This window comes from Streptomyces zhaozhouensis (genome assembly GCF_900230195.1).
Classification (GTDB): domain Bacteria; phylum Actinomycetota; class Actinomycetes; order Streptomycetales; family Streptomycetaceae; genus Streptomyces; species Streptomyces zhaozhouensis.
Window position 1 is genome coordinate 55,329 of record NZ_OCNE01000021.1, and the last position, 54,491, is coordinate 109,819.

47 protein-coding genes, 2 tRNA genes and 2 pseudogenes (1 of these 51 only partly in view) are annotated in these 54,491 nt (G+C 73.4%); 19 read left to right on the forward strand and 32 right to left on the reverse strand.

The genetic code is table 11. The features are described 5' to 3' along the window. Positions 1-297 carry the 3' end of a zinc-binding dehydrogenase gene (locus tag CRP51_RS23825; protein WP_097233378.1) on the forward strand. It extends 645 nt beyond the left edge of the window, so the window shows 297 of its 942 coding nt (coding positions 646-942); the start codon falls outside the window, past its left edge; the stop codon is at positions 295-297. 124 nt (positions 298-421) lie between these two features. Beyond that, on the forward strand, positions 422-1,228 hold the full coding sequence (locus tag CRP51_RS23830) for an MOSC domain-containing protein (RefSeq protein ID WP_097233379.1): 807 nt from the start codon (positions 422-424) through the stop codon (positions 1,226-1,228). A gap of 94 nt (positions 1,229-1,322) precedes the next feature. On the opposite strand, the gene CRP51_RS23835 is transcribed toward CRP51_RS23830, so the two are convergent. Next, complete coding sequence (locus CRP51_RS23835) at positions 1,323-2,858, reverse strand: MFS transporter (RefSeq protein WP_170970649.1); 1,536 nt, start codon at positions 2,856-2,858, stop codon at positions 1,323-1,325. Between the two features lie 196 nt (positions 2,859-3,054). On the opposite strand from CRP51_RS23835, the gene CRP51_RS23840 reads away from it, so the two are divergent. Beyond that, positions 3,055-3,714 (forward strand): hypothetical protein, encoded by a 660-nt coding sequence (locus CRP51_RS23840; RefSeq protein WP_097233381.1) that lies wholly within the window; start codon positions 3,055-3,057, stop codon positions 3,712-3,714. Here CRP51_RS23840 and hutI read toward each other — a convergent pair. The 4 genes from hutI to hutU all read right to left on the reverse strand — a co-directional run bounded on the left by hutI (position 3,654) and on the right by hutU (position 9,306). Further along, positions 3,654-4,823, reverse strand: a complete 1,170-nt coding sequence (gene hutI, locus CRP51_RS23845; RefSeq protein ID WP_097233382.1) for an imidazolonepropionase — start codon at positions 4,821-4,823, stop codon at positions 3,654-3,656. The two genes, CRP51_RS23840 and hutI, sit on opposite strands and share 61 nt — an antisense overlap. A 78-nt stretch (positions 4,824-4,901) precedes the next feature. Further along, positions 4,902-6,254, reverse strand: coding sequence for a formimidoylglutamate deiminase (locus CRP51_RS23850; protein WP_097233383.1), 1,353 nt, complete (start codon positions 6,252-6,254; stop codon positions 4,902-4,904). Next, positions 6,245-7,432: an allantoate amidohydrolase gene (locus CRP51_RS23855; RefSeq protein WP_097233428.1), complete on the reverse strand. Its 1,188-nt coding sequence runs from the start codon at positions 7,430-7,432 to the stop codon at positions 6,245-6,247. Before CRP51_RS23855 ends, CRP51_RS23850 begins: the two co-directional genes overlap by 10 nt. A 56-nt stretch (positions 7,433-7,488) precedes the next feature. Then, entirely contained in the window at positions 7,489-9,306 is a 1,818-nt protein-coding gene (gene hutU / locus CRP51_RS23860) for a urocanate hydratase (protein WP_097233384.1), read from the reverse strand. A 173-nt stretch (positions 9,307-9,479) separates the two neighbouring features. Between hutU and CRP51_RS23865 the strand changes: the two genes are divergently transcribed. Continuing rightward, the gene (locus tag CRP51_RS23865; RefSeq protein ID WP_097233385.1) at positions 9,480-10,787 is read left to right on the forward strand and encodes a type III PLP-dependent enzyme domain-containing protein; all 1,308 of its coding nucleotides are present in this window, start codon (positions 9,480-9,482) and stop codon (positions 10,785-10,787) included. A 142-nt stretch (positions 10,788-10,929) separates the two neighbouring features. Here CRP51_RS23865 and CRP51_RS23870 read toward each other — a convergent pair whose 3' ends face one another. Next, entirely contained in the window at positions 10,930-11,772 is an 843-nt protein-coding gene (locus tag CRP51_RS23870; protein WP_097233386.1) for a MurR/RpiR family transcriptional regulator, read from the reverse strand. 107 nt (positions 11,773-11,879) lie between these two features. Between CRP51_RS23870 and CRP51_RS23875 the strand changes: the two genes are divergently transcribed. Next, positions 11,880-12,323, forward strand: a complete 444-nt coding sequence (locus CRP51_RS23875; protein ID WP_097233387.1) for a hypothetical protein — start codon at positions 11,880-11,882, stop codon at positions 12,321-12,323. Positions 12,324-12,693: 370 nt separating this feature from the next. Here the strand turns inward: CRP51_RS23875 and CRP51_RS23880 are convergent, their stop codons facing one another. Continuing rightward, on the reverse strand, positions 12,694-14,088 hold the full coding sequence (locus CRP51_RS23880) for a cystathionine beta-synthase (RefSeq protein ID WP_097233388.1): 1,395 nt from the start codon (positions 14,086-14,088) through the stop codon (positions 12,694-12,696). A 138-nt stretch (positions 14,089-14,226) separates the two neighbouring features. Between CRP51_RS23880 and CRP51_RS23885 the strand changes: the two genes are divergently transcribed. The 4 genes from CRP51_RS23885 to CRP51_RS23900 all read left to right on the forward strand — a co-directional run bounded on the left by CRP51_RS23885 (position 14,227) and on the right by CRP51_RS23900 (position 18,173). Then, positions 14,227-15,315, forward strand: coding sequence for an SGNH/GDSL hydrolase family protein (locus tag CRP51_RS23885; protein ID WP_170970650.1), 1,089 nt, complete (start codon positions 14,227-14,229; stop codon positions 15,313-15,315). Between the two features lie 68 nt (positions 15,316-15,383). Continuing rightward, complete coding sequence (locus tag CRP51_RS23890; protein ID WP_097233389.1) at positions 15,384-16,592, forward strand: acetyl-CoA C-acetyltransferase; 1,209 nt, start codon at positions 15,384-15,386, stop codon at positions 16,590-16,592. A gap of 295 nt (positions 16,593-16,887) precedes the next feature. Further along, entirely contained in the window at positions 16,888-17,778 is an 891-nt protein-coding gene (locus CRP51_RS23895) for a hypothetical protein (RefSeq protein ID WP_097233390.1), read from the forward strand. A gap of 38 nt (positions 17,779-17,816) precedes the next feature. Next, complete coding sequence (locus CRP51_RS23900; protein ID WP_141514655.1) at positions 17,817-18,173, forward strand: hypothetical protein; 357 nt, start codon at positions 17,817-17,819, stop codon at positions 18,171-18,173. A gap of 143 nt (positions 18,174-18,316) precedes the next feature. Here CRP51_RS23900 and CRP51_RS23905 read toward each other — a convergent pair whose 3' ends face one another. Both CRP51_RS23905 and CRP51_RS23910 read right to left on the reverse strand, forming a co-directional pair. Further along, the gene (locus tag CRP51_RS23905; protein ID WP_097233392.1) at positions 18,317-19,168 is read right to left on the reverse strand and encodes a Bax inhibitor-1/YccA family protein; all 852 of its coding nucleotides are present in this window, start codon (positions 19,166-19,168) and stop codon (positions 18,317-18,319) included. Between the two features lie 254 nt (positions 19,169-19,422). Continuing rightward, positions 19,423-19,504: transfer RNA gene (locus CRP51_RS23910), tRNA-Leu, on the reverse strand. Between the two features lie 375 nt (positions 19,505-19,879). Here CRP51_RS23910 and CRP51_RS23915 point away from each other — a divergent pair. Further along, positions 19,880-20,683, forward strand: a complete 804-nt coding sequence (locus CRP51_RS23915; protein WP_170970651.1) for an ABC transporter ATP-binding protein — start codon at positions 19,880-19,882, stop codon at positions 20,681-20,683. A 13-nt stretch (positions 20,684-20,696) separates the two neighbouring features. On the opposite strand, the gene CRP51_RS23920 is transcribed toward CRP51_RS23915, so the two are convergent. Together CRP51_RS23920 and CRP51_RS23925 are read right to left on the reverse strand one after the other, a co-directional pair. Next, the gene (locus CRP51_RS23920) at positions 20,697-22,016 is read right to left on the reverse strand and encodes a class I SAM-dependent methyltransferase (protein WP_097233394.1); all 1,320 of its coding nucleotides are present in this window, start codon (positions 22,014-22,016) and stop codon (positions 20,697-20,699) included. A 192-nt stretch (positions 22,017-22,208) separates the two neighbouring features. After that, a complete protein-coding gene (locus CRP51_RS23925) occupies positions 22,209-23,627 on the reverse strand; it encodes an NAD(P)/FAD-dependent oxidoreductase (RefSeq protein WP_097233395.1) in 1,419 nt (472 codons plus the stop codon). Between the two features lie 390 nt (positions 23,628-24,017). On the opposite strand from CRP51_RS23925, the pseudogene CRP51_RS29755 reads away from it, so the two are divergent. After that, positions 24,018-24,175, forward strand: a pseudogene (locus tag CRP51_RS29755) (type II toxin-antitoxin system RelE family toxin); the annotation flags it as partial. A gap of 37 nt (positions 24,176-24,212) precedes the next feature. Here the strand turns inward: CRP51_RS29755 and CRP51_RS23935 are convergent. From CRP51_RS23935 to CRP51_RS23980, 10 genes are all read right to left on the reverse strand, one after another. Continuing rightward, positions 24,213-25,175, reverse strand: coding sequence for a Ppx/GppA phosphatase family protein (locus tag CRP51_RS23935; protein WP_097233430.1), 963 nt, complete (start codon positions 25,173-25,175; stop codon positions 24,213-24,215). A gap of 2 nt (positions 25,176-25,177) precedes the next feature. After that, positions 25,178-25,717, reverse strand: coding sequence for a DUF501 domain-containing protein (locus CRP51_RS23940; RefSeq protein ID WP_245880769.1), 540 nt, complete (start codon positions 25,715-25,717; stop codon positions 25,178-25,180). Between the two features lie 92 nt (positions 25,718-25,809). After that, positions 25,810-26,325 (reverse strand): FtsB family cell division protein, encoded by a 516-nt coding sequence (locus CRP51_RS23945; RefSeq protein WP_097233396.1) that lies wholly within the window; start codon positions 26,323-26,325, stop codon positions 25,810-25,812. Positions 26,326-26,469: 144 nt separating this feature from the next. Further along, complete coding sequence (gene eno / locus CRP51_RS23950; protein WP_097233397.1) at positions 26,470-27,750, reverse strand: phosphopyruvate hydratase; 1,281 nt, start codon at positions 27,748-27,750, stop codon at positions 26,470-26,472. A 302-nt stretch (positions 27,751-28,052) separates the two neighbouring features. Continuing rightward, positions 28,053-28,712 carry a LysM peptidoglycan-binding domain-containing protein gene (locus CRP51_RS23955; RefSeq protein WP_097233398.1) on the reverse strand — a complete coding sequence of 220 codons (660 nt, stop codon included), beginning with the start codon at positions 28,710-28,712 and terminating at the stop codon, positions 28,053-28,055. A gap of 498 nt (positions 28,713-29,210) precedes the next feature. Further along, positions 29,211-30,140 carry a LysM peptidoglycan-binding domain-containing protein gene (locus CRP51_RS30040; RefSeq protein ID WP_170970653.1) on the reverse strand — a complete coding sequence of 310 codons (930 nt, stop codon included), beginning with the start codon at positions 30,138-30,140 and terminating at the stop codon, positions 29,211-29,213. A gap of 190 nt (positions 30,141-30,330) precedes the next feature. Further along, positions 30,331-31,608, reverse strand: a complete 1,278-nt coding sequence (locus CRP51_RS23965) for a cytochrome P450 family protein (protein WP_097233400.1) — start codon at positions 31,606-31,608, stop codon at positions 30,331-30,333. Beyond that, entirely contained in the window at positions 31,601-32,983 is a 1,383-nt protein-coding gene (locus CRP51_RS23970; protein ID WP_097233401.1) for a sensor histidine kinase, read from the reverse strand. Before CRP51_RS23970 ends, CRP51_RS23965 begins: the two co-directional genes overlap by 8 nt. A gap of 78 nt (positions 32,984-33,061) precedes the next feature. Continuing rightward, on the reverse strand, positions 33,062-33,439 hold the full coding sequence (crcB, locus tag CRP51_RS23975) for a fluoride efflux transporter CrcB (RefSeq protein ID WP_097233402.1): 378 nt from the start codon (positions 33,437-33,439) through the stop codon (positions 33,062-33,064). Further along, positions 33,436-33,975 carry a fluoride efflux transporter FluC gene (locus CRP51_RS23980; protein WP_097233403.1) on the reverse strand — a complete coding sequence of 180 codons (540 nt, stop codon included), beginning with the start codon at positions 33,973-33,975 and terminating at the stop codon, positions 33,436-33,438. The genes crcB and CRP51_RS23980 overlap by 4 nt, the downstream gene beginning before the upstream one ends. A gap of 225 nt (positions 33,976-34,200) precedes the next feature. On the opposite strand from CRP51_RS23980, the gene CRP51_RS23985 reads away from it, so the two are divergent. From CRP51_RS23985 to CRP51_RS23995, 3 genes and pseudogenes are all read left to right on the forward strand, one after another. Further along, the gene (locus CRP51_RS23985; protein ID WP_097233404.1) at positions 34,201-34,776 is read left to right on the forward strand and encodes an IS607 family transposase; all 576 of its coding nucleotides are present in this window, start codon (positions 34,201-34,203) and stop codon (positions 34,774-34,776) included. Then, positions 34,769-36,368: pseudogene (locus CRP51_RS23990) on the forward strand (IS200/IS605 family accessory protein TnpB-related protein). The gene CRP51_RS23985 and the pseudogene CRP51_RS23990 overlap by 8 nt, the downstream one beginning before the upstream one ends. Positions 36,369-36,488: 120 nt before the next feature. Continuing rightward, positions 36,489-36,560: transfer RNA gene (locus CRP51_RS23995), tRNA-Gln, on the forward strand. A gap of 31 nt (positions 36,561-36,591) precedes the next feature. Here CRP51_RS23995 and mfd read toward each other — a convergent pair. Together mfd and CRP51_RS24005 are read right to left on the reverse strand one after the other, a co-directional pair. Continuing rightward, positions 36,592-40,134 (reverse strand): transcription-repair coupling factor, encoded by a 3,543-nt coding sequence (gene mfd / locus CRP51_RS24000; protein WP_097233405.1) that lies wholly within the window; start codon positions 40,132-40,134, stop codon positions 36,592-36,594. A gap of 134 nt (positions 40,135-40,268) precedes the next feature. Next, positions 40,269-40,748 (reverse strand): OsmC family protein, encoded by a 480-nt coding sequence (locus CRP51_RS24005; RefSeq protein WP_097233406.1) that lies wholly within the window; start codon positions 40,746-40,748, stop codon positions 40,269-40,271. Positions 40,749-40,971: 223 nt separating this feature from the next. On the opposite strand from CRP51_RS24005, the gene CRP51_RS24010 reads away from it, so the two are divergent. Continuing rightward, complete coding sequence (locus tag CRP51_RS24010; RefSeq protein ID WP_097233407.1) at positions 40,972-41,625, forward strand: HNH endonuclease family protein; 654 nt, start codon at positions 40,972-40,974, stop codon at positions 41,623-41,625. A 201-nt stretch (positions 41,626-41,826) separates the two neighbouring features. On the opposite strand, the gene CRP51_RS24015 is transcribed toward CRP51_RS24010, so the two are convergent. Next, entirely contained in the window at positions 41,827-42,723 is an 897-nt protein-coding gene (locus CRP51_RS24015) for an NAD(P)-dependent oxidoreductase (protein ID WP_097233408.1), read from the reverse strand. Between the two features lie 148 nt (positions 42,724-42,871). Here CRP51_RS24015 and CRP51_RS24020 point away from each other — a divergent pair, with 148 nt between their 5' ends. Next, positions 42,872-43,219 carry a winged helix-turn-helix transcriptional regulator gene (locus CRP51_RS24020; protein WP_097233409.1) on the forward strand — a complete coding sequence of 116 codons (348 nt, stop codon included), beginning with the start codon at positions 42,872-42,874 and terminating at the stop codon, positions 43,217-43,219. Here CRP51_RS24020 and CRP51_RS24025 read toward each other — a convergent pair. The 4 genes from CRP51_RS24025 to CRP51_RS24040 form a co-directional block, all read right to left on the reverse strand. Beyond that, a complete protein-coding gene (locus tag CRP51_RS24025; RefSeq protein ID WP_097233410.1) occupies positions 43,174-43,380 on the reverse strand; it encodes a hypothetical protein in 207 nt (68 codons plus the stop codon). The two genes, CRP51_RS24020 and CRP51_RS24025, sit on opposite strands and share 46 nt — an antisense overlap. A gap of 180 nt (positions 43,381-43,560) precedes the next feature. Further along, a complete protein-coding gene (locus CRP51_RS24030) occupies positions 43,561-44,151 on the reverse strand; it encodes a dihydrofolate reductase family protein (protein ID WP_097233411.1) in 591 nt (196 codons plus the stop codon). Between the two features lie 188 nt (positions 44,152-44,339). Then, positions 44,340-45,590, reverse strand: a complete 1,251-nt coding sequence (manD, locus tag CRP51_RS24035) for a D-mannonate dehydratase ManD (RefSeq protein ID WP_097233412.1) — start codon at positions 45,588-45,590, stop codon at positions 44,340-44,342. An 81-nt stretch (positions 45,591-45,671) separates the two neighbouring features. Beyond that, on the reverse strand, positions 45,672-47,666 hold the full coding sequence (locus tag CRP51_RS24040; protein WP_097233413.1) for a cellulase family glycosylhydrolase: 1,995 nt from the start codon (positions 47,664-47,666) through the stop codon (positions 45,672-45,674). Positions 47,667-47,875: 209 nt separating this feature from the next. On the opposite strand from CRP51_RS24040, the gene CRP51_RS24045 reads away from it, so the two are divergent. Next, positions 47,876-48,967, forward strand: coding sequence for a LacI family DNA-binding transcriptional regulator (locus tag CRP51_RS24045; protein ID WP_245880770.1), 1,092 nt, complete (start codon positions 47,876-47,878; stop codon positions 48,965-48,967). Between the two features lie 34 nt (positions 48,968-49,001). Here CRP51_RS24045 and CRP51_RS24050 read toward each other — a convergent pair whose 3' ends face one another. Further along, positions 49,002-49,538, reverse strand: a complete 537-nt coding sequence (locus tag CRP51_RS24050) for a hypothetical protein (RefSeq protein WP_097233415.1) — start codon at positions 49,536-49,538, stop codon at positions 49,002-49,004. Positions 49,539-49,620: 82 nt separating this feature from the next. Between CRP51_RS24050 and CRP51_RS24055 the strand changes: the two genes are divergently transcribed. Beyond that, positions 49,621-49,956 carry a PadR family transcriptional regulator gene (locus tag CRP51_RS24055; RefSeq protein ID WP_097233416.1) on the forward strand — a complete coding sequence of 112 codons (336 nt, stop codon included), beginning with the start codon at positions 49,621-49,623 and terminating at the stop codon, positions 49,954-49,956. Continuing rightward, on the forward strand, positions 49,953-50,645 hold the full coding sequence (locus CRP51_RS24060; RefSeq protein WP_097233417.1) for a permease prefix domain 1-containing protein: 693 nt from the start codon (positions 49,953-49,955) through the stop codon (positions 50,643-50,645). Before CRP51_RS24055 ends, CRP51_RS24060 begins: the two co-directional genes overlap by 4 nt. A 302-nt stretch (positions 50,646-50,947) precedes the next feature. Here the strand turns inward: CRP51_RS24060 and CRP51_RS24065 are convergent, their stop codons facing one another. From CRP51_RS24065 to CRP51_RS24075, 3 genes are all read right to left on the reverse strand, one after another. Beyond that, complete coding sequence (locus tag CRP51_RS24065) at positions 50,948-51,079, reverse strand: DUF6126 family protein (protein ID WP_097233418.1); 132 nt, start codon at positions 51,077-51,079, stop codon at positions 50,948-50,950. Next, positions 51,063-51,692, reverse strand: a complete 630-nt coding sequence (locus tag CRP51_RS24070; RefSeq protein ID WP_097233419.1) for a helix-turn-helix domain-containing protein — start codon at positions 51,690-51,692, stop codon at positions 51,063-51,065. Before CRP51_RS24070 ends, CRP51_RS24065 begins: the two co-directional genes overlap by 17 nt. Before the next feature lie 152 nt (positions 51,693-51,844). After that, positions 51,845-54,430 (reverse strand): ABC transporter permease, encoded by a 2,586-nt coding sequence (locus CRP51_RS24075; protein WP_097233420.1) that lies wholly within the window; start codon positions 54,428-54,430, stop codon positions 51,845-51,847. Between the last annotated feature and the right edge of the window lie 61 nt (positions 54,431-54,491).

Here is a 54,491-nt window from a genome sequence, read left to right on the forward strand (position 1 = left end):
TTGGCGCCCGGCGGGGTGCTGGTCGCGCTCGGGCACACGGCCAGGCGCGGTGAGAGCTTCCGACCGGGGGACTTCGACGGTCCGCTGGGACACGACCGGTCGATCACCTCGTTCTACCTGCTCGACGACAGTGTCGGGCTCGGAGCCGACCTGAGCTGGATGGCACGGCTGCTCGCCGGCGGCGAGCTGGAGGCCGGCATCGGCTGGCGCGGCGACTGGTCACGGCTGCCGGAGGCGACGTCGGCGCTGGAGAAGGGCGCCGTGAACGGCAAGGCGGTGCTCGACGTGACGGGCTGAGCGACGGAACGGCGGGCGGCCGCCGGCACGGGCGCCGGCGGCCGGTGCCGGTGCCGGCGGCCGGCGCCGGCGCTCTGGTGAAACGCCGGAGCGAGCCGTGGAACGGCCCGGCTAGGGTGCCGACATGCCTCCCCACCTGCTGAGCGTCAACACCGGCCGCGCCGCCCCCGTCGCCAGGACCGACAACCCCGGCGGACTGACCGGCATCGACAAGCGACCGACCGAGGGCGGGATCGCGGTCGACGCGCCCGGCCCCAAGGGGACGGGCGGCAGCGGCCTCGCCGGCGACAGCGTCGCCGACCTCCGTCACCACGGCGGCGACGACCAGGCCGTCTACGCCTACGCCCGCGAGGACCTCGACCACTGGTCCGAGGAGCTGGGTCAGCCGCTGCACAACGGCGTCTTCGGCGAGAACCTGACCACCGAGGGCATCGACGTCAACGACGTCAAAATCGGTGAGCGGTGGCGGGTGGGCGACACACTGCTGTTGGAGGCCACCTCTCCGCGCATCCCCTGCTCGACCTTCGCCGACTGGCTCGGCCAGCGCGGCTGGGTCAGGCGCTTCGCCGGAGCCGCCCTGCCCGGGGCCTACTTCCGGGTGCTGCGGCCCGGCACGATCCGGGCGGGCGACCGGATCGAGGTCGTGCACCGGCCAGCGCACGATGTGTCCGTCGCCCTGGCCTTCCGCGCCCAGCTCGGCGAACCCGCCCTGCGCCCCCGACTGCTGGCCGCCGGCACGGCACTCCACACCGAGCTGTACCGCAAGGCCGTCGCCTGGGCGGAGCCGGCCACGGCAACGGACACGACGGACAGGACGGATCCGGCGGATCCGGCGGAGCCGGCGGAGAAGACCGAGTCGGCGGAGCCGGCGGAGAAGACCGAGCCCGCGGAGCCGGTCGCGGCGACGGGCGCGGCAAAGTCCATCGGATAGGTCGAGACGTACGGGACAGCCGAGACCGCGGACGTCTCGGACGCGGCGGACGCCACCGCCCGCTGACCCGGCGGTCGGGGAAGCGGGCCGGTGCTCAACTCCGCTCGGCGGCCCCCTCCAGCGCGGTGTCGATCACCCGCTGCGTCAGCCGGAGCCGCACGTAGACCGCCAGCGCCGCCAGCACCACCGCCGTCAGCAGCAGCGGGGCGCGCAGCGCCGCCTCACGCCCCCAGTGCGGCTCGACCACGGTGACCAGCAGCCCGCCCAACGCCGCGCCGAGCGGAATGGTGCCCCAACCGAGCAGCCGGTAGACGCTGTTCACCCGGCCCAGCAACCGGTCGGGTATGAGCGTCTGGCGGATCGTGACCGTCACCACGTTCCACAGGACGACCACGAACCCCAGCAGGCTCATCACCGCGCCGACGAGCCAGGCGTGGGAGGCGAGGCCGGTGGCGCCGAAGACGCAGGACTGGACGACCACCAGCAGCAGCAGACTCCGCGCCCGGCCGAGGGCGCGCACCACCCGGGCCGCGAGGAGCCCACCCGCGAGCGCGCCGACGCCGGTCACCGAGGAGAGCAGCGCGAAGCCCACCGGCCCGAGGCCCAACACCTCCTGGGCGAAGAGCACATAGGTCACCATCGCGCCCTGCGAGGCCATGTTGGTGAGGGCCAGGGAGAGCGCCAGCCGCCGCAGCAGCTGGTGGGACCAGAGCCAGCGCACTCCCTCCCGGGTCTCCGCCCGCATCGAGGGGCGCGGCGCGGCACGACCGGGAGCGGCACGACCGGGAGCGGCACGGTCGGGCGCGCCCTGCCCGGGTATCGGCCCGGGGGCCGTGCCGCCCGGGGGTGGGCCCGCCGGCCGGTCCGCCTCCCGCGAGGGCTCCGCCTCCGGCGAGAGCGCGGGCGCGGGCACGACGGGCGGCGCCGGCGGCCCGACAGGCGGGGCCGGCGGAACGACGGACGGGGCCGGTGGCACGGCGGGGGTCGGCGGGCCCGTCGCGGCGGCCCGGAAGGTGCCGCGCAGCGACAGCAGCAACACCCCGGCCAGCACGGCGGTCACCGCGTCGAAGGCGAAGGGGGCGGCGAGCGTCAGCGCGAGCAGCAGGCCGCCGAGCGGTCGGGCCAGAAAGTCGTCCGCGACGATCTGGGTGGCCATCAACCGCCCGTTGGCGCTGTCCAGTTGACGGCGCTCCACCAGGGAGGGGAGCAGCACCTGCGAGGTGTTGTCGAAGAGCACCTCGGAGAAGCCGAGGGCCAACGCGCAGCCGCAGAGCAGCGGCATCGTCATGGCGTCGAGCGCCACCAGCAGCGCGACGACACCGACGAGCACCGCGCGGGCACCGGTCATCCACACCATCAGCAGCCGCCGGTCCAAGCGGTCGGCCAGAGCGCCGGCCGGCAGGCTGAAGAGCAGCCAGGGCAGCCGGTTGGCCACCGCCACAAGCGCGATGAGAAAGGCCTGGTCCGTCAGGGTGCTCGCCAGCCAGGGGAAGGCGATCGCACTCGCGCCCTGCCCCAGGTTGGACACCGTGGCGGCCGACCAGAGGTGCCAGAACGGCCTTCCCAGCCCGCGTCGTTGCCCACCGCGCGCCTCGTTCGTCACCGCCCGTTCGCGGCTTCCGCTCGTCATGCCAGGCATTCTGCCCAACTTCACCGACAGTGACTATAGCTACGCTCCGTGAGTAGTCGCGCGACCCAACGCCGCGCGCCCCGTCGTGTGCGCCCGGAGCGCGACTCGCCGGTAACTTCTGTGAAGCTCGTCGGGTCGATCGGGAACGGCCGAGGACCATATGGACAACTGACACAGGATCGACAACGCTCGTACCATGGCCGTCCCCGCGTCTCCACAACCCCCACACGCCGCACATCCGACGCACGTCCCCCCGTCGAGCGCGCCGCCGGAGCCGCCGGGCCTGCTGATCGTCTTCGTCGGACTGGTCACCCTTGTCTTCGGCCTCTCCACCACCACCTGGATATCGCTCCAACTCGACGGCGGCAGCATGGAGTTGACGCTGAACGAGGTGGCGCGGCTGCTTCCCTCGGCCGAGCGCGGCACCGTGTTGGGCGGATTCGCCCACGTGTACCTCCAGTACCTCAGCTGGCCGACGGCGCTCTGCGCGGCGTTCGCCTCCGTGGCCGCCACATGGCCGCGCCCGGTGCGCACGCCCCGGCGCGCGACAGTGCGGTTCGCGACCGGTACCGCGCTGTTCGGCATCGTCGCGACCGCCGCGCTGGCGTGGTCGCTCAACGGACTGGGGGTCGGGGAGGGCTACTGGACCGACTGCCGGGTGCTCGCCGGCCCCTGGGTGACGGGGATCGGGCTGGCGCTGATGCTGCTCGGCGTGCGCCTGGGCAACCGGCGGCACCGGCCGGCGCCCGGGGCCGCGCCCCGGGGAGCGGGCCGGCTCCCGGGCCCCGCGGGGGATCAGTCGACGCGCGCGCCCTCCCGCCAGACGGCGGAGACCAGCGGCACGCCGGGGCGGTAGGCGAGATGCACCGGGTCGGGCGCGTCCAGCAGCGCCAGGTCGGCCCGGCCTCCCGGCACGATCCGGCCGACGTCGGCACGTTCCAGCGCGGCGGCGCCGCCCGCGGTCGCCGACCAGAGGGCCTCGTCGGGCGTCATCCCCATCTCCCGCACGGCGACGGCCAGGCAGAACGGCATCGAACTGGTGAAGGACGAGCCGGGGTTGCAGTCCGTGGCGAGCGCGACCACGACACCGGCGTCCAGCAGCCGGCGCGCGTCGGGGTAGGGCGAGCGGGTGGAGAACTCGCAGCCCGGCAGCAGCGTCGCGACGGTCGGGCCGTCGGCGAGCGCCGCCACGTCCGCGTCGGTCAGATGGGTGCAGTGGTCGGCTGAGGCGGCGCCCAGTTCCACGGCGAGCGCGACGCCGGGGCCGGGGCCCAGCTGGTTGGCGTGGACCCGGGGCCGCAGCCCCCTGGCACGACCGGCGAGCAGCACCGCGCGCGCCTGGTCGGCACCGAACGCGCCGCGCTCGCAGAACACGTCGACCCAACGGGCGTGCGGCGCGCAGGCGTCCAGCATCGGCCCGGTCACCAGGTCGACATAGCCGGCGGGGTCGTCGCGGTACTCGGGGGCGACGATGTGGGCGCCGAGAAAGGTGACCTCGTCGAGCTGTTCCGCGGCGATCCGCAGCGCCCTCGCCTCGTCGCGGACGGTGAGGCCGTAGCCGGACTTGGTCTCGACCGTGGTGGTGCCCTGCCGCGCCATCTCCCGGCGGAAGTGGGCGAGCCGGGCGGCCAGTTCGTCGTCGGGGGCGGCACGGGTGGCGGCCACGGTGGTGGCGATGCCGCCCGCCTCGTAGGGCTCGCCCGACATCCGGGCGTGGAACTCGGCGGTGCGGTCCCCGGCGAAGAGCAGGTGCGCGTGGGAGTCGACGAAGCCCGGGATCACGCTTCGACCGGCCGCGTCGATGTGACTGTCAGTGGCGGGTGCTCTACTGGACGCACCGATCCAGACGACGCGGTCGTCCTCGATCACGAGGGCCGCGTCCTGGAGTCGGCCGAGGGGTCCGGTGCCGAGGGAGGGATCGTTGGTGACCAGGGTGTTGATGTGGGTGAGGACGGTGCTGGGCATCGGGGGCGGCTCCCGGTGGGCTGGGGCGGCGGTGGACGGGCGGTGCTGCGGGGACCGGCGCGCGCTGCGCGGGGCCCGTCAGCGTCGGGCGCCCAGCGCCTCGACGGCACGGCGCAGCGCGCGGGGCGGGTCGGGGACGAGCTGGTGGTTGCCGTGGCGGACGATGTGCCGGCCGCCCACCACGGTGTGCCGCACGTCGGCGCCCGTGGCGGCGAAGATCACCGCCTCGGCGGCGAGCCGGGGCGGCGGCCCCGCCGTCCGCACCGTGTCCAGGGAGACGGTGGTGAAGTCGGCGAGCGCACCGACCTCCAGCCGGCCCGCCTCCGGCCAGCCGAGCGCGGCATGGCCGTTCTCGGTGGCGGTGCGCAGCAGCTGGTCGGCGGTGAAGTGGCCCCTGGCCCGGGTGCGGACCCGCTCTCCCAGCTCGACGGCCCTGGCCTCCTCGAAGAGGTCGATGACCGCGTGGCTGTCGCTGCCCAGGCTCAACGGGCAGCCGGAGTCCCGCAGTCGCACGGCGGGGCCGATCCCGTCGGCGAGGTCGCGTTCTGTGGTGGGGCACAGGCAGGCGCCGGTGCCGGCCCCGCCGAGGAGGGCGAGATCGCCCGGCTCAAGATGGGTCGCGTGCACGGCGGTGGTGGCCCTGGTCAGCACCCCGTGATCCGCGAGCAGCCGGGTGGGAGTGGCGCCGTGGGCGGCCAGACACTCCTCGTTCTCTCTCGGCTGCTCGGAGAGGTGGACATGGAGCGGCGCCCCACGGCGGCCCGCCCAGTCGGCCACCGTGGTCAGCGCCTCGGCCGGCACGGCCCGCACGGAGTGGATCGCGGCGCCGATCCGGGCGGTGTCGGTGGCGCGCAGGGCGTCGGCGCGCTCCGCCCAGGCGTCGGCTGTCCCGTCGGAGAAGCGGCGCTGGGGACGGTCGGGCGGCCGGCCGAAGCCGGAGGACAGATAGCAGGTGTCGAGGAGGGTGATGCGGATACCGGCCTCGCCGGCGGCGGCGACGAGTGCCTCGGCCATCGCGTTGGGGTCGTCGTAGGCCGTGCCGTCCGGCTGGTGGTGCACATAGTGGAACTCGCCGACGCAGGTGACGCCGGCCAGCGCCATCTCGGCGTAGACCGCGCGGGCCAGCGCGAAGTAGCCGTCCGGGTCGAGCAGGGAGGAGAGTTCGTACATGGCGTTGCGCCAGGTCCAGAAGGTGCCGCCGCCGACCTGGGCGGTGGAGCGCAGCGCCCGGTGGAAGGCGTGGCTGTGGGCGTTGGCCAGCCCGGGGACGGTGACGCCCCGCAGCGAGACGGCGCCGACGGGCGGCGCGTCGACGCCGGGGCGCACCTCGGTGATGGAGCCGTCGAGAGCGGTGGCGATCACCACGCCCGGCTCGACGGTCCCGTTGAGCCAGGCGTGTTCGGCCCAGTACGTCTGGGCGGTCAGCGACATACCAGCCCCTCCAGTACCTCGGCGAGTGCGGCGACCCCGGCCAGGCAGTCGCGCGGGTCGGCGTGTTCGGCGGGGGCGTGGGAGACCCCCGTGGGGTTGCGGACGTAGAGCATCGCCGTGGGCAGGACGGCGGAGAGCACCCCCGCGTCGTGGCCGGCGCCGGTGGGCAGCACGGGCGCGTCGTCCAGCAGGGCGGCCATGCGGTCGCGCAGGGCGGGGGTGAACCACTGTGCGGCCGTGTGGGATTCGCGGACCACGGAGAGTTCGACGCCGTCCCTGGCGGCACGCTCCCGGGCGCCGTCCTCGACGGCGGAGACCAGCCGGTCCAGGGTCTCCCCGTCCGGCGCCCTGGCGTCGAGCCAGCCGGTGACCCGGCCGGGGACGGCGTTGACGCCGCCCGGTTCGACGGTGACCTTGCCGAAGGTGGCGAGCGCCTCCGCGAGCCTGGCCCGCTTGCGGGCCGCGAGCACGGTGTGGGCGAAGGTCAGCATCGGGTCCTTGCGGTCCTTCAGCCGGGTGGTGCCGGCGTGGTTGGCCTCCCCGGTGAAGTCGAAGCGCCAGCGGCCGTGCGGCCAGATCAGCGAGCCGACACCCACCGGCCGCCCCAGGTCGGCGAGGGCGCGCCCCTGTTCGACATGGAGCTCGACGAAGACCCCGACGCGGCCCAGCCGTTCGGGATCGGGCCCGATCCCCTCCGGGTCGTGGCCGGCCCGCCGCATGGCGTCGGCGAGGGTGACGCCCTCGGCGTCGGTCAGCGCCCTGGCGCGCTCCGGTTCCAACGCGCCCACCGCCAGCCGGGAGCCGACGCAGGCCACTCCGAAGCGGGCACCCTCCTCGTCGGAGAAGGCGACCACCCCCAGCGGGCGGCTTCCCGTGCGCCCCCTGGCCCGCAGCTCGTCCAGCGCGGCGAAGGCCGAGACCACACCGAGCGGCCCGTCGAACGCGCCGCCGTCCGGTACCGAGTCCAGATGGGAACCGGTGACGACGGCGTCGCCCGCCGCCGGGTCGCCCAGCCAGGCCCACTGGTTGCCGTTGCGGTCCACCTCGTAGGTCAGCCCCCGGCCGAGGGCCTGCGCGCGGAACCACGCGCGCAGCTCCAGGTCGACCGGTGTCCAGGCGTGCCGGCGGTAGCCGCCGGTGCGCGGGTCGCGCCCCACCGGGGCCAACTGCTCCCACATGGCGGCGAACGGCGCGGCGCCGCCGCCCGGTTCGACCGCCGGCGCCACCGTCTCGCTCACCGCCCGTCCCCCGCTCCGGCGGCCCCGTCCGTCGCGCCGGCCCCGCCGGCTTCGCCCCGCGCGCCCGTCTCGCCGGTCCCGTTCATCTCGCCGGTCCCGTTCATCTCGTCCATCGGCACCCGCACGCCGTCCCGGCGGGCCACCTCGGTGGCGCGTTCGTAGCCGGCGTCCACGTGCCGGATCACGCCCATCCCCGGGTCGTTGGTCAGCACCCGCAGCAGCTTGCGCCCCGCCAGCTCGGTGCCGTCCGCCACCGTGACCTGCCCCGCGTGCAGCGAACGCCCCATCCCCACGCCGCCGCCGTGGTGCAGCGAGACCCACGACGCGCCGGACGCCACGTTGACCATGGCGTTGAGCAGCGGCCAGTCCGCGATCGCGTCCGAGCCGTCGCGCATCCCCTCCGTCTCCCGGTAGGGCGAGGCGACCGAGCCGCAGTCCAGGTGGTCCCGGCCGATCACGACCGGGGCGGCCAGCTCGCCGGAGGCCACCATGTCGTTGAACCGTTCGCCGGCCAGCGCCCGTTCGCCGTGGCCCAGCCAGCAGATGCGCGCCGGCAGGCCCTGGAAGCGGACGCGTTCCCCGGCCAGCCGCAGCCAGCGGCTCAGCGACTCGTTCTCCGGGAAGAGGTCGAGCACCGCCCGGTCGGTCGCGGCGATGTCCCTCGGGTCCCCGCTGAGCGCCGCCCAGCGGAACGGGCCCCGCCCCTCGCAGAAGAGCGGTCTGATGTACGCGGGCACAAAGCCCGGGAAGTCGAACGCGCGATCGTAGCCGGCCAGTTGGGCCTCGCCACGGATCGAGTTGCCGTAGTCGAAGACCTCGGCGCCCGCGTCCTGGAAGCCGACCATCGCCTCCACGTGCCGCGCCATCGACTCCCTGGCGCGCTCGGTGTACCCGGCCGGGTCGCGGGCCGCGTAGTCGGCCATCTCGTCCAGCTCCACGCCGAGCGGCAGATAGCTCAGCGGGTCGTGGGCGCTGGTCTGGTCGGTCACGATGTCGACCGGCGCGCCCATCGCCAGCAGCCGGGGCACCACGTCGGCGGCGTTGCCCAGCAGCCCGACCGACAGCGGGCGGCGCTCCGCCCGCGCCCGTTCCGTCAGGGCCAGCGCCTCGTCGAGGCTGCCGGCCTGGACGTCGAGGAAGCCGTGCTCGATCCGCCGCACCAGGGCGCGCGGGTCGCAGTCGACGCACAGCGCGACCCCGTCGTTCATGGTGACGGCCAACGGCTGGGCGCCGCCCATGCCGCCGAGCCCGGCCGTCAGGGTGAGCGTGCCGGCGAGACTGCCGCCGAACCGCTTGGCGGCGACGGCCGCGAAGGTCTCGTAGGTTCCCTGGAGGATGCCCTGGGTGCCGATGTAGATCCAGGAGCCGGCGGTCATCTGGCCGTACATGGTCAGGCCGAGCGCCTCCAGCCGGCGGAACTCCTCCCAGTTCGCCCAGTCCCCGACCAGGTTGGAGTTGGCGATCAGCACCCGGGGCGCCCATTCGTGGGTGGTCATCACGCCGACCGGCCGGCCGGACTGGACCAGCAGCGTCTCGTCGTCGGCCAGGGTGGTCAGGGTGGCGGCGATCGCGTCGAAGGAACGCCAGTCCCTGGCCGCCCGGCCCGTCCCGCCGTAGACCACCAGGCGGTCGGGGTGCTCGGCCACCTCGGGGTCGAGGTTGTTGTGGAGCATCCGCAGCGCGGCCTCCTGCGGCCAGCCCCTGGCGGTGCGGGTGGCGCCGGTGGCGGCGCGCACCGGGCGTGGCCCGTGGGGCGCGCCCGGCCCCGACGGCGGTGACGTGGGCGAGTGGGACGGTCCTGCCGGTCCTGCCATGGCGCCTGCCTCCCCGATGTGGGCGAAATATTCAGTCACTCTAGACGCTGAATACTTTTTCTCAACAGTGCTCCTTTTCTCCCCGGGAACCGCCCCGGCCCCGCACGGATCTCCCCGAGCCTTCCCGGAGACCGGCACCGCACGCGGGGCCCCGGCCGTGTTTGGCTGGACGCATGGTGCTCCCGACCCGACGCGACCAGGCCGTGCGCGCGCTGCTCACCCATGGCCTCCTCACCGACGACCAGCCGCTGGCCGCCCTGCTCGACCTGCGGGGCGTCCAGGAAGCGGCCTCCGCTCTCCATGCTGCCTTCGACGCGGTCACCGCGCCCGGCCAGCCGGTCCTGCACACGTTCGCGGTGAAGGCCGCCACGCTGGTGCCGGTGCTGCGGCTGCTGGACGGGTTCGGCATCGGCAGCGAGGTCGCCAGCCCCGGGGAGCTGGCGCTCGCCGAGGCGGCCGGGCTCGCACCCGAGCGGATCGTGCTGGACTCCCCCGCCAAGACCGGCGCCGAGCTGCGCCGCGCCCTCACGCTCGGCATCGCCTGCAACGCCGACAACCCCCAGGAACTGGCCCGGCTCGACACCCTCCTCCCCGACCACCCCGGGCACGGCCCGATCGGACTGCGCGTCAACCCCCAGCTGGGTGGCGGCACCATCGACGCGATGAGCACCGCGACCGCGACCAGCAAGTTCGGGGTCGCGCTGCGCGACCCGGGGGCGCGCGACTGGGTGGTGCGCGCCTTCCTGGACCGCCCCTGGCTGACGCGGCTGCACTGCCACGTCGGCTCCCAGGGGATCGCGCTGGACCGGATGGCGGAGGGCGTGCGGGAGACCTACGAGCTGGCCGAGGAGATCAACGCGACGGCCGGCCGGCGGCAGGTGGTGACCCTGGACATCGGCGGCGGACTGCCGGTGAACTTCGCCTCCGACGAGGTCACCCCCAGCTTCGCCGCGTACGCGCGGCTGCTCGCCGAGACCGTGCCCGGCCTCTTCGACGGGCGGTACGGCCTGGTCACCGAGTTCGGCAGGGCCCTGCTGGCGAAGGCGGGAACGGTGGTGGCCCGCGTCGAGTACACCAAGGAGTCCGGCGGCCGGCCGATCGCCGTCACCCACGCCGGCGCCCAGGTCGCGACCAGGACCGTCTTCGCCCCGGCGTCCTGGCCACTGCGGGTCGCGGCCTACGACCGGACCGGCGAGCCCAGCACGGAGCCCCCGGTCAACCAGGACGTCGCCGGCCCCTGCTGCTTCGCGGGCGACCTGGTGGCGATCGACCGGCCGCTGCCCAGGCTCCGCCCCGACGACCTGGTGGCACTGCTCGACACCGGCGCCTACTACTTCTCCACGCCCTTCGGCTACAACGCGCTGCCCCGCCCCGCCGTCTACGGCTACTCGGTCGACGGCCGCGGCCCGGCCGTGCTCACGCCGCTGCGGCGGGCGCAGACCCTCGCCGAACTGGTCGAGGAGGCGGGCGGCTCCCTGTGACGGGCCGCCGCGCCGGGCCGCGCGCGAGCTCCGCCTCGCGCCGGTGACGGCCCCGGGGGCGTGGGGCGCCGCGCGGCGCCCCACGCCCCCGGGGCCGCCGGTGGGTGGTCCGGGGGCGGGCCGCGCCGGGCCCCCGGAGCCCTCAGTCGAGGAAGACGCCCCGCTCGGCGGCCCGTTCGTCGAAACGTTCCAGCCGTGCCTGGGCGTCGGGCAGCGCGTCGCACATCGCCTCCAGCAGCGCGCGCCCCAGCAGCAGCGGGGCGCACGCCGTGTCGAACGACAGCGCCGTGCTCACCGGGGCGACGAAGAGCTGGTCACCGGGCTCGGCGACCGGCGTCAGCGGGCTGTCGGCCACCGTGACCACGGACAGCCCCAACCCCCTGGCCACCGCCAGCGCCGCCGGCAACTCCCGCGGGTAGCGCGGCAGCGCGAAGCACAACAGGGCGCGCGCGCCCGCGTCCGCGGCCTGCTCGATGCGGTCGGCCAGATGGGAGCCGCCCTCGTCCAGCGGCCGCACGTCCGGATGCACCTTGGCCGCGAAGTACGCGAACCCCCGCGCCTCGGCCGCCGCCGCCCGCAGCCCCAGCACCGGCAGCGGCCGGGAGGCGGCCAGCAGCCGCCCGGCCCGCTCCAGCCGCTCCGGGTCGCCCAGCTCGGCCGCCAGCGCGCGCAACCGCGCGGCCTCGGCCAGCACGGCCTGCTGGTAGACGTTCGGCTCGCCGTCACCGCCCGCCGGCGCGCGCTCCCCCGCGCGCAGCGCCTCGCGCAGCCGCCGGCGCAGCCCCGGGTAGCCGTCGAAGCCCAGCGCCACGGCGAACCTGGTCACCGAGGGCTGGCTCACCCCCGCCGACTCCGCCAGCTCCACGCTGGACAGAAACGGCGCCTCCTCGGCCCGCCTGACCAGCACCTGCGCGATCCGCCGCTGGGTCGGGGTCAGCCGCTGCCCGTCGAACAGCCCAGCCAAGCGCGCGCTCGCCTCGTTCATCCGCGTCAGTTTAGGCAGCAGCGGGGCGCCGGGCTCCGGTAACCCCGAGGGCATTGGGGGGCTAGCCCCCGTGCCGCTCGCGTGGCGCGAGTCATACCGTAAGCGGCATGAAGAGTGGCCGCGATCCTGAGCTGACCCGAGACACCGACCTGAAACGGGATCTCGAAGCCGCCGTGCAGACCCGCAAGGAGCTGGGCGAGGGGTACGAGTCCGAACTGATCGACTCTTTCCTGGAGAAGGTGGAACAACGCATCGAGACGACCGTGGACAAGCGCGTGCGGCGCCAGGTCGCCGAGCAGCAGATGGTGATCGCCCGGGGCGGCGGCAGGTCCTCCTCGGGCATCGACGCGCAGGGCCCCGGGGTGGCGTTCGGCCTGGCGGCGCTCTCCCTGGTGCTGGCGATCCCGCTGTCCGCGATCGCCGCCGTGCAGACCGGCCTGGCCGGCCTGATGGTCTGCTGGGCCGGCGTCGTCGGCGTCAACGCGTGCTTCCTGGGCCACACCAGGCTGCGCGGCGGCGGCAAGGGCGAGAAGGGCTCCGACTGGGACTGAGCCCCGGGGCCGCGACGGCGTCCGGCCGGGAGCCGGGCAGCGGAGACCCGGCGCCGGGGACCGGGAAGGGTGTGGCGGGGACCGCCGCACCCCGGCGCGAGGCCAGGGGCGGGACGACGGCGGTCCCCGCGGGGACACGGGCCGGGTCGTGGCCTCGTGTCCGGGCGACCAGGGAGGTCCGGGAGCCGCTCCGGAGGTCCTTGGTGCCGACATCCAGAACTCTGCCGGAGCGGTGTTAACGACGCGTTGCCCAGCCGTGACACTTCGGGATCGCTTGGGAACCCCCACATGACCACCGGACATCCGCCCGGGTCGGGGACGTCCCGACGCCCGTCCGGCCGCCGGGAACGCCCCCCGGGGCGCCCGTCGCTCAGGGGCCGGTCGGCCGGTCCCCCGCCAGGAACGCCAGCAGGTCCTGCCGGCTCACCACCCCCGTCGGCTTCCCCTCGACCAGCACGACGGCCGCGTCCGCGCCGTGCAGCGTGGCCATCAGGTCGGCGATCGGCTCGCCCGAGCCGACGTGCGGCAGCGGCGCGCTCATGTGCGACTCCAGCGGGTCGCCCAGCGCCGCGCGCTGCGTGAACAGGGCGTCCAGCAGCTCCCGTTCGACCACCGAGCCGACGATCTCGGCGGCCATCACGTCGGGGTGGCCCGCGCCCGGCTTGACCACGGGCATCTGCGAGACGCCGTACTCGCGCAGCACCTCGATCGCCTCCCCGACGGTCTCCTCGGGGTGCATGTGGACCAGCGACGGCAGCCCGCCGTCCTTGGCGCGCAGCACGTCACCGACGCGGGTGGCCGGCTCGCCGCCCTCCAGGAAGCCGTAGTCGGCCATCCACTCGTCGTTGAAGATCTTGCTGAGATAGCCCCGCCCGCCGTCCGGCAGCAGCACGACCACCACGTCGTCCGGGCCCAGCCGGCGGGCGACCTCCAGCGCGCCGACGACCGCCATCCCGCAGGAGCCGCCGACCAACAGGCCCTCCTCCCGGGCGAGTCGGCGGGTCATCTGGAAGGAGTCCTTGTCCGAGACGGCCACGATCTCGTCGGCCACCTCCCGGTCGTAGGCCGTCGGCCAGAAGTCCTCGCCGACGCCCTCCACCAGGTAGGGCCGCCCGGAACCGCCCGAGTAGACCGAGCCCTCGGGGTCCGCGCCGACCACCCGCACCCGGCCGTCGCTGACCTCCTTCAGATAGCGCCCGGTCCCCGAGATGGTGCCGCCGGTCCCGACGCCGGCCACGAAGTGCGTGATCCGCCCCTCGGTCTGCTTCCACAGCTCGGGCCCCGTGGTCTCGTAGTGCGAACGGGGGTTGTCCGGGTTGCTGTACTGGTCCGGCTTCCACGCGCCGGGGGTCTCGCGCACCAGCCGGTCGGAGACGTTGTAGTACGAGTCGGGGTGCTCGGGGTCGACGGCCGTGGGGCAGACCACGACCTCGGCGCCGTAGGCCCGCAACACGTTGATCTTGTCCGTGGAGACCTTGTCGGGGCAGACGAAGACGCAGCGGTAGCCCTTCTGTTGGGCCACGATCGCGAGGCCGACGCCGGTGTTCCCCGAGGTCGGCTCGACGATCACCCCGCCGGGCCGCAGCGCGCCCGAGCGCTCGGCGGCCTCGATCATCCGCACGGCGATCCGGTCCTTCACCGACCCGCCGGGGTTGAAGTACTCGACCTTGGCGAGGACGGTGGCCTCGATTCCCTCGGTCACTCGATTCAGTCTGACCAACGGGGTGTTGCCGACCAGTTCGATCATCGACTCGTGATACTGCACGTGGGTCTCCGCGTTTCAGGGGCGGGTTCTTCCGCTGTGAACGGCCGTGAACGGCGATGGAGAGCACCCTATTGCGTTGCGCGGCGGGCCGCGTTGGGCACCACAGAGGTAACGGGGCGGTCGACGAGGGAGTGGTGGATGTCCAGGGCGCGGGTGGCACGGAGAATCGCGACGGCGGCGGCGTTCGGGGGCGGGGGGATCAGCCTGCTGGGGGGCGCGACCCTGGGACTGCTGCTCACCGAGGCCCGCTACGCCAGGCGGCAGGTGCTGGACAGCGCTTCCGACGACGAGCCGCCGGTGGCGGACGGGGTCTACGGCACGGCGTTCGCCGCCGCCTCCGGCGTTCCCTGGCGACTGGCCGTGCTCGGCGACTCGACGGCCGCCGGGCTCGGCGTCGACCGGGCGCGGCAGACCCCGGGCGCGCTGCTCGCCTCGGGACTGGCCGCGGTCTCCGAACGGCCCGTCGAGCTGCACAGCGTCGCCCTCTCCGGCGCGAAGTCCCTCGACCTGGAACGGCAGGTCTCGCTGCTGCTGACCGAGCCGGGCCGGGCGCCGGTCCCCGACGTGTGCGTGATCATGATCGGTGCCAACGACGTCACGGGCCGGGTCTCGCCGGCCGAGTCGGTGCGCCACCTGTCCGAGGCTGTCTCCCGGCTGCGCACCGCGGGCTGCCAGGTCGTCGTCGGGACCTGCCCCGACCTGGGCTCGGTGGAGCCGGTGGGGCAGCCGCTGCGCTGGGTGGCGCGGCGGCTGTGCCGGCAGTTGGCGGCGGCGCAGACCATCGCCGTGGTGGAGCTGGGCGGGCGGACGGTCTCGCTCGGCACGCTGCTGGGGCCCGAGTTCGCCGCCCACCCGGGCGAGTTGTTCGGCCCGGACCGCTACCACCCCTCGGCCGCGGGCTACGCGACGGCGGCGATGGCCGTGCTGCCCACGCTCTGCGCCGCGCTCGGCGTCTGGCCCGAGGAGCGGCGCCCCGGGGTGCCGCGCGGGGAACGGCTGCTGCCGGTGGACCGGGCGGCGGCGCGCGCGGTGCTCGAAGGGGGCACGGAGGTCAGCTCGGCGGAGCGCGGCAGCCGTCGTGCGCCTTGGGCGCTCCTCAAGCGCCGGCGCAGGCGTCCGTTGCCCGGCGAGGCGACGGAGCCCGTGGGCCGGCGGGAGGAGGACGACGAGGCGGCGGAGGGGCGCCCCGAGGGGCGCCCGGGACGGTCGAGCGAGCCCGTGACATAGCCACTACCTGCCGGTAACTTCGTTCGAGTGGGCCGCGCCGGCCCCCGTATCCGACCCCGGAGGAAGCCGTGCCCGAAGCAGTGATCGTCTCAGCCGCCCGCTCGCCGATCGGACGGGCGGGCAAGGGGTCGCTGAGGGAGATGCGCCCCGACGACCTGACCGCCACGATCGTGCGCGCCGCGCTCGACCAGGTGCCCCAGCTCGACCCGACCGAGATCGACGACCTGCTGCTCGGCTGCGGCATCCCGTCGGGCGCCCAGGGCAGCAACCTGGGCCGGGTCGTCGCCGTCCAGCTCGGCATGGACCACCTGCCGGCGGCCACCATCACCCGTTACTGCTCCTCCTCGCTCCAGACCACGCGGATGGCGATGCACGCGATCAGGGCGGGCGAGGGCGACGTCTTCGTCTCGGCCGGCGTCGAGATGATCTCGTCGAACCCGAGGGAGGGCGCCGAGACGCACAACCCGCTCTTCGCCGACGCCGAGGCCAGGACCGCCGAGCGCGCCGAGCACGGCGCGGAGGGCTGGCACGACCCGCGCGAGGACGGCCTGCTGCCCGACGTCTACATGGCGATGGGCCAGACCGCGGAGAACCTGGCCCGACTGAAGGGGGTCACCCGGCGGGAGATGGACGAGTTCGGGGTGCGCTCCCAGCAGCGGGCCGAGCGCGCCATCGCCGACGGCTTCTGGCAGCGCGAGATCACCCCGGTCACCACTCCCGACGGCACGGTGGTCGCCGCCGACGACGGCCCCCGCCCCGGGGTGACCATGGAGGGGGTCTCCGGCCTCAAGCCGGTCTTCCGCCCCGACGGCCGGATCACGGCGGGGAACTGCTGCCCGTTGAACGACGGCGCCGCCGCCCTGGTGGTGATGTCGGACACCCGCGCCCGGGAGTTGGGCATCACCCCGCTCGCCCGGGTGGTCTCCACCGGCCTCTCCGCGCTCTCCCCCGAGATCATGGGCCTGGGTCCCGTCGAGGCGTCCCGGCGCGCGCTGGACCGGGCGGGGCTGACGATCGGCGACATCGACCTGGTGGAGATCAACGAGGCGTTCGCCGCCCAGGTGATCCCCTCCTACCGCGACCTGGGCATCGACCTGGACCGGTTGAACGTCAACGGCGGCGCGATCGCCGTGGGCCACCCCTTCGGGATGACGGGCGCCCGGATCACCACCACGTTGATCAACTCGCTGCGCTGGCACGACAAGCAGTTCGGACTGGAGACCATGTGCGTGGGCGGCGGTCAGGGCATGGCGATGGTGCTGGAGCGGCTCAGCTGAGAACGCGGCCCGGCGCGCGCCCTCTTGGGGCCCCTGTGCTTTCGGTCACACCCGAAAGAGGGGCGCGCGCCGGCGGGCGGCCCCGGGCCGTCGGTATATCCGGGCGATACCGAAGCGGCCCCGGGATGTGATCCATGCCGTATCGACTCGACGAAGACGCAGGTCAGCGACCACAGGGGGGCGCGTAAAGGACCAAAGACCTGTCCAGTTCATGACGTTTTGCACTGCACGCCGTGTCCGCGCCCCGGAAACCTGAGATAAGAAGTCAGGGACCGACAGCACTGGGAGCGAGTCCGTGAGCGCCATATCCGTCATCCTGCTGGTGAGCGCAGCCACCGCCGTCGCGCTGGGCGGCCTGTCCCTCTACACCGTGCGTGCCCTGCGCGGCGACGTGGCGGCCCTCCGCGCCGAGTTGGCCTCCGAGGCCGCCCGGGTGCCGCAGGCGCGGTCCGAGGTCTCCCCGGACGAGGTCAGGCACGCCGTCGCCGCCGCCCTCTCCGAGGAGCGCGAGCGCGAGCTGGCGGAGGCCAGGGCGTACTGGGCCGAGCAGGACGCCAGGGACGAGGACGACCCGGGCGCGCTGCTGGCGGGCCGGGGGTTGAGCTATGTGGCGGCCGACGACAACGAGGAGCTGCTGGACGCACTGCTGGAGCGCTATCTGCTGAGCGACTCCGCGCTGCCGCCCGGTGTCCGCGACGGCTCGCTCTTCGTGCCCCGGCAGGCCGACGAGGGCGTCGAGGACTCCGCGGAGGGGACGGAGTCCGGGGAGTCGGCCGAGCTGGCCGCCGCCCGGCGCCGGCACCCCTCGCACCCGGGGTTCACCCTCTCCGGCGAGCCGGTGGACCGCGCGGACGCGGCGGCCTGCGGCCGTTCCCGCGACCCGTGGGCCACCGCCGACCGGCTCTCGGAACTGGCGGCCGCGCGCGTGCCGTTGGCCGACGTCCGACCGGGGCCGATGGGCACCCTGGACGTCTTTCTCTTCGCCGACGGCACCACGCTCTGCCTCACGCCCAGCCACCAGGAGGCCGCCGAGCGGCTGGCCTCCGCGCTGCGCGACGGCGACCCGCCGGTGCTGATGGGCGGCTCCGCCGTCTCCGGCGCCTACGCGCTGACCTTCTCCTGCGGCGACGAGGAAAACGTCTACCTGCTGGCCGACCGGGTGGTGGCCTCCTCCAGCCCCGAGTAGGCACCGGCGGCCGGCGGCCGGCGCCGTACGATGCCCCGGTGGCACGTGCGGCACGGGAGGCGGACGGAATGACCGTGGAGACGGCGGAGTTGTCCGCCGCGCTGGAGCGCGCGGCGGACCGCCTGCGGCGGCTGCCGGAGAGCCGGCTGCGGCGCGGCGCGGCCGACCGGGGCCGCGCGCTCGCCGACGAGCTGACCCGCAGGGCGCAGCTGCTGGAGGAGCCCCACGCGGGTGGCACCCGGCGGGTGCCCGACGCGGGGCTCTGGGCCGTGGGCGACCAGATCGCGGTGACCGGCGACGACCTGGCCCGAGCCATCGCCCGCGTCGAGGACCGCGACCGCGCGCGGCGGGAGCTGGCCGAGGCCCTGCGGCTGGTCGACGGGTTCACCGGCTGAACGTCCGAGGGACGCCGGGGCCGCCGGACGACAGCGGACGACGGACGACGACAACGGACGGGGCCCCGACGAGCGAACTCGTCGGGGCCCCGTCCTGGGCCGAGTGCGACGGCGCTTGGGCGGCGCCGGCGCGGTCAGCGCGGTCAGTCGCCCTGAAGGATGGCGATCAGCCGCAGAAACTCCAGGTAGATCCAGACCAGGGTCAGGGTCAGGCCGAACGCGGCCAGCCAGGACTCCTTCTCCGGGGCGCCGTAGGCGATGCCGTCCTCGACCATCTTGAAGTCCAGGGCGAGGAAGCAGGCACCGAGGATGATGCCGACCACGCCGAAGACGACACCGAGCGCACCGTCCCGCAGGCCCAGGCCGTTACCGCCGCCGACCATGAGGACGACGAGGTTGACCATGGACAGCAGGATGAAGCCGAGGGCCGCCGCGAGGACGAACTTGGTGAAGCGGGCGTTGACCCGGATGATGCGCTGCTTGTACATGAACAGCACACCGGCGAAGACCGCCATCGTGCCGATGACCGCCTGCATGGCGGCGCCCGGCACCTGCTGGTTGATCGCGTTGCTGATGGCGCCGAGGAAGAGGCCCTCGGTGACCGCGTAGGCCAGGATCAGCGTCGGCGACGGCTCGCGCTTGAAGGACTGCCACAGGCCGAGGCCCATGGCGACCAGCGCGAAGACGATGCCGGCCGCCAGCGGCAGGTCGGCGACCCAGGAGACGGCCGCGGCGGCGACCACGGCACCCAGGGTGATCGCGGTGCGCGAGACGACACTGTCGATCGTCATCACGTTGGGGCGGGTGGGCGCGTATCCGCCGTCGGGGCCCACCTGCGGCTGCGCATACGGGTTACCCGGCTGCGGCGCGTAGGGGTTGGCAGGGCTTCCCGCGTACGGATTCCCGGTCTGCGGCTGCGGTCCGGCGTTGAAGCCGGCGTAGCCGCCGTCCCGACTGAACCCCCGACGCGTGAAGACCGGGTTGCTGCTCCTCATCTCACTCCTCCATGGCCGCACGGCGCGGCCTTGCCTACCAGAGTAATGCGTTAGCAAAGTCCGCACGGTAGGTGCATCCATGGAAACTACTGGAAGAGGCGTCTTGTTCCCAGCCCCGGGGATCACTCCGGTCACTCTCACCGGCCCGCGCGGCCGAGGGGCCGGTCCTCCCGTTCGACGGGCTGAACGTCACCGGCGGTGAGTGGCGCCGCGTCGGGGGCGACGCCCCCGCTCGGCGGGGAGAAGGCTCTGGGTGCCCGGAGCCGGACTTGAACCGGCACGGCCCGAAGGCCAGCGAGTTTTAAGCTCACCGTGTCTGCATTCCACCATCCGGGCACAGATCCCAAGCCGTACCGGGCGCCGGGGCGCCGAGGGAGTCATTCGAGCTTAACGGCCGGATTCGGTCCGAACACCGGTGCCCCAGAGCGTTGTTGTCTGATTTTATGAGCTGCTGACGGCACGTCAGTATGCGGTGGGGCTGTTACAGGCGGCTTTGGCCGGAACCGCGCCCGGCAGCCGGCCGAGGAATGACGCAAATCAACCCTCCGCATCCTTCCGGGCACTCAGGGATCACCTCCTCCTCAGGTAGGACGACGCACCCGCCCGTCTCCGACCCGAGGACAACCAGGAGTTGGCAACCGGGGGGATCACAGACGGAGCGTTTCGGCCCAGGATGGGGGAGTCCTTCCCGCGTCCTGGCTGGAGTACGCCGTGTCCTACCAAGCGCCCGCCCAGCACACCGATTCGACCCACCCCCGCCCGCACGGCTTCGCGGCCAGCGCCGAGGGGCTGACCAAGGTCTACGGCAGCGACGAGACGAGGGTGGTGGCGCTCGACGGGGTCAGCGTCGCCTTCGAGCGAGGGCGGTTCACCGCGATCATGGGCCCCTCCGGCTCCGGCAAGTCCACGCTGATGCACTGCATGGCCGGCCTGGACAGCATCTCCGCCGGCTCCGCCAGGCTCGGCGACACGGAGCTGAACGGGCTGAGCGACAAGAAGCTCACCCAACTCCGCAGGGACCGTGTCGGCTTCGTCTTCCAGACGTTCAACCTGCTGCCCACCCTCAACGCCCTGGACAACATCACGCTGCCGATGGGCATCGCCGGGACCAAACCGGACCGCGCCTGGCTGGACCAGGTGATCGCGACCGTCGGGCTCGGCAAGCGGCTCAAGCACCGTCCGGCCCAGCTCTCCGGCGGCCAGCAGCAGCGGGTCGCGGTCGCCAGGGCGTTGGCCGGCCGGCCGGAGATCGTCTTCGGGGACGAGCCGACGGGGAACCTCGACTCGCGCGCCGGGGCCGAGATCCTCGGCTTCCTGCGGAACTCGGTCCGGGAGCTGGGCCAGACGGTGGTGATGGTCACCCACGACCCGGTGGCCGCCGGCTACGCGGACCGCGCGGTCTTCCTCGCCGACGGCCGGGTGGTGGACGACATGCCGGCGCCCACCGCCGAACGGGTCCTGGAGCACATGAAGCGGTACGACGCCAAGGGCCACTCGGGGCCGACGGGCGTCTGAGGCGCCGGGCCTACTACGAGGTCAGCTCCACCCAGGCGCGCGGCCGCAGCGGCAGCTCCGCACGGCCGTCGTCCGGGGTGCGGACGGCGAGGAGCTGGTTGACCCCGATCCGGCCGCGTTCGAACTGCAGCGCGGAGGCGGCCATGTAGAGGCGCCAGATCCGCGCCCTGGCGGGGCCGACCAGCCGCACCGCGCGCTCCCACTCCTGCTCCAGGCGGCGCACCCAGTGGCGCAGCGTCAGCGCGTAGTGCTCGCGCAGCGACTCCATGTCCCGCACCTCGAGGCCGGCCCGCTCCAGCAGCCCCACCGTCCGCCCCACGGGCGCGAGTTCGCCGTCGGGGAAGACATAGGCGTCGATGAACGGATCGACCCGGTACCGCGACTCGTCGGCCATCGGCCGGCGGGCGATCTGGTGGTTGAGCAGCCGGCCGCCGGGGCGCAGCAGCCGGAAGAGGCGGTCGGCGTACTCCTGGTACCTGGCGTCGCCGACGTGCTCGGCCATGCCGACGGAGGCGACCGCGTCGAAGGGGCCGTCGGTCACCCGCCGGTAGTCCTGCACCCGGATCTCGACCCGGTCGGTCAGGTCCTCCTTCGCGACCCGTTCCCTGGCGTACTCGGCCTGCTCGGTGGAGAGCGTCACGCCCACCGCGCGCACCCCGTACCGCTGGGCCGCGTGCAGCACCAGGGAGCCCCAGCCGCAGCCCACGTCGAGCAGCCGCTGCCCCTCGCGCAGGCCCAGCTTGCGGCAGATCAGGTCGAGCTTGGCGGTCTGGGCGTCCTGGAGGTCGTCGGTCTCCGGGCCCCAGACGGCGCACGAGTAGACCATGGAGGGGCCGAGCACCAGTTCGTAGAACTCGTTGCCGACGTCGTAGTGGTGGCTGATGGCGCTGCGGTCCCGCCGCTGGGAGTGCGCGGGGCCCGTGCGCCGGCGGCGGTTCTCCTCGCCGGGCGGGCGGACCGGGAGCGGCAGGGGGCCGGAGAGCGCGAGCAGTTCGGGGACGGCGGCGGCCATCCGGGAGCGGGTCACGGGCGCGGCGTCGGGCCGGTCCCAGACCAGGCCGGCGAGCGCGGTCAGGGCCTGGTACAGGTCGCCCTCGACATCGAGGTCGCCGGCCACCCAGGCGCGGGCCAGGCCCAGTTCGCCCGGGCGGAAGAGCGTCCGGCGCAGCGCCCTGCGGTGGCGGACGACGAGAACGGGGCCGCCGGTGGGGCCGGCCTCGCTGCCGTCCCAGGCCCGCAGGCGGAGCGGGAGCGGCGAGCCGAGTAGTTGTTCGATCAGAGTCGAGAGGCGGGAAGCGACAGTCACGGGACAAACCTCCGCGTTTATGGACATGCGCCCGGGCTCACCCTGGCGTCCAGTGACTGGGGAACGCCGCCGATCCGCCGCCGATTCCGACGTTTTCCCCCGGTACCGCGCACGAATTGGTCCGCCCGGCCCACGGTGGCGGCACGCCACGACGCCGAAGGGCGGGCGACCACTCGGGTCGCCCGCCCTTCGGCGTGCCTCGGTGTGTTCTCGGCGGCGTCAGCCGGCGCTCGCGCCGGAGCGCTCCCTGGCCTTGTCGCCCTCGGCCGGGGCGGCCGGCGGCGGGGTGAGCCTGGCGGCGGCGGGCGGCGCGGCGGCCTCGTGGAACTCCTCGCGCGGGTGCTCCATCGCGCCCAGCGAGACGACCTCCCGCTTGAGGAAGAGGCCGAGGGTCCAGTCGGCGAAGACCCGGATCTTGCGGTTCCACGTCGGGACCGCCATGCCGTGGTAGCCGCGGTGCAGGTACCAGCCGAGCCGGCCGCGGAAGCGGAAGGAGAGCCTGCCGAGCTTGATCATGGCGACGCCCTTGCGCAGGCCGAGGCCGGCGACGGCGCCCATGCTGGCGTGCTTGTACTCCTTCTGCGGGAAGCCGCGCATCCCGGAGATCACGTTGTCGCCGAGCACCTTGGCCTGGCGCAGCGCGTGCTGGGCGTTCGGCGGGCACCAGGCGTTCTCCTCGCCGGCCTCGCGCATCGCGAGGTCGGGGACCTGGGCGTTGTCGCCGGCCGACCAGACGTGGCCGGTGCCCTTGACCTGGAGGGTGGGCTCGGTGTCCACGTGGCCCCTGGGGCCGAGCGGCAGGCCGAACTCGGCCAGCGCCGGGTTGGGCTTGACGCCCGCCGTCCAGACCAGGGTGCTGGAGTCCAGCTCGACGCCGTTGCTCAGCACGACGTGGCCGTCGACGCAGGACTTCAGCGAGGTGCCGAGGTGGACCTCGATGCCGCGCTGCTTGAGGTGCTCCAGGCCCCACTCGCCGAGCTTGGGGCCGACCTCGGGCAGGATGCGGTCGGCGACGTCGACCAGCACGAAGCGCAGGTCGGACGGCTTGATGCTGGTGTAGTAGCGGGTGGCGTCCCTGGCCATGTCCTCGACCTCGCCGATGGTCTCGGCCCCGGCGAAGCCGCCGCCCACGAAGACGAAGGTGAGCGCCTTGCGGCGGATCTCCTCGTCGGTGGTGGAGTCGGCCTTGTCCATCTGCTCCAGGACGTGGTTGCGCAGGCCGATGGCCTCCTCGACGCCCTTCATGCCGATGCCCTGCTCGGCGAGGCCGGGGATCGGGAAGGTGCGGGAGACGGCGCCGAGCGCCACCACCAGGTAGTCGAAGGGAAGCTCGTAGGGGGAACCGACGTGCGGCGCCACGGTGGCGACCTGCCGGTCCTGGTCGACGGTGGTGACGCGGCCGGTGAGGACCTCCGCCTTGGGCAGCACGCGACGCAGGGGCACCACGACGTGCCGCGGGGAGATGCTGCCGGCAGCGGCTTCGGGAAGGAAGGGCTGGTAGGTCATGTAGGAGCGAGGGTCTACGACGGTGACGGTGGCCTCGCCATACCGCAGCTTCTTCAGAATGCGGCGGGCCGCGTACAGACCGACGTAACCCCCACCTACGACGAGAATGCGCGGACGCTCCGTGGTGCTCATGCCATCGAGTATCCACCCGCCCTCGCGGCGACCTCGTGAGGGGCTTCACAAGCTTCCCCCGACCCTCTGCTACACTTCGCGCCCCGCCGAGGCGGGACCCACCCCCGGGAAGATCGGGACGGAGCATCGGAATCCGGCACTCCACCACCTCACAAGCGAACGATCCAGGTCGAAGCGGCACCGCCGCCCTCCAGGGCGCCGCGCCTCCGACCCGCCCGGCCGGCCACGCCTCGCGTGACCGGGGCCGCCGAGGCGGCCGCCACCCCGCCGCACCCCCCGTTCGGGGCGCTTTCGAGGCGCCCGTGCGGCTCGCTCATGTGAATAACTTCACGATCTTTTTCGCGGAGGCCCCCGGAACGCCCCCCCGGCCGCCGACCGGGGGAAAGCCCCGCGCTGACCGCACTCGGTGACGACCCCTACCGCCAGGACGCCGACGCCAGGAAGCTCACCGGCTCCGAGTCGGCACCTACCGGGTCGCCTGTCAGGTCGACGACGGGAAACTCGTCGTCAAGGTGGGCGACCGGCGGGACGTCTACCGCAACCAGTGACGCCCCGCCCGACACCGAGGCCGCCGGGCACCGCCCCTCAACGCACCTCGCGCGCCGTGTGGAAGGCGATGCCGTCCAGGATGTCGTGCTCCGAGACCGTCACCCGGGAGACGTCCGCCCGTTCCATCGCGCGCAGCAGCACCAGCGCGCCCGCGCCGATGACGTCCACCCGGCCGGGGTGCATCGAGGGCACGGCGGCCCGTTCCGCGTGGGTGGCGGTCAGCAGCCACTCGACGATCTCGCGGACCCGGTCCCGCTCCAGCACCGTGTGGTGGATGGCGGAGGGGTCGTAGGAGGGGAGTCCGAGGGCCATGGCCGCCACCGTGGTGACCGAGCCGGCCAGTCCGACCAGCGTCCCGGCACGTGCCAACGGCACGCGCTCGGCGGCCAGTTCGAGGGCCGCGTCGATGTCGGCGGTCAGCGCGGCCAGCGCCTCGGCGCCGGGCGGGTCGGCCACCGCGCCGTCCGCCGTGGTCAGATGGCGCTCGGTCAGCCGCACACAGCCGATGTCCACGCTGCGGGCCGCCGTGACCCCCTCGTCGCCGAGGACGAACTCGGTGGAGCCGCCGCCGATGTCCATCACCAGGAACGGCCGCGCCACCTCGGGCCGGCCGGCCAGCTCGGTGGTCGCGCCGGTGAAGGAGAGCGCCGCCTCCTCCTCCCCGGTGATCACCTCGGGCTCGACGCCCAGGATCGCGCGGACGCCGTCGACGAAGTCCGCGCGGTTCTCCGCGTCCCTGGACGCCGAGGTGGCGACGAACCGCAGCCGGTCCGGGGTCACCCCGTGGGCGGCGATCACCTCCGCGTAGTCGCGGCAGGCCGCCAGGGTGCGCTCCAGCGCCTCCGGCGCCAACCGGCCGGTGCGGTCCACGCCCTGGCCGAGCCGCACGATCTCCATCCGGCGCTCGCGGTCGACCAGTTGGCCCGTCGCGGGATCTGCGTCGGCGACCAGCAGTCGGATCGAGTTGGTGCCGCAGTCGATCGCGGCGACGGTGGTCAGGCTCACGCGTTCTCTCCTCGCACGGGCTCGGCGGCGCCGGCCGCGTGGTCCTCGGTGGTCCCGGTGGCGCAGCGGCCCGCGCGCCACCACTCGGGCAGCATCGCCAGCGCCTCGTCGCCCAGCGGGTTGACGCCGGGGCCCGCCACCAGGGAGTGCGCGACGAGCACGTGCAGACACTTGACCCGCTCGGGCATCCCGCCGGCGCTCGGGAAGCCCACCAGCACCTCGATCGCGTCCCGCCGCGCGAGATAGTCCTCGTGGGCGGCCCGGTAGGCGGCGGCCAGCTCGGGGTCGGTCGCCAGCCGTTCCGTCATCTCCCGCATCACGCCGTTGGCCTCCAGGGTGCCGATGGCGGAGGCGGCGCGCGGGCAGGTCAGGTAGTAGGTGGTGGGGAACGGGGTGCCGTCGGGCAGCCGGGGCGCCGTCTCCACCACGTCCGGATTGCCGCAGGCGCAGCGGTGCGCGATGGCGCGCAGCCCGCGGGGCGGGCGCCCCAGCTGCTCCTGGATCACCGAGACGTCGGTCGGGGTCGGGGTTTCCACGGATGAACTCTTCTCACAGGGCGACGTGTCTCACGGACGACCACGAGTGTCACAGAGAAGGGGCCCCGCGCACGACTCGGCGGTGCGGCGGCTCACTGCGGCCGGTCGGCCCGGTCGACGCCGTCCCAGAGGTTCTGGTGCCAGGGCTGCGGCGCCAACATGCCCCGGTTGCGCAGCCGTTCGTCCGTCCCGGCCTCGCTGCCCGGGGCGCCGTCGGGGAGCACATAGCCGATCTCACCCGGGCGCACATAGCGCAGCCGCTCCCTGGCCTGCCGCTCCACGTAGGCGTCGTCCTGCCAGCGGGCCTTGGCGTCCCGCAGCTCCTCGACGCGGTCGGCCGCCTCCCGCGACTGCCGCCGCTGCTCGGCGATCTCCGAGCGCTGCTGGACGTACTGCCGCAGCGGGTAGGCGAGGGCGACCACCAACGAGCAGATCACCAGCGCCAGCAGCGCCGCCCGTCCGGTGAGCCGGCCGCGCCGCTGGGGGCCGCCGGGCCTGCGGGGGCCCGCGAGCCTGCGGTTCTGCGCCCGGTAGACCCGGGCCGCCGCCTGCTCGCCGATCGCCCGCAGCCGGGTGGCGGTGGAGAACCGGTCACGCTGCGCGGCCACATCGCCTCCCTGGCACCGTCTGGTGGTCTGCCCACGACTCGTCCCCGCCACCGTACGGGACGGACGGCGGGGACACGGTCAGGTTGCCGGCGACGGCCTGGGGAAGTCCACCCGGGCACGCCGGGCGGACTTCCCGAGGGGGCCTCAGCCCTTGAAGCGCGGGAAGGCGCTGCGGCCGGCGTAGACGGCGGCGTCGTCGAGGATCTCCTCGATACGCAGCAGCTGGTTGTACTTGGCGACCCGCTCGGAACGGGCGGGGGCGCCGGTCTTGATCTGGCCGCAGTTGGTGGCGACGGCCAGGTCGGCGATGGTGACGTCCTCGGTCTCGCCGGAGCGGTGGGACATCATGCACTTGAAGCCGTTGCGCTGGGCCAGCTCCATGGCGTCCAGGGTCTCGGTGAGCGAGCCGATCTGGTTGACCTTCACCAGCAGCGCGTTGGCCGACCTGTTGTCGATGCCGCGCTGGAGCCGCTCGGGGTTGGTGACGAACAGGTCGTCGCCGACGATCTGCACCTTGTCGCCGAGCCGCGCGGTGAGCAGGCCCCAGCCCTCCCAGTCCTCCTCGGCCAGCGGGTCCTCCAGGGAGACCAGCGGGTAGGCGCCGACCAGCTCCTCGTAGTAGTCGGTCAGCTGCTCGGCGGTGAGGGACTTGCCCTCCAGCGTGTAGGTGCCGTCCGAGTACAGCTCGGTGGCGGCGACGTCCAACGCCAGCGCGATGTCCTGGCCCGGGGTGTAGCCGGCCTTCTGGATCGCCTCGACGATCAGGTCCAGCGCCTCGCGGTTGGAGGAGAGGTTCGGCGCGAAGCCGCCCTCGTCGCCCAGGCCGGTGCCCAGGCCGCGCTCCTTCAGGACCTTCTTGAGGGTGTGGTAGGTCTCGGCTCCCCAACGGACGGCCTCGGAGAAGGACTCGGCGCCGATCGGCGCGATCATGAACTCCTGGACGTCCACGTTGGAGTCCGCGTGCGCGCCGCCGTTGAGGATGTTCATCATCGGCACCGGCAGCAGGTGCGCGTTCGGGCCGCCGAGGTAGCGGAAGAGCAGCAGGTCACGGGATTCGGAGGCGGCGTGTGCCACGGCCAGCGAGACGCCCAGGATCGCGTTGGCGCCGAGCGAGGACTTGTCCGGGGTGGCGTCCAGGTCGAACATCGCCTGGTCGATCAGCCGCTGCTCGGTGGCGTCGTAGCCGACCAGCTCGGGGCCGATCTGCTCGATGACGGCCAGCACCGCCTTCTCGACACCCTTGCCGAGGTAGCGGTTGGTGTCGCCGTCACGCAGCTCCAGCGCCTCGAAGGCGCCGGTGGAGGCGCCGGAGGGGACGGCGGCGCGGCCGGTGGAGCCGTCGTCGAGGCCCACCTCGACCTCGACCGTGGGGTTGCCTCGCGAGTCCAGGATCTCGCGGGCTACGACGACGTCGATGGACGGCACGAGGTTCTCCTTTGGTCAGAGTGTGTGGTCGACCTGCGCGTGTCCGGTGGCGGCACGCGCGCGTCTACGACCCCCTGAGCCTAACCGTCCCGGCGCCCGCCACCGCCATGCGGCGCCTGTCACGCATCGGGGGAAACGATGAAATTGCTGGTCAACGCGGGCCGACCGGGGGGAAAGCTTTTTGTTTAACCACTGAAGAAAACCGTGTGCCCGGCCGGTGAACACCGGCCGGGCACACGCGCGTTCCCCGGGTCGCTCGGGGTTTCCCCGGGGTCCGCGCAGAACCGATCAGACGGCCGTCGTCAGACGGTCAGCTCCTGTCCGGGAAGGATCAGGTTCGGGTCTTCGCCGACCACGTCGACGTTGTCGGCCCACAGCTGACGCCAGCTGACGCCGTGCTCGTCCGCTATCCGCGAGAGCGTGTCGCCCTTGACGACGGTGTAGCTCTCGCCGTCCTCGGCCGGGGCCGAGCGCGGCTGGGACTCCACGGGCTCCGGCTCCGGCTCGGGGGCCGGCTCGGGCTCGGGGGTGGCCTCGGGCGCCGACTCCTCGCCGGAGCCGGTGTCCACCTCGGGCGCGGGGCCACCGGAGCTCAGCCCGGCCTGGGCGCCGCAGACCGGCCAGGCGCCGGGGCCCTGGATGGCCAACAGCTCCTCGGCGGCGGCGATCTGCTGCTCCTTGGTGGCCTGGTCGGCGCTGGCGGCGTACTGGGTGCCGCCGGCCGCCTCCCAGCTGGACTGCGAGAACTGGAGGCCACCGTAGTAGCCGTTGCCGGTGTTGATGGACCAGTCGCCGCCGGACTCGCACTGGGCGACGGCGTCCCAGGTGTCGACGGAGGCGGCCGAGGCGCCGGAGGCGCCCATCAGCGGGATGGCCACGGCCGCCCCGGTGACGCCGGCCGCGGCGGCTATGCGGGTGGGCTTGCCGGGACGGCGGTGACGCCCCTTGCCGGAGAACAGCATGACGTTCCTTCTCACCGGACGCCTGCGAGGTCAGCTGTCGGGTTCGGGACTGGTGAGTTGCCCGGCCGGCGGAGGCGGTGGGACCGCCACGCCGACTTCACCCCGAGCCGTTCCGACACCCTCTGCGGTGCCGGCCCGGCGGACACGGTCGATGCGCGCGGCCATGGGCGGCCGCGACCGTGCTGGGTCCCCCGCTCCTGCCTGCGGTGGTGCGCGATGGTGTCCCCGGGCCGGCGGCAGGATTCGGCGTAACGGCCCGGACGCCCGGCGGAAGACCGAGCGAGGGGACACTAAACACACGCGACCTAACGATTCAAGAACGATCAAGATCGCCGCATCGCCCCAACTTGACCGTTTTTGGCCACCAGATGAAGTCTTCTCGCAGGTCAGGGACCAAAACGGGCAGCCGGGAGAAGCGGGGCACTCCACCCCGGATCGAGAGGATCGTCACACAGACGGCGGCGCGCGCGCCGCCAAGAAGCGTCCGGCGCGCGCCCCTTAACGGCCGCTGGCCGTCAAGTCGAGGCGCTGCCCCGGGAGAATAAGGTCGGGATCGCCCCCGATGACCGTTTCGTTCGCCCGGTAGAGCGCCGGCCATCCGCCCGAGATGTCGTGCTCCAGGGCGATATGGGAGAGCGTGTCGCCCCGCACCACCTGATAGCCGTCGATCGCCTCCCCGGCGCCGTCGGCCGGCTCCTCGGCGCGGTCGCCGGCCCGGTCGCCGCGGCCCTCGCCGCCGTCCTGCCGCCGGTCGCCCCCGGCTCCCGCGCCGGACTCCCCGTCCGCGGCGCCTTCGGAGCGCTCCTCGCGCTCGTCCTCGCCGTTCTCGGCCCCGGCGTCCTCGTCCTGGGCACGTCCGTCCGCGCCGGACTCCGCCGGGTCCGGGTCGCCGCGGTGGCGCCCGCCGCCGGACGTCGACTCCTCGCGCTCGTCCGGCAGATCGCCGGCGCGCTCCTCGTCCGGCTGGTCCCCGGCCTCCGGGGTCTCGTCCGCCGGGTCGGGCTCGGGTGTCCCGTCGCCGGGGGGCTCCTCCTCGGTCTCGCCGGAGGAGTCCTCGGGCGAGGCGCCTATCTCCTCCTCGGCCTGGGCCTCCTCGGCCTCCTCCGCGCGGTCCCCCTCGTCGCGCTGCTCCTGCCGGTACTCCTTCCAGACCCCGGTGGTCACCCCGCAGCCCGGCAGGGCGCCGTGGCCCAGCTCGGCCATCATCCGCTCGACCACGGCTATCTGCTGCATCCGGCTGGCCAGATCGGGCCGGATCGCGAACTCGAGACCGCCGAACCGCTCCCAGCGCTCCAGCGTCAACTGGAAGCCGCCGAACTGCCCGTTGCCGTCGTTGGCGCTCCACCGCCCGCCCGACTCGCACTCCGCCGCGCGGTCCCACGCGTCGTCGCTGACCGCGGAGGCCGAGCCGGCGCTCAGCAGCGGCATGGCGATGCCCGCGCTCGTGACGCCCGCTGCGACGATGAAGGCAGGAGCCTGCCGTGGGCGACGATGACGACCTGACCCGGAGCGCATCTGCGGACCCTCCCAAACGAACACTGTTGCGGTTGAGGGGGAACCTAGCCGTCCGCACCACACGATCACAAGCCGATCCCGCGCAGATCACGTGCGGATCACACTACTGACGTTCCGTCACAGGCTCCGGGGTGAACTCCACGGGCAGCGAGCGCAGTCCACGCATGATCAGCCCACCGCGCCAGCGCGGCTCCGGTGCGTCACCGGGGCGGCGCAGATCCGGGAGGCGCCGCAGCAGCACGGCCAGCGCCGTCCGCGCCTCGGACCTCGCCAGGGGCGCGCCCAGACAGTAGTGGATGCCGTGGCCGTAACCGAGGTGAGGGTTGTCACTCCGGGTCAGGTCCAACGTGTCCGGACCGTCGAAGCGCTCCGGGTCCCGGTCGGCGGCGGCCAGCACCACCAGCACCGGCTCCCCCGCGCCCACCGAACGCCCGCCCAGGGTCAGCGGTTCGGTGGCGAACCGCCATGTCGCCAGCTCGACGGGCCCGTCGTAGCGCAGCAGTTCCTCCACGGCGGTGGCCAGCAGCCGGTCGTCGCCGGCCGCCAGCCCCTCCTGGAGCAGGGCGAGTTGGGCGGGGTGGCCGAGCAGGGTGTGGACGCCGTTCCCGATGAGGTTGACGGTGGTCTCGAAACCGGCGAAGAGCAGGATGAACGCCATCGCCGCCGCCTCGTCCTCGGTCAGCTGCTCACCGTGGTCGGAGGCCCTGATCAGCCCGGATATCAGGTCGTCGCCCGGCTCAAGGCGCTTGCGGTGGATCAACTCGGCGAGATAGGCGCGCATGCGCTTCACCGCGCGCCCCACGCCGCCGCGCTTGCCGCTGGTGTGCAGCATCATCCCGGCCCAGGAGCGGAAGTCCTCCTGGTCCTCGGCCGGCACGCCCAGCAGGTCGCAGATCGCGTAGATCGGCAGCGGGAAGGCGAACTCGTCGATCAGGTCGGCGGAGCCGCGCCCCGCGAAGCCGTCGACCAGCCGCTCGGTCAGCTCCCGCACCCGGGGCTCGAACGCGGCCACCCGGCGCGGGGTGAACGCCTGGGAGACCAGCCGACGCAGCCGGGTGTGGTCCGGCGGATCGATGTTGAGCAGATGGGTCATCAGCCCGGCGCCGCGCTCGCCCGGGATGCCGACCCGCCCGGAGGCGTGCCGGTCGGCGCTGTGCCGGGACGGGTTCTTGCTCAGCCGAGGGTCGGCCAACGCGGCGCGCGCGTCCCGGTACCGGGTCACCAGCCACGCCTCCACGCCGCTGGGCAGCGTCGCCCGGTGCACCGGCGCGTGCGCGCGCAGCCAGGCGTAGGTGGGGTACGGGTCGGCCACGAAGCCGGGGCCGAAGAGTCCCGGCACGCCGGCGGCCGGCGGCGGGGGCCCGTCGACGGTCTCAGCCACCCGGGCGTCCCTCCGACCGGTCGGGGATCACGGCGGAGACACGGAAGCCGCCCTCGTCCGTCGGGCCGGAGACGAAGCCGCCGCCGAGCGCCGTCACCCGCTCCCGCATCCCGACCAGGCCGTTGCCCCCGCTGGGCAGGATCGCCTCCTCGCGGCGACGGGCGGCGCCGTCGGGCGCCGCGTTGCGCACCTGGACGGCGATCTCCCCCTCGCGGTGCGCCAGCCGCACCCAGGCGGCGGCGCCAGCGGCGTGCTTGTGCACGTTGGTCAGGGCCTCCTGGACGACCCGGTAGGCGGTGGACTCCACCTGCTCGGGGTAGCCGCGCTGCTCGCCCTCGACGGCCAGCTCCACGCGCATCCCCGCCGCCCTGGACTCCTCGACCAGCGCCCGCAGCCCGGTCAGCCGCGGCCCGTCGCCGTTGGGGCCGGGGGCGGCCGGCGCCTCGCCGTCCGGGGCCGGCTCGCCTTCGGCGGACGGTTCGCGGCCCTGGCCGGAGGCGATCTCGGCCAGCCGGGAGGAGGCGCGGGAGGATTCCGTCGGGCGGTCGGGCGCCACCGGCGCCGAGCGCAGCACGCCCAGCATGGTCCGCAGCTCGGTCAGCGCCTGGCGGCCCATGTCGCCGATGAGCGAGGCGTTCCGCGCGGCCTTCTCCGGGTCCTTGGGCGCCACCGCCTGCACGGCCGCCGCGTGCACCACCATCAGGCTCACCCGGTGGGCCACGACGTCGTGCATCTCCCTGGCGATCCGCCGGCGCTCCTCGTCCCGCGCCCACTCGGCGCGTTCCTCCGCCCGCTCGGCCAGCAGCCCCAGCTCGCGCTCCAGGCCGAGCGCCCGGTCCCGCAGCGTCTCCACCAGCCGCCGCCTGGCCCGGACATACATCCCCAGGAGCACCGGGGGCACCACGGAGGCGACGCCGAAGAGCAGCGCGACCAGCGGCCGGAACCAGGCGGGGAAGTCCTGCTCCCTGATGCCGGGATCGGTGTCCAGCATCAGATAGGTGACGATGATCGTGCCCAGGCCCTCCATCGAGGCCAGCGCGGCGATCACCCGACGCGGCGCGTCCGTGGTGGCCAGCGTGTAGAGGCCGAGCAGCGCCAGCATCACGCCCATGTTGGCCGGCAGCACGGCGATCGAGATCAGGATGACCGCCAGCGGCCAGCGCCGCCGCACCAGCAGGGACAGCCCCGCCAGCACCCCCGGCACCACCACCAGCGCGACCGGCAGCCCGGTCTGCTCGGCGAATCCCACCCCCTGCGACCCGCACTCCACCGCCGACAGCAGTGCGAGTCCCGCGTCCAGCGCCACGCTGCGCCGCCGCGTCCACCACAGCAGACGGAAGTCCTCCCCCGCCGTGGGTGCCCCCTTCGCATCCATAACGACCAGACTACGGGCGCGCGCGGCCCCGTTCCCCTTCGGGCGCTGCCCTGTCGGCGCCGGCGGACGGCCCCCCGGTCACCCCCACCACGCCAGCCCCAGCGCGTGGCCCGCCCAGGCGGCGGCGACCCCGCCGCCGACCGACGCCAGCACGTTGCCCGCCGCCGCCGGCCAGCGGCCGGTCTCCGCCAGCCGCAGCGTCTCGTAGGAGAGCGTCGACCAGGTGGTCAGCGCCCCGCAGAAGCCGGTGCCCAGCAGCAGCCCGAGCCGTTCCCCGGCCGCGCCGGCCCACAGCGCGCCGGTGAGCGCGCCCAGGACCAGCGAGCCGAGCAGGTTGACGAGCAACGTGCCCCAGGGGAACGCCCCGTCGTGCCACAGCCGCAGCCCTCGGTCCACGGCGTAGCGCAGCGCTGCGCCCCCCGCGCCCCCGGCGGCGACCAGCGCCCAGCCGCTCACGGGCGCCGCCCCTCGCCGGCGCGCGCCCCCCGGCGTGCGAGCAGCGGGCGCAGCACCCGGCGCGTGCCCCAGGCTCCCAGGGTGACCGCGAGCAGGGCGAGCACCAGGGTCGCGCCCAGCAGCGCGCAGCCATCCGCCACGCGCCCCTCGCGCCAGAGCGTCTCCACGTCCACGGCGTGGGTGGAGAGCGTCGTGAACCCGCCGAGCACCCCCGTGCCGAGGAACGGCCGCAGCAGCGGGCGGCCCGGGACGGCCTCGGTCAGCGCGACCAGCAGCACACCGATCAGCAGGCAGCCCAGCACGTTGACGCCGACCGTCGTCCACGGCAGTCCCCCGGGGCCGGTCGGCCAGCGCAGCGCGGCGCCGTACCGGGCGAGCGCCCCCAGCGCGCCGCCGGCGGCGACGGCCGCCAGCGCCGCCGCCTCGGCGCGCGGGCGGGCGCGCGGGCGGACGGGTTCGCGTTCGGGTGCCGGAGACAGGTCCGGGTCGATCGGCTCGGGCTCGGCGTGCCGATGGCCGCGCTCGTCGGCCGTCATCGCTCACTCCCCACACGTCGACCGACGCCCGGGCGCCGGGCGTCGTGATCACGGGCAGGGACCGTTGGCGGCGGCGCCGCGGTTGGCTGGGGAGGGCCCCACCTCCCCGGGCCGACCGCGCCCCGCGGGTCGGCTCCGCCGCCAGGATAGGGGGTCTTCAACTGCTGGTCTTCGAAGTCGGGTAAGTGAGCGTAACCATGTGTGAGTGAGTGTCGTTGTCAGAGCGTGAATCTCACGGAATGGGCGAGGACGCAGGGTGTGCATCCGCAGACCGCGTATCGCTGGTTCCGCGAGGGGACTCTGCCGGTACCGGCTCAGCGGGTCGGCCCGCGCACGATCCTTGTGAACGTGGGGGTCAACTCCGTGCCCGAGGCGATCGGCGGGCTGGGCCTGTATGCCCGTGTCTCCTCCCACGACCAGAAGACCGACCTGGAGCGGCAGGTTGCCCGGCTGTCCCAGTGGGCGGCGCGGGCCGGCCACCGGGTGGTGCGCGTGGAGGCGGAGATCGCATCCGGTATGAACGGTGCCCGCCCCAAAGCCAAGCGGCTGCTGGCCGATCCGGACGTGACCACGGTGGTGGTCGAGCACAAGGACCGGCTGGGCCGGATGAACACCGAACTTGTCGAGGCCACCCTGTCCGCACATGGGCGTCGCCTCGTGGTTCTTGATGACGGCGAGGTCGAAGTCGACCTGGTGCACGACATGGTGGAGGTGCTGACCTTGTTCTGTGCTCGCCTGTACGGTCGCCGGTCGGCGAAGAACCGGGCCCGCAAGGCTGTGGAGGCCGCTGAGCATGGCTGACTCCACACTGCGCACGATCGAGGCGCCGTTCGTCGCGCCAGGCCCGTCCGGAGTGGCGATCCGCACCAGCATCAAGGGCATGTCCCGGCGGGACCGTGAGGTGCTGCCCCTGGTGGGCGCACACCTGGGTTCGCTGGCTTGCGCCGACCTCAAGGCACGTTGTCGGGCGGGTACCGATCACGACAGCGACCAGTGGGCGGAGCGTAAGCGGGCCCTGACCGAGGAGTCGTCCTCCCGCTGGGCCGGGAGCATCACGAAGGCCACCCACGACCAGTGGGGCCTGTCGCGCCGTGCCCAACTCGCCCACATCCACAGTCTTGAGGCCGGGGTGCGCACGATCGCGCACCGCCTGTCCCAGCCGGTCGGGGAGAAGGGCACGAAGCGGGCGCCGGGCGGTTACCGGACGAAGCAGGAGTGGTTCCGAAAAACCCGGCGCCTGCATGTGCTGGACGACCGGTTGGGGCGCGAGCGGTCCGACCGTGAGGCCGGTGTCGTGCACGTGGTGCGGGGCGGGAAGCGACTGGCTCGGGGCAGGCACAATCTGGAAGCTGCCCAGCTCACCGAGTACGAGTGGCGGCAACGCTGGGATGCCGAACGCTGGTTCCTCCGGGCGGACGGGGAGTCGGGGAAGCGTTTGGGGAACGAGACCATCCGCGTCAGCTCCGACGGCGAGGTCAGCATCAAGCTCCCGGCTCCGCTGGCGCACCTGGCCAACGCCCCGCGCGGCCGGTACGTGCTCGACGGCCGGATCGACTTCCGGCACCGCGGCGAGGAGTGGGCCGACCGCGTATCGGCGAACCGTGCTGTCGCCTATCGCATCCACCTGGACGTGGACCGGGGCCGCTGGTACCTCACCGCGTCGTGGACGATCCCCCCGGTCCAGACCGTTTCCCTGGCCGTAGCCAGGGCGAACGGGCTCATCGGTGTGGACACCAACGCCGACCACTTCGCAGCGTGGCGTCTGGATGAGCACGGCAACCCGATGGGTGAGCCCCGCCGATTCCTCTACGACCTCGACGGGCCGGCCACCCACCGGGACGCCCAGGTGCGGCACGCCCTCACCCGCCTCCTTCACTGGACACGGCGCGAAGGCGTCTCCATCGCGATCGAGGATCTGGACTTCGGCGCGGAGAAGACGCGGGAGAAGCACGGCCGCAGGAAGCGGTTCCGCAAGCTGATCTCCGGCATGCCCGTCGCCAGACTGCGGGCACGGCTCGTGTCCATGGCCGCCGAACTCGGCATCGCCATCGTCGTCGTCGACCCCGCCTATACCTCCCGCTGGGGTGCCGAGCACTGGCAGAAGCCTCTCAGCAGCAAGAACCGCAAGACCACCCGCCACGACGCCGCTGGCGTCGCGATCGGGCGACGCGCTCTCGGACACCGCGTCCGGCGACGGACGGCACCGCCCCCACACGACCAGAGCGATCGTGTGGGGCATCGGACCGCCCAGGCCGGACACGGCACCCGCGGGCGTGAGGAAACCCACCCCGCATCCCGGACCACGGACACGATCCGTGCCGCCGGACGCGGCGCGAACGCGGGCGACCAGCGCATCCACAACCGTTCGGGATACGCCAGTCGACCAGGTCTAGGTCCAAGACTTACTCCTGCTCACTGATCAGGAACGGTATGACGTCGCGACGCCGGGCGCGGGCTGGCATAGTGTGGGGGTCGATCGGACGGCCCGGTCATCGGGCGCCCGGTGAACACCTTCCCCCGTGGTGTAATTGGCAGCACATACGACTTTGACTCGTAGTGTCCAGGTTCGAGTCCTGGCGGGGGAGCCCACCCCTCTCGCGGCGGGCCCCCGGCCGGTCAGCTCCCCAGGATCGTGGTGAGGAACTCCCCGGTCCACGCCAGCAGTTCCCGCCCCGTCAGCGGCTTGCCGCCGACCCGCGCCGTCGTCGGCCTGGGCACCAGCACCTGCCGGCTCGCCGCCTTCACCACCGCGCCCGGGTGCAGCCGCTTCAGCCGCAGCTCCTGGGACTCCCGCAGCTCGACCGGCGAGAACCTGATCCGGCTGCCCTGGAGTGTCACGTCGCCCACCCCGCAGGACCTGGCCAGCATCCGCAGCCCCGCCACCAGCAGCAGGTTCTCCACCGGCTCCGGCAGCGGCCCGTAGCGGTCGGTCAACTCCTCGCGGACCGCGCGGATGTCCTCCTCCGTGTGGGCGGCGGCGATCGAACGGTACGCCTGGAGCCGCAGCCGTTCACCCGGCGCGTAGTCGTGCGGCACGTGGGCGTCGACCGGCAGCTCGATCTTCACCTCCAGCAGCGTCTCCTCCGGCTCCCCGCCGGACTCCAGCGCCGCCCGGTAGTCGGCGACCGCCTCGCCCACCATCCGCACGTACAGGTCGAAGCCGACGCCGGCGATGTGGCCCGACTGCTCGCCGCCGAGCAGGTTGCCCGCGCCCCTGATCTCCAGGTCCTTCATCGCCACGTACATGCCGGCGCCCATCTCGGTGTGCTGCGCGATGGTCGCCAGCCGCTCGTGCGCCGTCTCGGTCAGCGGCTTCTCCGGCGGGTACAGGAAGTAGGCGTAGCCGCGTTCCCTGCCCCGGCCCACCCGGCCGCGCAGCTGGTGCAGCTGCGAGAGGCCGAAGGTGTCGCCGCGCTCCACGATCAGGGTGTTGGCGTTGGAGATGTCGATGCCGGACTCCACGATCGTCGTGGAGACCAGCACGTCGAACCGCTTCTCCCAGAAGTCGACGACGACCCGCTCCAGCGCCGTCTCGCCCATCTGCCCGTGCGCGGTGGCGATCCGCGCCTCCGGCACGATCTGGCGGAGCCTGGCGGCGACGCGGTCGATGGAGTCGACGCGGTTGTGGATGTAGAAGACCTGCCCCTCGCGCAGCAGCTCGCGGCGGATCGCGGCGCCGATCTGCCGCTCCTCGTAGGGGCCGACGAAGGTCAGCACGGGGTGCCGCTCCTCGGGCGGGGTGGTGATCGTCGACATCTCCCGGATGCCGGTGACCGCCATCTCCAGCGTCCTGGGGATCGGGGTCGCCGACATCGTCAGCACGTCCACGTTGGCCCGCAGCTTCTTCAGCTGCTCCTTGTGCTCGACGCCGAAGCGCTGCTCCTCGTCCACGATCACCAGGCCGAGGTCCTTGAACTTCACCTCGGAGGAGAAGAGCCGGTGCGTGCCGATCACCACGTCCACCGCGCCGTCCGCCAGCCCCTCCAGGGTGGCCCGCGCGTCGGACTCGGACTGGAAGCGGCTCAGCGGGCGCACCTTCACCGGGAACTGCGCGTACCGCTCCGAGAAGGTGCCGAAGTGCTGCTGCACCAGCAGCGTCGTCGGCACCAGCACCGCGACCTGCTTGCCGTCCTGCACGGCCTTGAACGCGGCGCGCACCGCGATCTCCGTCTTGCCGTAGCCGACGTCCCCGCAGATCAGCCGGTCCATCGGGACGGAACGCTCCATGTCCTCCTTGACCTCGCCGATGGTGGTCAGCTGGTCCGGGGTCTCGGCGTAGGGGAACGCGTCCTCCAGCTCGCGCTGCCAGGGGCTGTCCCCGCCGAACGCGTGCCCGGGGGCCGCCATCCGCGCCGAGTAGAGCTTGATCAGGTCGGCGGCGATCTCCTTGACCGCCTTGCGCGCCCTGGCCTTGGTCTTGGTCCAGTCGGCGCCGCCGAGCCGGTGCAGCGTCGGTGCCTCGCCACCGACGTACTTGGTCACCTGGTCCAGTTGGTCGGTCGGGACGAAGAGCCGGTCCCCCGGCTGCCCACGCTTCGCCGGCGCGTACTCGACCAGCAGGTACTCGCGGGTGGCGCCCTGCACCGTGCGCTGCACCATCTCGATGTAGCGGCCGACGCCGTGCTGCTCGTGCACGATGTAGTCGCCGGTCTCCAGCGTCAACGGGTCCAGCGCCTTGCGCCGGCGGGCCGGCATCCGCGCGCCCTCGCGCCCGGCGGCGCGCTGGCCGGTGAGGTCGGTCTCGGTCAGCACGGCGAGCCGCGCCTCGGGCGCCAGGAAGCCGTGCTCCAGCGCGCCGCACGAGACATGGACGACCGAGGGCGCGATCTCGCCCGTCAGGCTCGGGTCGAGCCGGGCCGCGACGCCCTCGCCGCCGAGCACCTCGACCGTGCGGGCCGCCGGCCCCTGGGCCTCGGTGAGATAGACCACGCGCCAGCCGTCGGCCAGCCACCCCTTGGTGTCGGCGAGCGCGCGGGAGATGTCGCCCCGGTAGCTCTCGGGCGCGCGCAGCCCGAGCCGCACGGTCTCCGGATCCAGCTCCTCGTCGGGCGAGAACGGCGAGACCGACCACCAGGGCAGGCCCAGTTCACCCGCGTGCTCGCGCACCTCGGCGAGGCCGCGCAGGCTCGCGGCGCCGACGTCGATGGGGGCCTCGCCGCTGGCCGCCATCGCGGCGGCGGCCCAGGACGCCTGGAGGAACTCCTGGCTGGTGGCCACCAGGTCGGCGGCGCGGGAACGGATGCGCTCCGGGTCGCAGAGCATCACCATGCTGTCCGCGGGCAGCACGTCGAGCAGCAGCTCCATCCGGTCGACCAGCACCGGCGCCAGGGACTCCATGCCCTCGACGGCGACGCCCTCGGCGATCTTGCCCAGCAGCTCGTCCAGCTCGGGATGGGCCGCGGCCAGCTCCGCGGCGCGCTCCCGCACCGAGTCGGTCAGCAGCAGCTCGCGGCAGGGCGGCGCCCACAGTCCGTGCTCGGCGACCTCCAGGGAACGCTGGTCGGCCACCTTGAAGTAGCGGACCTCCTCCACCTCGTCGCCCCAGAACTCCACCCGCAGCGGATGCTCCTCCGTGGGCGGGAAGACGTCGAGGATGCCGCCGCGCACCGCGAACTCGCCGCGCTTCTCGACCAGCTCGACGCGGGTGTAGGCGGCCGCGGCCAGCGCCTCGGTGACCTCGGAGAGGTCGGCGGTCCGGCCGTTGGCCAGGGCCACGGGCTCCAGGTCGCCCAGCCCCGCGACCTGCGGCTGGAGGACGGAGCGCACCGGGGCGACGACGACCGAGACCGGCCCGGCCCCCGGGTCGTCGGCCCTGGGGTGGGCCAGCCGGCGCAGCACGGCGAGCCGGCGGCCGACGGTGTCGGCGCGCGGCGAGAGCCGCTCGTGCGGCAGCGTCTCCCAGGAGGGGAACTCGACGACGCTGTCCGGCGGCAGCAGCGAGCGCAGCGCCGCCGCCAGGTCCTCGGCCTCCCGGCCGGTGGCGGTGACCGCCAGCACGGTCCGTCCGCCCGCGCCGGCCAGCGCGGCGACGGCGAGCGGGCGGGCGGCGGGCGGACCCACCAGGTCGAGGTGTCCTTGCCCCTTGCCCTTGGCGGTGGTGACCGCCCCGCCCAGGGCGGGCTCCTGGATGACGGCGTCGAGCAGGCCGTGCAGGCTCATGAGGGTTTCCATCCCGGTTGACCGGCCCCGCACGGCCGGGCCCGATCAGGGAAGCCGCACACGCGGGGCAACGCGAAGCACCCGGCACGCGCCGCGGGCCGGGGGTCTTCCAGGGTACGCGTGCGGTCCGGTGATCAACTCCCGGCGACCGTGACGGTCGGCAGGTGGCGCACCGGGAAGGAGACCGAGCGGGCGATGAAGCAGTCCCGGTGGGCGTCCTCGTGGAGCGCGCTGGCCACGTCGATCATGGAGGCGTCGGCCACCTCGACGACCGGGTTCAGCGTCACCTCGACGAACTCGCCCACCCCGCCCGACTCCCGCATCAGCCCCTCGGCCGCGTCCCGGTAGGCGACCACCGTCACCCGGCGCAGCGAGCACTGCGCCAGATAGGTGAGCATGTGGCACTGGGCGAGCGAGGCGACCAGCAGCTCCTCGGGGTTCCAACGGGCCGGGTCGCCGACGAAGGCGGGGTCGGCGCTGGCCTCGATCACCGGCTTGTCGGCGACCACCACCCGGTGGTCACGCGCGAACTTCCGGTACCCGGCGGTCCCCTCACCGGTGTTGCCGGTCCAGGCGACCCCGACCGAGTAGCGGTGATCCCGCGGCTGACGCATCTGACCTCCAGGGTGCGGAACGGTGTGGCTCCGTCCAGTCTCCCCTCCCCCGGGAGCGTCGGGAAGCCGTCACAGCCTCGCCACATCCCACACCTGACGTGTCCATGCCCCCAACTTGTAACCTGGGCCACGCCAGGCGGAAACGTTACGGCGACACCCTGAACCGCTGTTGCCCCGCGCGGTTCCGCCGCGCCGAAGTCACCCCCACCAAGAGGGAGTTCGCGTGTCCCCCACCCCGCGCGTCTACGCGCGTCGCAAGCTGTCCCTGCTGGCGGCGCTCACCGGACTGATATCCCTGGCGGCCCTGTTCAACGGACCCAGCGCACAGGCCGCCCTCCCCGAGCCCATCGCCGCCTCCACGGCGCGCACCTATCTCTCCCAGCTCACGGTCGAGACCGAGGACCGCACCGGCTACGACCGCGACCTCTTCCCGCACTGGAGCAACCAGGGCGACAACTGCAACACCCGCGAGGTCATCCTCCAGCGCGACGGCGAGAACGTCGAGACCGACAACAGCTGCGCCGCCGTCAGCGGCAGTTGGTACTCCCCCTACGACGGCGCCACCTGGTCGGCCGCCTCCGACGTCGACATCGACCACCTGGTCCCCCTCGCCGAGGCGTGGGACTCGGGCGCCGGCGACTGGACCACCTCCGAGCGCGAGGCGTTCGCCAACGACCTGACCCGGCCCCAGCTGCTGGCCGTCACGGACAACGTCAACCAGTCCAAGGGCGACAAGGACCCGGCGGAGTGGCTGCCGCCGAGCAGCTCCTACCACTGCGTGTACGCGCGGGCCTGGGTGCAGGTGAAGAACCACTACGACCTGTCGGTCGACTCGGCGGAGAAGAGCGCGCTGAGCGGGATTCTCAACGGTTGCTGAGTGTGCGTCCGTGACGGGGTGCGGACGACAACCGTCCTGGCTTCACAGGCCTAGCCCCACAGGTCAGTTGTCGACCGCACCCCGGTGGTCGGTTGCTCGCGCGGTTCCCCGCGCCCCTTGCACGCCGGTGGGCGGCTTGGGGGCGCGGGGAACCGCGCGGTGCGTCCGTGGCGGGGGAAGGACGACGACCGTCCCAGCCCGTCAGGCGAGGAGCTCGACCATCACCGTGCCGTCGCCGTCGCCGTGGCCCTCCGCGACGGCGCGTTCCATCAGCCGCGCGTAGGGCGTCAGCAGCTCCGTGCTGACGCCCCGCTCCTCCGCGGTGCGCAGCAGCGTCGCGTTGCCCGCCACCTGCATCGCCAGGTTGGAGGGCGCCTCGGTGTCGTACACGCCCTGTTCCAGCTGGCGTGCCGTCGTGCCGACCGAGGGGCCGGCCATCGCGCGCAGCCAGTCGGCGAGCAGCGCCGCGAAGTCGCCGTACCGCACGTCCGTGCCACGGACCAGCGCGAACGCGTGGGTGATGCCCGCGAACATCCCGGACATCGCGCTCAGCAGCGCCACGTCCTGGAGGGCCGCCTGCCCGGCGTCCGCCCCGACGTAGCGCGCGTCGACGGGAACGCGCAGCGTCTCCTCGTGGCGGGCGAACAGCTCGGCGGAGCCCGAGTAGAGGACATAGCCGCCGGCCTCGGGGACGCCGACCATCGGTGGCACCGCCATGATCCCGCCGTCCAGGAAGCGGGCACCGCGCTCCGCCGCCCAGGCCGCCCTGGCGCGGCCGTCCTCCGGGGTGCCGGTGGTGAGGTTGACCAGGTCGCGCCCGCGTAGGTCCGCGCCGTCCAGCGTGGCGCCGACGGAGGCGTCGTCCCACAGGCAGACCACCACGAGTTCGTGGGCGGCCACGGCCTCGGCCGCGCTGTCGGCGACGGTCGCGCCCAGGGCGCGCAGCGGCTCGGCGCGCGCCGGTGTCCGGTTCCAGACGGTGACCTCGTAGCCGGCGGCGAGCCAGGCGCGCGCCAGCGCGGTGCCCATCGCGCCCAGGCCGAGCAGTGAGAGCTTCCGGGCGGGGGAAGAGAAGGTGGAGGAAGAATCGTTTGCCATGGGGACCAGGCTTGTCCCGGCCGGGACAAGCGACAAGTACGCACTTCGGAGTGGGTGGTTACCCCGAGGTGAGTGAGCGGGACAAAGGGGAGGGCCGGCGGTGACGACCACGCCACGACCGAGGTACAGCTGCGGGATCGACGCCGCGATGGACGTCATCGGCGGCAAGTGGAAGGTGCTGATCCTCTGGGCGCTGGAGGAGCGGCCGCACCGCTTCGGCGAGCTGCGGCGGGCGCTGCCCGGCGTCTCGGAGAAGGTGCTGGCCTCCCATCTGCGGGAGCTGGAGAACGACCGGATCGTGCGGCGCGAGGTGCGGGAGAGCGTCCCGCCGCAGGTGACCTACTCGCTGACGGCGTTGGGGAGTTCACTCAACGAGGCGCTGGGGCCGCTGGGCGCCTGGGGCCAGGAGCATGTGCTGGGCGGCGCGCCCCACCACGCCCGGGACGGGGGTCAGCCGACGAGCGGGCGCACGCAGCGGGGCGCGGCCGTGCAGTAGAAGCCGTGCCCCGCGCAGTGCCAGCAGCCGTGGGGCGCGGCGACGCCCTGGGCGTGCCCGGTGGCGGCGAGGTAGAGCGTCTCGCGGATCTCCACCCGTTGGCCGCTGCACGCCTGGCACTGCCGGTGCGGCCCCGAACAGTCGTCCTCTGCTCCGCCCATGCCGAAACTCCCCGCCTCGCACCAGGGTTGCGCGTCCCGTCACAACCACGGCACTCAACGTTACCTTCCCGGTCGGACCGTGCACGCCGACCGCGCCGGAACCAGCCAACCGCGCCCCACGCGCCCCACACGTCCCACCGGCAGCGACGGTCCCGTGCGGCGGCGCGGGCGGGGACGCGGTCAGGCGCGGTCGTAGGTGAGGAAGAGCGCGTCGCCGCCCGGGGCGTGGTGGTCGGTCAGCCGCCAGACCGCCGGGTCGAAGACGGCCTCCCGGGAGAAGAGCGGAACCCCGGTGCCGATGGTCAGCGGCCCGAGCTTGACCACCAGCCGGTCGATCTCCGCGACGAGGGAACGGGCCAGCCCGGCCCCGCCGATCAGCCAGAGGTCGCGCCCCGGCTCCTGCTTCAACCGCCGCACGCGCGCGACCGGGTCGGTGGTCACCAGCTCGACCTCCTCGGCCGGCACCGACGTGAGCGTGCGGGAGAAGACCAGGTGGCGCAGGTGCGGAAAGGCGTCGTCCACACCGGCCTTGAGCCCGATCTCGTAACTGCCGCGCCCCTCCAGGACGGTGTCGAAGTGCCGGCCCTCGGCCGTCACCCCCAGGGCGTCGCGGGCGGGACCTGGCAGGGTCTCCGGGTACTCCGCGCGCAGATACTCCAGGTAGGCGGGCGGAATCGGCCAGAACCCGGCGGGTCCTGTGGGGTCGCTGCCGTCCGGGCCCGCGATGAAGCCGTCGATGGTGCTGGCGACGAAGTAGACCAGTCTGCGCATGGCGTTCCCCTGGTACGTGGTTCGGCCGCGCGGTCGCGTCCGGGCGGCCGGGGCGGGGCTGCCACCCTAACCGTCGGCGCAAGGTGCGGGCCGGGCGCGCGCCGGAGCGGCGAAGGCCGGGCGCGCGCCGGAGCGGCGAAGGCCGGGCGCGCGGTGCCGGCCGGGCCGGTGCCCGGCCGGCACCGGGGTCACCAGTCGTGGACCGTGCCGTCCAGCAGGCGGTTCACCGGCAGATACGCCGGCTCGTAGGGGAAGCGGGCGGCGGCCTCGTCGTCGAGTTCGACGCCGAGCCCGGGGTTCTCGCCGGGGTGCAGCAGCCCGTCGTCGAAGGTGTAGGAGGTCCGGAAGACCTCCAGCGTGCGCGGGTCGTGCCGCATGTACTCCTGGATGCCGAAGTTGTGGATGGCCAGGTCCAGATGGAGCGCGGCGGCCATGCCGACCGGGGATATGTCGGTCGGCCCGTGGATGCCGGACTTGGCGCCGTACAGCGCGGCGAGGTCCAGCAGCTTCTTCATGGCCGTGATGCCGCCGGTGTGGGTGACCGCCGAGCGCACGTAGTCGATCAGCCGCTCGCCGAGCAGCGTCGTGTAGTCGTGCGCGGTGTTGAAGACCTCGCCGATGGCCAGCGGCGTGGTGGTGTGCTGCCGGATCAGCCGCAGCGCGGCCTGGTCCTCGCCCGGCGTGGCGTCCTCCAGCCAGAAGAGGTCGTAGGGCTCCAGCGCCTTGCCGAGTTTGGCCGCCTGGATCGGGGTCATCCGGTGGTGGCCGTCGTGGAGCAGCGGCAGCTCGGGGCCGAACTCGTGGCGCACCGCCTCGAAGACGGTCGGCAGATGGCGCAGGTAGGCGCGGGTGTCCCAGCTCTCCTCGACGGGCAGCGCGGTCCGCCGCGCCGGCTCGTAGTCGTAGCGTTCACCGTCCCCCGCCGCCGAGGCGGCCACGCCGTAGACGGAGTCGAGCCCGGGGATGCCGGTCTGCACGCGGATCGCCCGGTAGCCGGCGGCCAGATGGGCGCGGATGGAGTCGAGCAGCTCGGGGATGTCGCGGCCCGAGGCGTGGCCGTAGGCGAGCGCGCCGGTGCGGGAGGCGCCGCCGAGCATCTGGTACAGCGGCATCCCCGCGACCTTGGCCTTGATGTCCCACAGCGCCGTGTCGACGGCGGCGATCGCGGCCATGGTCACCGGCCCGCGCCGCCAGTACGCCCCCCGGTAGAGGTACTGCCAGGTGTCCTCGATCCGTGACGCGTCCCGGCCGATCAGCAGCGGGACGAGATGGTCGCGCAGATAGCTGTCGACGGCCAGCTCGCGGCCGTTGAGCGTGGCGTCCCCGAGGCCGGTGACGCCGTCGGCGGTGGTGATCCGCAGGGTGACGAAGTTACGTCCCGGGCTGGTGACGACGGTCTCGGCGGAGATGATCCGGTGGGGTGTCTCGTTGGGTGACATGGTGGGTGTCCTGCCCTTTCTCGTGCGGCCTGTGCGGCCCGTGCGGCCTCTGTGGCCCGTGTGGCCCGTGCGGCGTCCTGTTCAGGCGTGGGCGGTGGGGACGTCGGTGAGTTCGGCCACCAGGACGCCGAAGGGCGGCAGTTCGACGGTGTCCAGCTTCTCGCCTTCCAGTGTGGCGAGCCGCCCGGCGGCCAGCGTCGGGGTCACCGCAAGCGGCTCCTCGTGCTGGCTGACGAACCAGACGAACGCCCGCCCGTCCTCGTGGGTCATCACGCCGACCAGCACCCGGGGGTCCTCGACCGTCACCTCGGGCGTGACGCCGGCCTCTGCGGCCAGCGCCGCGTACAGCCGCCAGGTCGGCTCCGGGTTGACGCGCGGGGTGAGCGCCGCCATGTGCTCCAACGGGTAGGTGGAGAGAACCAGTTGGCCCTCACCGACCCGCCTGGTCAGCAGCGCGGGGCGGCCGTGCGCGTCGATGGCCAGCACCTCGGCCCCGGCCGGCTCGACCGGGAGGTAGGAGCGGGAGTGCTCGGTGCCGGCGACGGCGAAGACCAGGGTCTCGCCGGCGGCGATGGTGCCGAAGTCGCGCTGGAAGGTGAGCGTCAGCTCCTCGTCCTCGATGGGCTCGGTCAGCCCGTAGCGCAGCTTCTTCACCACCCCGAACGTCTCGTCGAGCTTCGGCCACCACGGGCCGCGCTGCACGACGTGCTCGCCGGTGAAGAACGACGCGTAGACCGTCGCCCCCGCCTCGGCCCGCGCCACCAGCCGCCGCCAGCCGCCGGCCGTCAACTGCTTGGCGGAGGGCAGCAGATAGAGCGCGCAGTCGTCGGGCAACCCGTCCGCCTCCCGGGCCACCCCCACCGGCAGGTCGGCCTCGCGGGCCGCGACATACGCCTGCCGGGTGTGGTTGAGCACGCTGCTGGCGTCCTCGGGCTGGGTGAACGGGTAGCGGGCCTCCAGGAACGAGGAGACCACCAGCGCCACTCCGGTGTCCGGGCGGTTCAACCGGGGGAAGTCGACGCGCGCCAGCAGCTCGGTGAACCGCTTGACCTCGCGCAACTGCTCCTTGGGCCGGCCGGTGTCGTCGGTGATGCCGAAGTGCATCTCGAACGGGTGGTGGCTGTAGGGCTCCTGGTCCCACAGCGCGTCGTAGTCGGTGTTGTTCCACGGCATCCAGCCGGTGGCGCCGGCGAGCAGCGTGTTGTGGAGGATCTGCCGGTAGTAGTGGGCGGCGTTCTCCTCGGAGACATAGTCCGAGGTGACCCCGAACTCCTCCATGATCACCGGCTTTCCGCCGATGTCGAGCAGCTCGCAGACGAACGCGGCGCCCAGGTGCAGCCGGACCGGGTCGCTCTCCATCCGGTAGACGTGCGGGCCGTGGAAGTCGATCAACGGCTCCAGGTCCCGCACCCGGAACCCGTTGTCGGCGCCGGTCATCTCCACGCCCCAGGCGCCGTCGCCGATCGAGACCGGCTGCCGGGCGCCGGTGGAACGGACCGCGTTCACCAGCGTCTTCGCCCAGGCGGTCACGGCGGTCGCGTCCAGTGTCCCGATGCCGCGGGAGCGCCAGTCCCCGTAGATCGGGATCTCGTTGGTCAGCAGCCAGCCGGCGACCGCCGGGTGGTCCTTCCAGCGGTCGGTCAACTCACGGACATACCACTCCTGTTGGGCGACGAACGACGGGTCGCCGAAGATGTCCCGGCCGCCGCGCCAGGCCGGGTCCCAGTTCTGTCCCGACATGTGGCCGACGAGGAACGTCGGGATGGTGTGCATCCCCTGGGCGCGGTGGCGGTCCAGGAAGTCGTCGTAGTGGGCGAGCATGGCGGGGTCGAGGGTGTTCTCGGCCGGCATGAAGTCCGGCCAGAAGAAGAACGAGCGGGTGAGCGTGATGCCGTGCTCCCGCATCACGCGCAGCTCCTCGTCGATCACCTCCGGGCGGTAGTCCCGCCACATCAGCGGTCCGCCGGTGCGGGACCAGTAGTTGACGCCGATCCAGACGGTCGCGCCGTCCTGACCGGCGGTGGGGACCGAACCGGTCCCGGGGGCGGTGTGGAGCTTGGCCGCGTTGCGCCTCATGCCTGTGAGTCCCTCGTGGTCGGCAGCCTGACTCCATGGGTATATCGTTTTACTCGGCGGCTGTCGAGAGATTGAGCCCACCGGGACAAGGCGCTACGATGCCGATCCAACTCCCCGCTCGACAACGTTTTCTCGCGGCGCGTCACCGATCCCCCCGTCCACCCGCTCCGGGCGTGCGACGCGCGAGAACCGCACAGGACGGACGACGCGTGGCCACTCAGCAGAGCACCTCCCCCCGCACCCGACGCGGAAGCCGGACCGACAAGCCGACGATCGCCGACGTCGCGGCGCTGGCCGGGGTCTCGGTCTCCGCCGTCTCCAAGGTCGTCAACAACCGCCCCGGCATCTCCCCGCCCACCCGTCAACGGGTCTGGGACGCGGCGGAGAAGCTGCGCTGGTCACCCTCGGCGACGGCGGTGGCGCTGCGCGGCGCGCGCACCCGCGCGATCGGGATGGTCGCCGGCCGCTCCGCCGACGTGCTCGCCGCCGACCCACACTTCTCGGTGCTGATCTCCGGGATCGAGGCCGAACTCGCCCCCGTCGACTACGGTCTGCTGCTGCACATCGTCGGCGAGGAGCCGGGCGCCGAGGAGCGCGCCTACCGGCGGTTGGCCGAGGAGCGACGGGTGGACGGGGTGATCCTCACCGAGAGCCGCATCGGTGACACCCGGTTCGAGCTGCTGCGCCAACTGCGGCTGCCCGCCGTGCTGGTGGGCACGCCCTGGCGGGAGGACCCGATCGTCTCGGTCCGCGCCGGCGGGGAGCAGGACGCGGGCATCAGGGAGGCGGTCCACCACCTCGCCGAGCTGGGCCACCGCCACATCGCCTATGTCTCGGGCCCGGAGGACCGGGTGCACACGGTCTTCCGCCGCCGCGTCTTCGAGGCCGCCCTGGGCGAGCGGGGGCTGCGGCCGACGCGGATCGTGATCTCCGAGTTCACGGCGGACGCGGCCGTGAAGGCGGTGCGGCGGCTGCTCGCCGAGCCGGACCGGCGGCCGACGGCCGTGCTCTTCGCCAACGACACGATGGCCGTGGCCGGCATGAGCGCCGCCCGCCGGCTGGGCTTCGACGTGCCGCGCGACCTGTCGGTGATCGGCTACGACGACCTGCCGGTCGGCGAGTTGGTCTATCCCCGGCTGACCACCATCGGCCAGGACCTGGTCCAGCTCGGCCGGGCGGCGGCGACCGCGATGTTCGGACTGCTGGACCCCGACCGCGCCGCCCCCGTGGAGGCGCCGGCGGTCCGGCCCCCGGGCCTTCTCGTCCGCGAGTCGACGGGACCGGCGGCGCGGGGCGCCTGACGGCGGGGCCCCCGCGGCGGGGCCGGCCCCTCGGTCAGGCGCTGGTCGTCGAACCGGGGCGGACGATCATCAGCACCACGACGACGGCCCACAGCAGGTTGAACACCCCGGTGGTCATGGCGAGTCGGGTCGCGAGGGCACGGGTGCGCGCCTCGCTGGGCGGCGCCTCGGCGGCGCGACCCTCGCCGGCCTCGCCTGCCCCGCCGCCCTCACCGTTCTCGCCGTTCTCGGGAAGCAGATCCTCCTGGCGGGGCAGGATCACCAGCACCAGGAGCGCGGCGGCGAGCGCCGTCAGCGCCATCGACGCCAGCAGCCACGCGTCGGTGAGGATGCCCAACTGGGCGCCGGTGGCCAGGCCGAAGACCGGGACGGCGATCCCGACGGCGGCGTAACCGCGGCATATCCGGTGCAGCACCCCCGCGACGGCGAGGGAACGCGCGGAGGGCGGGCCCTCCGCGTGCGACGCGGCGGCCTGGCGGGCGTAGCGCGGGAAGAGCGAGGCGGCGACGGTGATCGGCCCGACCGTCAGGATCGCCGCCAGCACGTGCAGGGACAGCAGCAGCTTGGCCACCGGGACTCCTGTGCGGTTGCGGTTATATGTTGGCTGCCAATATGTAGCACAGCTAGTCAGTGGTTAGGTAGGCTGCCTACCCATGAAGGCAGACGCGGTACGCGGGCATCTCGACGGACTGCTGCTCGCCGTGCTGGAACAGGGCCCGCTGCACGGGTACGCGATCATCACCGCCGTGCAACGGCGCAGCGGCGGCGCGTTGGACCTGCGCACCGGCACCATCTACCCGGCGCTCAACCGGCTGGAGCGGCAGGGTCTGCTCGCCAGCGACTGGGAGTCGACCGGCGAACGGCGGCGGCGCAGCTACCGACTGACGGAGTCCGGGCGCGCGGGCCTGGCCGAACGGCGTGCCGACTGGCGCGCGTTCACCGCCGCCATCGGTTCCGTCCTCGACCCGGCGCCAGGCGGCGCGACATGAACGCGGACGGCAGTGGCGACGGCGGCGGTCGGGGCGCGGCCGAGGCCGACTACCGCGCCCGGTTCGCCGGACTGCTCCAAGGGCCGGCGCGGACCAGGGCGCGGCTGGTCGAGGAGGTCGGGAACGGATTCGCCGACACCGTGGCGGCATGGCGCGACACCGGCCTCGACGAGGCGGGCGCCGCGCGGCGCGCGGAGGCGGAGTTCGGCACCCCGGAGGAGGTGGCGGCCTCCTGCGAGGGGGAGTTGACCCTCGCGCAGGCGCGGCACACCGCGGCCGTGGTGGCGTCGACCGCGCCGCTGCTGCTGGCCTGCTGGTATCTGCTGGGCCACGCCGAGACCGCGCGGGACGGCTGGCTGCCCCAGCTGGCGCAGTCGTTGGCAGCCGGGCTGGCGGGGGTGGCGGGCGTCGCCGCGGTGGGCGCCGTGTTGGCGCTGGGCGCGACGGGGCGGGCCAGCCGTTGGGTCGCCGTGCCGCGCCGACTGCCCGGCGCGGTGGGCTGGTTGGGCACGGCGGCGAGCGGGGCGATGGCCGGCTCCGCCGCCGCGTTGACGGTGGCGGCGGCGCTGGCCACGGACTGGCCGCTGGTGGCGCTGGCCGGGGTGGCATCGGCGGCCTGCCACGCCGGGGTGGCCTCCTCGGCCCGCGCCTGCCGCCGCCAGGTGCGCGCGGCGGCGCGGTCCGCCTGACGACAACCCACCTGGTCGGCCGGGGCCCGCCCTGGCCGACCACGCCAGCCCACACAAGGAGCGCGGGCGCCCCCCCGCCGGGGCGAGGGGGACGACCCACCCAGCGGGCCAGGACCGTAGTCGCCTGACGCCCGCCACCCATGCACCGCGCAGTTCCCCGCGCCCCTGACGCGGCCCGACCCCACCGACAGAGAAACCCGCACCACGCGGCGAACGCCAACCCACACAAGGGGCGCGGGGAACCGGGCGGGTGACCGGCCGCCGGGGCGAGGGGGACGACCCGCACACCCGCCGGCGAGGCGCTATTCGCCGACCGTGAAGAGGAAGATCAGGAAGGCCGCGAAGAGGTGGCCCACCAGGCCGTAGAGCAGCACCCGGATCCAGAGTCCGCGGGGGATCTTCTCCCCGCGCGTCTCCCTACGCGTCTTCGCCATGGCGGCGTTCCCTCCCTGGGTCGCTGGTGGCGCCGAGGCACAGCGTGGTGTCCGCGCTCCGCAACAGCGTGTGGACGAACAGCAGCTCCGCGCCGCCCGGCGACACGGCGCTGATCCGGTGCGGGGTCAACGAGTCGAAGTGCGCGCTGTCCCCCTCCGCGAGCCGGTGTTCGGACTCGCCGAGGAAGAGCCGCAGCCGGCCCGTGAGCACATGCAGCCACTCCTCCCCCGGGTGGACCCGCACCAACTCGCCCTGGCCCGTGCCCGGCGGAACGTGCACCCGCAGCGCCTGCATCGCCCGTCCCGAACCGCCGATCGAACGGTAGCGCCAGCCGCCGGCCTCCCTGGCCGGCGCCTCGTCGGCCCTGATCACCACGTCGGCGGGGGCGGCGGCCTCGCCGAGCAGGCCGGAGACCGTCGTACCGTAGACGCGGGCGAGGCTCAGCAACGCGGGCAGCGACGGCTGGCGGTGACCGGTCTCCAGCCGGGAGAGGTGCGCGGGCGAGAGCTCGGCGCGGCGCGCCGCCCCCTCCAGGGTCAGTCCGGAGAGTCGGCGCAGCTCACGCAGCCTCGCCCCGATACCGGGGGGCTCGCCTGAGGTCGCTGGGGCCATGGGTCCGATTGAGCCACGACCGTTGCCTCTGGGGCAAGTCTCTTGCCTCAGAGGCAAGAGGCAAAAGTCCCCTCACGCGGCGGGGCCGCGACCCGGACTTCGGGTCGCGGCCCCGCGTGGAGCGCGTGGGGCGAGAGGACTCGCCCCCGGCGTCACTCCGTCGCGATCGCGTTCAGCACGTTCATCCGGCCGGCGCGGAAGGCGGGCATCAGGGCCGCCAGCAGGCCGACCACGGCGGAGCCGAGGAAGACCGCGATGATGGTGCTCCAGGGGATCTCCAGGATCGGCATCCCCTCCATGGCCAGCAACTGCTGCCCCGCGGTGCCCCACGCCATGCCGAGGCCGAGGCCGAGCAACGCGCCGAAGAGGGCGATCACCACCGACTCCAGCCGGATCATGCGGCGCAGCTGCACCCGGGAGAGGCCGATGGCCCGCATCAGGCCGATCTCCCTGGTCCGCTCGACGACCGACAGCGCCAGCGTGTTGATCACGCCGAGCACCGCCACGATGATCGCCAGCGCCAGCAGGCCGTAGACCATGTTCAGCATCTGGCTGACCTGGCCCTCGATCATCTCCTTGAACTCGGCCTGGTCCCGGACCTCCATCTGGGGGTACGGCTGGACGGCCGTCTCCAGGGCGTCGCGGGCGCCGTCCTCCTGGCCGTCGGCCACGCCGATGTAGAGGGCGCTGGGAAGCAGCTCCTCCTCGGCGTTGTCCAGGAACTCCTGCTGGTTGAAGAGCCAGGTGCCGGTGAACATCCCGCTGCCGTCGGCCACGATGGCCTGGACGGTGAGGGTGACCTCGCCGCCGACGTCGAAGGCGACCGTGACCTCGTCGCCGATGGCGAGGCCGTGGTCCTCGGCGTCACCCTCGCCGACGGAGATCCCGCCGGGAGCGTAGGCCGCCTCCATCTCGCCGTCGACGACCTCGGTCTCGATGTCCTGGGCGAAGCTCTCCGGCACCGCCCCGGCGATCACGTCGATCTTCTCGCCGGAGGCCGTCGTCACGTCCGACTCGACGAGTCGGTACTCGCTGACATGGTCCAGCTCGGAGATCTGCTCGGGCGAGACCGCCTCGACCACGTTGGGCACGATCTCGCCCATGGTCTGCGTGCTGACCACGTAGTCGGCGCCGAGCGAGGAGTCGATCTGGTCGGTGGCGGAGGCCACCATCGAGGAGCCGACCACGGAGAGGCCGGCCACCAGCGAGAGACCGATCATCAGCGCGGTCGCGGTGGCGCCGGTGCGGCGCGGGTTGCGCAGCGCGTTGCGCTCGGCGAGCCGGCCGATGGGGCCGAAGCCGCGCAGCAGCACGATGCTCAGGCCCTTGACCACCAGGCTGACCAGCGCCGGGCCCACGATGATCATGCCGATCATGCTGAGCAGGATGCCGAGCGCCAGGTAGCCGGCGCCCTCGGACGCCTTGTCGACCGTGCCCGTGAGGGCGAGGAAGCCGAGACCGGCGACGGTCATCACCGCGCCCAGCGCGGCCCGGATGCGGCCGGCCCGGACGTCGCCCGGCATCCCGGCGTCCCGCAGGGCGGCCATCGGGCTGATCTTGCCGGCCCGGCGTGCGGGGATGTAGGCGGCGACCAGGGTGACCAGCACGCCCAGCACGATGCCGATGACCGGCACCGAGGGCTCGATCAGCAGGTCGTCGGTGCTCAGCTCCATGCCCACGGCGCTCATGACGGCCATCAGACCGACGGCGAGGCCGATACCGAGACCGAAGCCGATCACCGAGGCGATCACACCGAGCAGCAGCGCCTCGATGAGGACGGAGCGGTTGATCTGGCGGCGGCTGGACCCGATGGCGCGCATCAGGCCGATCTCGCGGGTGCGCTGGGCGACCAGCATGGAGAAGGTGTTGACGATCAGGAAGATCCCGACCAGCAGGGCGATGCCGGCGAAGCCGAGCAGCACGTACTCGAAGATCGACAGCGCCTGCCCGACGGCGTCGCTGTTCTCCTCGATGTACTCGTCGGCGGTCTGGAGCTTGTAGGTGTCGGAGCCGACCGCGGCCGCGATGGTCTCCTTCAGCTCGGCGTCGGAGACGCTGCCGTCGGAGTCCACGAAGACGTTGGTGACCTCGTCCGCGCCGCCGAGCAGGTACTCGCTGGCACTCTGGCTGTCCACGTAGACCAGCGCGGCGCCCGGGTTGGTGGTCTCGAACGCGGCTATGCCGCTGATCGTCAGCTCGTAGTCGCCGAACGCGGTGAGCAGCCGCAGCGGGTCACCCAGCGCCAGGTCCGACTTGTCGGCCGTGTCGGCGTCGACCATCACCTGGTCCGGGCCCTCCGGCGGGGCGCCCTCGGTGACGGTCATCGTGCGCTCGTCGATCGGCGACCAGTGCGTCGCGATGGTCGGGGCGCCCGTGGTGGGGCTGACGCTCTCGTTGTCCGCGTCGATGGCCATCGCCGAGGTCGAGGTGATGACACCCGTGGCCACGTCGACGCCGGGCAGCCCGGCCAGCTCGTCCGCCAGCGGGCCGGGCAGGGTGTCCGGCTTGCCGCTGGAGCCGCCCGGACTGAACTCGTCGGCCGAGTCCGCCTCCGCGGAGCTGATCACCACGTTGGAGGCGCTGACGTCGAAGAGCTTGTCGAACGTGTTGTTCATCGTGGCCGTGAAGACCAGCGTGCCGCAGACGAACGCGACCGAGAGGACGACCGCCATCCCGGAGAGCAGCATCCGCCACTTGTGGGCGAAGAAGCTGCGGAGTGAGGTTTTGAGGACGGTCATGAGGTGCGGCCCTGTCCGTCGAAGCCGCGCATCCGGTCCAGGACGCGGTCGGCGGTGGGGT

Coding starts and splice junctions, on each gene's coding strand:
- CRP51_RS23830 (WP_097233379.1), top strand. CDS start 422: ATGCCTCCCCACCTGCTGAGCGTCAACACCGGCCGCGCCGCCCCCGTC.
- CRP51_RS23835 (WP_170970649.1), bottom strand. CDS start 2,858: ATGACGAGCGGAAGCCGCGAACGGGCGGTGACGAACGAGGCGCGCGGT.
- CRP51_RS23840 (WP_097233381.1), top strand. CDS start 3,055: ATGGCCGTCCCCGCGTCTCCACAACCCCCACACGCCGCACATCCGACG.
- hutI (WP_097233382.1), bottom strand. CDS start 4,823: ATGCCCAGCACCGTCCTCACCCACATCAACACCCTGGTCACCAACGAT.
- CRP51_RS23850 (WP_097233383.1), bottom strand. CDS start 6,254: ATGTCGCTGACCGCCCAGACGTACTGGGCCGAACACGCCTGGCTCAAC.
- CRP51_RS23855 (WP_097233428.1), bottom strand. CDS start 7,432: ATGTGGGAGCAGTTGGCCCCGGTGGGGCGCGACCCGCGCACCGGCGGC.
- hutU (WP_097233384.1), bottom strand. CDS start 9,306: ATGGCAGGACCGGCAGGACCGTCCCACTCGCCCACGTCACCGCCGTCG.
- CRP51_RS23865 (WP_097233385.1), top strand. CDS start 9,480: ATGGTGCTCCCGACCCGACGCGACCAGGCCGTGCGCGCGCTGCTCACC.
- CRP51_RS23870 (WP_097233386.1), bottom strand. CDS start 11,772: ATGAACGAGGCGAGCGCGCGCTTGGCTGGGCTGTTCGACGGGCAGCGG.
- CRP51_RS23875 (WP_097233387.1), top strand. CDS start 11,880: ATGAAGAGTGGCCGCGATCCTGAGCTGACCCGAGACACCGACCTGAAA.
- CRP51_RS23885 (WP_170970650.1), top strand. CDS start 14,227: ATGTCCAGGGCGCGGGTGGCACGGAGAATCGCGACGGCGGCGGCGTTC.
- CRP51_RS23905 (WP_097233392.1), bottom strand. CDS start 19,168: ATGAGGAGCAGCAACCCGGTCTTCACGCGTCGGGGGTTCAGTCGGGAC.
- CRP51_RS23920 (WP_097233394.1), bottom strand. CDS start 22,016: ATGTCCATAAACGCGGAGGTTTGTCCCGTGACTGTCGCTTCCCGCCTC.
- CRP51_RS23925 (WP_097233395.1), bottom strand. CDS start 23,627: ATGAGCACCACGGAGCGTCCGCGCATTCTCGTCGTAGGTGGGGGTTAC.
- CRP51_RS23955 (WP_097233398.1), bottom strand. CDS start 28,712: ATGCTGTTCTCCGGCAAGGGGCGTCACCGCCGTCCCGGCAAGCCCACC.
- CRP51_RS30040 (WP_170970653.1), bottom strand. CDS start 30,140: ATGCCGCTGCTGAGCGCCGGCTCGGCCTCCGCGGTCAGCGACGACGCG.
- CRP51_RS23970 (WP_097233401.1), bottom strand. CDS start 32,983: ATGGATGCGAAGGGGGCACCCACGGCGGGGGAGGACTTCCGTCTGCTG.
- CRP51_RS23980 (WP_097233403.1), bottom strand. CDS start 33,975: ATGACGGCCGACGAGCGCGGCCATCGGCACGCCGAGCCCGAGCCGATC.
- mfd (WP_097233405.1), bottom strand. CDS start 40,134: ATGAGCCTGCACGGCCTGCTCGACGCCGTCATCCAGGAGCCCGCCCTG.
- CRP51_RS24005 (WP_097233406.1), bottom strand. CDS start 40,748: ATGCGTCAGCCGCGGGATCACCGCTACTCGGTCGGGGTCGCCTGGACC.
- CRP51_RS24015 (WP_097233408.1), bottom strand. CDS start 42,723: ATGGCAAACGATTCTTCCTCCACCTTCTCTTCCCCCGCCCGGAAGCTC.
- CRP51_RS24020 (WP_097233409.1), top strand. CDS start 42,872: ATGGACGTCATCGGCGGCAAGTGGAAGGTGCTGATCCTCTGGGCGCTG.
- CRP51_RS24025 (WP_097233410.1), bottom strand. CDS start 43,380: ATGGGCGGAGCAGAGGACGACTGTTCGGGGCCGCACCGGCAGTGCCAG.
- CRP51_RS24030 (WP_097233411.1), bottom strand. CDS start 44,151: ATGCGCAGACTGGTCTACTTCGTCGCCAGCACCATCGACGGCTTCATC.
- manD (WP_097233412.1), bottom strand. CDS start 45,590: ATGTCACCCAACGAGACACCCCACCGGATCATCTCCGCCGAGACCGTC.
- CRP51_RS24040 (WP_097233413.1), bottom strand. CDS start 47,666: ATGAGGCGCAACGCGGCCAAGCTCCACACCGCCCCCGGGACCGGTTCG.
- CRP51_RS24055 (WP_097233416.1), top strand. CDS start 49,621: ATGAAGGCAGACGCGGTACGCGGGCATCTCGACGGACTGCTGCTCGCC.
- CRP51_RS24060 (WP_097233417.1), top strand. CDS start 49,953: ATGAACGCGGACGGCAGTGGCGACGGCGGCGGTCGGGGCGCGGCCGAG.
- CRP51_RS24065 (WP_097233418.1), bottom strand. CDS start 51,079: ATGGCGAAGACGCGTAGGGAGACGCGCGGGGAGAAGATCCCCCGCGGA.
- CRP51_RS24070 (WP_097233419.1), bottom strand. CDS start 51,692: ATGGCCCCAGCGACCTCAGGCGAGCCCCCCGGTATCGGGGCGAGGCTG.
- CRP51_RS24075 (WP_097233420.1), bottom strand. CDS start 54,430: ATGACCGTCCTCAAAACCTCACTCCGCAGCTTCTTCGCCCACAAGTGG.